The organism is Streptomyces sp. NPDC037401 (assembly GCF_055602345.1).
Genome location: NZ_JBVJWO010000043.1, coordinates 1 through 55,253, shown reverse-complemented (window position 1 = coordinate 55,253; position 55,253 = coordinate 1). Strand labels below are relative to the sequence as shown.

57 protein-coding genes and 7 pseudogenes are annotated in these 55,253 nt (G+C 68.2%); 34 read left to right on the top strand and 30 right to left on the bottom strand.

Annotated features, from left to right (window positions below; translation table 11 throughout):
• Positions 1-379: 379 nt before the first annotated feature.
• Positions 380-535: a hypothetical protein gene (locus ACZ7H1_RS32700; protein WP_470791573.1), complete on the bottom strand. Its 156-nt coding sequence runs from the start codon at positions 533-535 to the stop codon at positions 380-382.
• 140 nt (positions 536-675) lie between these two features.
• Here ACZ7H1_RS32700 and ACZ7H1_RS32695 point away from each other — a divergent pair, with 140 nt between their 5' ends.
• A complete protein-coding gene (locus tag ACZ7H1_RS32695; RefSeq protein ID WP_470791571.1) occupies positions 676-1,035 on the top strand; it encodes a hypothetical protein in 360 nt (119 codons plus the stop codon).
• Positions 1,036-1,111: 76 nt separating this feature from the next.
• Here ACZ7H1_RS32695 and ACZ7H1_RS32690 read toward each other — a convergent pair whose 3' ends face one another.
• From ACZ7H1_RS32690 to ACZ7H1_RS32680, 3 genes are all read right to left on the bottom strand, one after another.
• Positions 1,112-1,519 (bottom strand): hypothetical protein, encoded by a 408-nt coding sequence (locus ACZ7H1_RS32690; protein WP_470791569.1) that lies wholly within the window; start codon positions 1,517-1,519, stop codon positions 1,112-1,114.
• Positions 1,438-2,127 (bottom strand): DUF6262 family protein, encoded by a 690-nt coding sequence (locus ACZ7H1_RS32685; RefSeq protein WP_470791568.1) that lies wholly within the window; start codon positions 2,125-2,127, stop codon positions 1,438-1,440. The genes ACZ7H1_RS32690 and ACZ7H1_RS32685 overlap by 82 nt, the downstream gene beginning before the upstream one ends.
• An 85-nt stretch (positions 2,128-2,212) precedes the next feature.
• Entirely contained in the window at positions 2,213-3,028 is an 816-nt protein-coding gene (locus ACZ7H1_RS32680; protein ID WP_470791594.1) for a tyrosine-type recombinase/integrase, read from the bottom strand.
• Positions 3,029-3,194: 166 nt separating this feature from the next.
• Here ACZ7H1_RS32680 and ACZ7H1_RS32675 point away from each other — a divergent pair, with 166 nt between their 5' ends.
• Positions 3,195-3,599 carry a hypothetical protein gene (locus ACZ7H1_RS32675; RefSeq protein ID WP_470791567.1) on the top strand — a complete coding sequence of 135 codons (405 nt, stop codon included), beginning with the start codon at positions 3,195-3,197 and terminating at the stop codon, positions 3,597-3,599.
• Positions 3,600-3,608: 9 nt separating this feature from the next.
• On the opposite strand, the pseudogene ACZ7H1_RS32670 reads toward ACZ7H1_RS32675, so the two are convergent.
• Positions 3,609-4,007 (bottom strand): annotated as a pseudogene (locus tag ACZ7H1_RS32670) (ATP-binding protein); the annotation flags it as partial.
• A gap of 15 nt (positions 4,008-4,022) precedes the next feature.
• Between ACZ7H1_RS32670 and ACZ7H1_RS32665 the strand changes: the two are divergent.
• The 6 genes and pseudogenes from ACZ7H1_RS32665 to ACZ7H1_RS32640 all read left to right on the top strand — a co-directional run bounded on the left by ACZ7H1_RS32665 (position 4,023) and on the right by ACZ7H1_RS32640 (position 9,374).
• Entirely contained in the window at positions 4,023-4,268 is a 246-nt protein-coding gene (locus ACZ7H1_RS32665; RefSeq protein WP_470791596.1) for a hypothetical protein, read from the top strand.
• 420 nt (positions 4,269-4,688) lie between these two features.
• Positions 4,689-5,003, top strand: a complete 315-nt coding sequence (locus ACZ7H1_RS32660; protein ID WP_470791565.1) for a hypothetical protein — start codon at positions 4,689-4,691, stop codon at positions 5,001-5,003.
• A gap of 332 nt (positions 5,004-5,335) precedes the next feature.
• Positions 5,336-5,503: a hypothetical protein gene (locus tag ACZ7H1_RS32655; protein WP_470791563.1), complete on the top strand. Its 168-nt coding sequence runs from the start codon at positions 5,336-5,338 to the stop codon at positions 5,501-5,503.
• Between the two features lie 279 nt (positions 5,504-5,782).
• Positions 5,783-6,409: pseudogene (locus ACZ7H1_RS32650) on the top strand (transposase family protein).
• A 684-nt stretch (positions 6,410-7,093) separates the two neighbouring features.
• Complete coding sequence (locus ACZ7H1_RS32645; RefSeq protein WP_470791562.1) at positions 7,094-7,894, top strand: hypothetical protein; 801 nt, start codon at positions 7,094-7,096, stop codon at positions 7,892-7,894.
• Positions 7,895-8,163: 269 nt separating this feature from the next.
• Positions 8,164-9,374 (top strand): IS3 family transposase gene (locus ACZ7H1_RS32640; RefSeq protein ID WP_470791560.1). Its coding sequence is split into 2 segments (ribosomal slippage): positions 8,164-8,455 and positions 8,455-9,374, totalling 1,212 coding nucleotides; the frame shifts between segments, so codons are not numbered across the junction.
• 311 nt (positions 9,375-9,685) lie between these two features.
• On the opposite strand, the gene ACZ7H1_RS32635 is transcribed toward ACZ7H1_RS32640, so the two are convergent.
• From ACZ7H1_RS32635 to ACZ7H1_RS32615, 5 genes and pseudogenes are all read right to left on the bottom strand, one after another.
• Complete coding sequence (locus ACZ7H1_RS32635; protein ID WP_470791558.1) at positions 9,686-9,961, bottom strand: hypothetical protein; 276 nt, start codon at positions 9,959-9,961, stop codon at positions 9,686-9,688.
• Positions 9,962-10,020: 59 nt separating this feature from the next.
• Positions 10,021-10,644 carry a DUF6000 family protein gene (locus ACZ7H1_RS32630; RefSeq protein ID WP_470791556.1) on the bottom strand — a complete coding sequence of 208 codons (624 nt, stop codon included), beginning with the start codon at positions 10,642-10,644 and terminating at the stop codon, positions 10,021-10,023.
• A gap of 434 nt (positions 10,645-11,078) precedes the next feature.
• Positions 11,079-11,869 (bottom strand): annotated as a pseudogene (locus ACZ7H1_RS32625) (IS5 family transposase).
• Positions 11,870-11,975: 106 nt separating this feature from the next.
• A complete protein-coding gene (locus tag ACZ7H1_RS32620) occupies positions 11,976-12,311 on the bottom strand; it encodes a DUF6086 family protein (protein ID WP_470791555.1) in 336 nt (111 codons plus the stop codon).
• A gap of 14 nt (positions 12,312-12,325) precedes the next feature.
• Entirely contained in the window at positions 12,326-16,210 is a 3,885-nt protein-coding gene (locus tag ACZ7H1_RS32615; protein WP_470791553.1) for a polymorphic toxin-type HINT domain-containing protein, read from the bottom strand.
• Between the two features lie 534 nt (positions 16,211-16,744).
• On the opposite strand from ACZ7H1_RS32615, the gene ACZ7H1_RS32610 reads away from it, so the two are divergent.
• On the top strand, positions 16,745-18,874 hold the full coding sequence (locus tag ACZ7H1_RS32610; protein ID WP_470791551.1) for a ricin-type beta-trefoil lectin domain protein: 2,130 nt from the start codon (positions 16,745-16,747) through the stop codon (positions 18,872-18,874).
• Positions 18,875-19,207: 333 nt separating this feature from the next.
• A complete protein-coding gene (locus ACZ7H1_RS32605; protein ID WP_470791549.1) occupies positions 19,208-21,082 on the top strand; it encodes an exo-alpha-sialidase in 1,875 nt (624 codons plus the stop codon).
• A gap of 535 nt (positions 21,083-21,617) precedes the next feature.
• Here the strand turns inward: ACZ7H1_RS32605 and ACZ7H1_RS32600 are convergent.
• A complete protein-coding gene (locus tag ACZ7H1_RS32600; RefSeq protein WP_470791548.1) occupies positions 21,618-22,595 on the bottom strand; it encodes an AraC-like ligand-binding domain-containing protein in 978 nt (325 codons plus the stop codon).
• Positions 22,596-23,061: 466 nt separating this feature from the next.
• Between ACZ7H1_RS32600 and ACZ7H1_RS32595 the strand changes: the two genes are divergently transcribed.
• The 6 genes from ACZ7H1_RS32595 to ACZ7H1_RS32570 all read left to right on the top strand — a co-directional run bounded on the left by ACZ7H1_RS32595 (position 23,062) and on the right by ACZ7H1_RS32570 (position 29,009).
• The gene (locus ACZ7H1_RS32595) at positions 23,062-24,900 is read left to right on the top strand and encodes an FG-GAP-like repeat-containing protein (RefSeq protein WP_470791546.1); all 1,839 of its coding nucleotides are present in this window, start codon (positions 23,062-23,064) and stop codon (positions 24,898-24,900) included.
• Positions 24,806-25,474, top strand: coding sequence for an META domain-containing protein (locus tag ACZ7H1_RS32590; protein WP_470791545.1), 669 nt, complete (start codon positions 24,806-24,808; stop codon positions 25,472-25,474). Before ACZ7H1_RS32595 ends, ACZ7H1_RS32590 begins: the two co-directional genes overlap by 95 nt.
• A gap of 492 nt (positions 25,475-25,966) precedes the next feature.
• On the top strand, positions 25,967-26,797 hold the full coding sequence (locus ACZ7H1_RS32585; protein ID WP_470791543.1) for a DUF6192 family protein: 831 nt from the start codon (positions 25,967-25,969) through the stop codon (positions 26,795-26,797).
• Between the two features lie 68 nt (positions 26,798-26,865).
• A complete protein-coding gene (locus ACZ7H1_RS32580) occupies positions 26,866-27,450 on the top strand; it encodes a hypothetical protein (RefSeq protein WP_470791542.1) in 585 nt (194 codons plus the stop codon).
• 205 nt (positions 27,451-27,655) lie between these two features.
• Positions 27,656-28,516 (top strand): hypothetical protein, encoded by an 861-nt coding sequence (locus tag ACZ7H1_RS32575; RefSeq protein WP_470791541.1) that lies wholly within the window; start codon positions 27,656-27,658, stop codon positions 28,514-28,516.
• A 148-nt stretch (positions 28,517-28,664) separates the two neighbouring features.
• Positions 28,665-29,009, top strand: a complete 345-nt coding sequence (locus ACZ7H1_RS32570; RefSeq protein ID WP_470791540.1) for a hypothetical protein — start codon at positions 28,665-28,667, stop codon at positions 29,007-29,009.
• Between the two features lie 584 nt (positions 29,010-29,593).
• Here the strand turns inward: ACZ7H1_RS32570 and ACZ7H1_RS32565 are convergent.
• The gene (locus tag ACZ7H1_RS32565; RefSeq protein ID WP_470791539.1) at positions 29,594-30,079 is read right to left on the bottom strand and encodes a peptidase inhibitor family I36 protein; all 486 of its coding nucleotides are present in this window, start codon (positions 30,077-30,079) and stop codon (positions 29,594-29,596) included.
• A 290-nt stretch (positions 30,080-30,369) separates the two neighbouring features.
• On the opposite strand from ACZ7H1_RS32565, the gene ACZ7H1_RS32560 reads away from it, so the two are divergent.
• Entirely contained in the window at positions 30,370-30,738 is a 369-nt protein-coding gene (locus tag ACZ7H1_RS32560) for a hypothetical protein (protein ID WP_470791538.1), read from the top strand.
• A gap of 57 nt (positions 30,739-30,795) precedes the next feature.
• On the opposite strand, the gene ACZ7H1_RS32555 is transcribed toward ACZ7H1_RS32560, so the two are convergent.
• The 3 genes from ACZ7H1_RS32555 to ACZ7H1_RS32545 form a co-directional block, all read right to left on the bottom strand.
• Complete coding sequence (locus tag ACZ7H1_RS32555; RefSeq protein ID WP_470791536.1) at positions 30,796-31,422, bottom strand: class I SAM-dependent methyltransferase; 627 nt, start codon at positions 31,420-31,422, stop codon at positions 30,796-30,798.
• 304 nt (positions 31,423-31,726) lie between these two features.
• Entirely contained in the window at positions 31,727-32,146 is a 420-nt protein-coding gene (locus tag ACZ7H1_RS32550; RefSeq protein ID WP_470791534.1) for a DUF6841 family protein, read from the bottom strand.
• A gap of 68 nt (positions 32,147-32,214) precedes the next feature.
• Positions 32,215-33,171: an SDR family NAD(P)-dependent oxidoreductase gene (locus ACZ7H1_RS32545; RefSeq protein WP_470791592.1), complete on the bottom strand. Its 957-nt coding sequence runs from the start codon at positions 33,169-33,171 to the stop codon at positions 32,215-32,217.
• Positions 33,172-33,299: 128 nt separating this feature from the next.
• On the opposite strand from ACZ7H1_RS32545, the gene ACZ7H1_RS32540 reads away from it, so the two are divergent.
• Together ACZ7H1_RS32540 and ACZ7H1_RS32535 are read left to right on the top strand one after the other, a co-directional pair.
• Positions 33,300-33,890, top strand: a complete 591-nt coding sequence (locus ACZ7H1_RS32540) for a TetR/AcrR family transcriptional regulator (RefSeq protein WP_470791533.1) — start codon at positions 33,300-33,302, stop codon at positions 33,888-33,890.
• Between the two features lie 97 nt (positions 33,891-33,987).
• Positions 33,988-34,359: a hypothetical protein gene (locus ACZ7H1_RS32535; protein ID WP_470791532.1), complete on the top strand. Its 372-nt coding sequence runs from the start codon at positions 33,988-33,990 to the stop codon at positions 34,357-34,359.
• Positions 34,360-34,528: 169 nt separating this feature from the next.
• Here ACZ7H1_RS32535 and ACZ7H1_RS32530 read toward each other — a convergent pair whose 3' ends face one another.
• Entirely contained in the window at positions 34,529-35,800 is a 1,272-nt protein-coding gene (locus ACZ7H1_RS32530) for a hypothetical protein (protein WP_470791530.1), read from the bottom strand.
• Between the two features lie 258 nt (positions 35,801-36,058).
• On the opposite strand from ACZ7H1_RS32530, the gene ACZ7H1_RS32525 reads away from it, so the two are divergent.
• The 3 genes and pseudogenes from ACZ7H1_RS32525 (at position 36,059) to ACZ7H1_RS32515 (ending at position 37,351) form a co-directional block, all read left to right on the top strand.
• The gene (locus ACZ7H1_RS32525; protein ID WP_470791528.1) at positions 36,059-36,571 is read left to right on the top strand and encodes a GNAT family N-acetyltransferase; all 513 of its coding nucleotides are present in this window, start codon (positions 36,059-36,061) and stop codon (positions 36,569-36,571) included.
• Positions 36,572-36,620: 49 nt separating this feature from the next.
• Positions 36,621-37,068 (top strand): annotated as a pseudogene (locus tag ACZ7H1_RS32520) (transposase family protein); the annotation flags it as partial.
• A 103-nt stretch (positions 37,069-37,171) separates the two neighbouring features.
• Positions 37,172-37,351, top strand: coding sequence for a hypothetical protein (locus tag ACZ7H1_RS32515; protein WP_470791527.1), 180 nt, complete (start codon positions 37,172-37,174; stop codon positions 37,349-37,351).
• 396 nt (positions 37,352-37,747) lie between these two features.
• Here the strand turns inward: ACZ7H1_RS32515 and ACZ7H1_RS32510 are convergent, their stop codons facing one another.
• Positions 37,748-38,035, bottom strand: a complete 288-nt coding sequence (locus tag ACZ7H1_RS32510; RefSeq protein WP_470791525.1) for a hypothetical protein — start codon at positions 38,033-38,035, stop codon at positions 37,748-37,750.
• A gap of 355 nt (positions 38,036-38,390) precedes the next feature.
• Here ACZ7H1_RS32510 and ACZ7H1_RS32505 point away from each other — a divergent pair, with 355 nt between their 5' ends.
• Entirely contained in the window at positions 38,391-38,741 is a 351-nt protein-coding gene (locus tag ACZ7H1_RS32505) for a hypothetical protein (RefSeq protein WP_470791524.1), read from the top strand.
• Between the two features lie 241 nt (positions 38,742-38,982).
• Here the strand turns inward: ACZ7H1_RS32505 and ACZ7H1_RS32500 are convergent, their stop codons facing one another.
• Together ACZ7H1_RS32500 and ACZ7H1_RS32495 are read right to left on the bottom strand one after the other, a co-directional pair.
• Complete coding sequence (locus ACZ7H1_RS32500) at positions 38,983-39,195, bottom strand: cold-shock protein (protein WP_470791523.1); 213 nt, start codon at positions 39,193-39,195, stop codon at positions 38,983-38,985.
• Positions 39,196-40,022: 827 nt separating this feature from the next.
• The gene (locus tag ACZ7H1_RS32495; protein WP_470791521.1) at positions 40,023-40,673 is read right to left on the bottom strand and encodes a hypothetical protein; all 651 of its coding nucleotides are present in this window, start codon (positions 40,671-40,673) and stop codon (positions 40,023-40,025) included.
• A gap of 405 nt (positions 40,674-41,078) precedes the next feature.
• On the opposite strand from ACZ7H1_RS32495, the gene ACZ7H1_RS32490 reads away from it, so the two are divergent.
• Positions 41,079-41,384 carry a DUF6233 domain-containing protein gene (locus ACZ7H1_RS32490; protein ID WP_470791519.1) on the top strand — a complete coding sequence of 102 codons (306 nt, stop codon included), beginning with the start codon at positions 41,079-41,081 and terminating at the stop codon, positions 41,382-41,384.
• A gap of 249 nt (positions 41,385-41,633) precedes the next feature.
• On the top strand, positions 41,634-41,924 hold the full coding sequence (locus tag ACZ7H1_RS32485) for a hypothetical protein (RefSeq protein ID WP_470791518.1): 291 nt from the start codon (positions 41,634-41,636) through the stop codon (positions 41,922-41,924).
• A 58-nt stretch (positions 41,925-41,982) separates the two neighbouring features.
• Here the strand turns inward: ACZ7H1_RS32485 and ACZ7H1_RS32480 are convergent, their stop codons facing one another.
• The 7 genes and pseudogenes from ACZ7H1_RS32480 to ACZ7H1_RS32450 all read right to left on the bottom strand — a co-directional run bounded on the left by ACZ7H1_RS32480 (position 41,983) and on the right by ACZ7H1_RS32450 (position 47,292).
• A complete protein-coding gene (locus tag ACZ7H1_RS32480) occupies positions 41,983-42,978 on the bottom strand; it encodes a helix-turn-helix domain-containing protein (RefSeq protein WP_470791517.1) in 996 nt (331 codons plus the stop codon).
• Between the two features lie 2 nt (positions 42,979-42,980).
• On the bottom strand, positions 42,981-43,157 hold the full coding sequence (locus ACZ7H1_RS32475) for a hypothetical protein (protein ID WP_470791516.1): 177 nt from the start codon (positions 43,155-43,157) through the stop codon (positions 42,981-42,983).
• A gap of 640 nt (positions 43,158-43,797) precedes the next feature.
• A complete protein-coding gene (locus tag ACZ7H1_RS32470; protein ID WP_470791514.1) occupies positions 43,798-43,962 on the bottom strand; it encodes a hypothetical protein in 165 nt (54 codons plus the stop codon).
• Positions 43,963-44,497: 535 nt separating this feature from the next.
• A pseudogene (locus ACZ7H1_RS32465) lies at positions 44,498-44,932 on the bottom strand (ATP-binding protein); the annotation flags it as partial.
• The gene (locus ACZ7H1_RS32460) at positions 44,932-45,588 is read right to left on the bottom strand and encodes a Mu transposase domain-containing protein (RefSeq protein ID WP_470791512.1); all 657 of its coding nucleotides are present in this window, start codon (positions 45,586-45,588) and stop codon (positions 44,932-44,934) included. The pseudogene ACZ7H1_RS32465 and the gene ACZ7H1_RS32460, both read right to left, overlap by 1 nt.
• Positions 45,589-45,970: 382 nt before the next feature.
• On the bottom strand, positions 45,971-46,663 hold the full coding sequence (locus ACZ7H1_RS32455) for a S1 RNA-binding domain-containing protein (RefSeq protein ID WP_470791511.1): 693 nt from the start codon (positions 46,661-46,663) through the stop codon (positions 45,971-45,973).
• Between the two features lie 101 nt (positions 46,664-46,764).
• Positions 46,765-47,292, bottom strand: a complete 528-nt coding sequence (locus ACZ7H1_RS32450) for a hypothetical protein (protein ID WP_470791510.1) — start codon at positions 47,290-47,292, stop codon at positions 46,765-46,767.
• Between the two features lie 230 nt (positions 47,293-47,522).
• Here ACZ7H1_RS32450 and ACZ7H1_RS32445 point away from each other — a divergent pair, with 230 nt between their 5' ends.
• Complete coding sequence (locus ACZ7H1_RS32445) at positions 47,523-47,768, top strand: hypothetical protein (RefSeq protein ID WP_470791508.1); 246 nt, start codon at positions 47,523-47,525, stop codon at positions 47,766-47,768.
• Positions 47,769-47,777: 9 nt separating this feature from the next.
• Here ACZ7H1_RS32445 and ACZ7H1_RS32440 read toward each other — a convergent pair.
• Positions 47,778-48,458: pseudogene (locus ACZ7H1_RS32440) on the bottom strand (ISL3 family transposase); the annotation flags it as partial.
• A 3-nt stretch (positions 48,459-48,461) separates the two neighbouring features.
• Positions 48,462-48,530 (bottom strand): annotated as a pseudogene (locus tag ACZ7H1_RS32435) (alkylphosphonate utilization protein); the annotation flags it as partial.
• Between the two features lie 238 nt (positions 48,531-48,768).
• Here ACZ7H1_RS32435 and ACZ7H1_RS32430 point away from each other — a divergent pair.
• The 6 genes from ACZ7H1_RS32430 to ACZ7H1_RS32405 all read left to right on the top strand — a co-directional run bounded on the left by ACZ7H1_RS32430 (position 48,769) and on the right by ACZ7H1_RS32405 (position 52,625).
• The gene (locus ACZ7H1_RS32430) at positions 48,769-49,110 is read left to right on the top strand and encodes an ArsR/SmtB family transcription factor (RefSeq protein WP_470791506.1); all 342 of its coding nucleotides are present in this window, start codon (positions 48,769-48,771) and stop codon (positions 49,108-49,110) included.
• A gap of 41 nt (positions 49,111-49,151) precedes the next feature.
• Positions 49,152-50,831 (top strand): SulP family inorganic anion transporter, encoded by a 1,680-nt coding sequence (locus ACZ7H1_RS32425; protein WP_470791590.1) that lies wholly within the window; start codon positions 49,152-49,154, stop codon positions 50,829-50,831.
• The gene (locus tag ACZ7H1_RS32420; RefSeq protein WP_470791504.1) at positions 50,828-51,250 is read left to right on the top strand and encodes a pyridoxamine 5'-phosphate oxidase family protein; all 423 of its coding nucleotides are present in this window, start codon (positions 50,828-50,830) and stop codon (positions 51,248-51,250) included. The genes ACZ7H1_RS32425 and ACZ7H1_RS32420 overlap by 4 nt, the downstream gene beginning before the upstream one ends.
• The gene (locus ACZ7H1_RS32415) at positions 51,247-51,672 is read left to right on the top strand and encodes an ATP-binding protein (RefSeq protein ID WP_470791502.1); all 426 of its coding nucleotides are present in this window, start codon (positions 51,247-51,249) and stop codon (positions 51,670-51,672) included. The genes ACZ7H1_RS32420 and ACZ7H1_RS32415 overlap by 4 nt, the downstream gene beginning before the upstream one ends.
• A gap of 17 nt (positions 51,673-51,689) precedes the next feature.
• Complete coding sequence (locus ACZ7H1_RS32410; protein ID WP_470791500.1) at positions 51,690-52,115, top strand: STAS domain-containing protein; 426 nt, start codon at positions 51,690-51,692, stop codon at positions 52,113-52,115.
• Between the two features lie 174 nt (positions 52,116-52,289).
• On the top strand, positions 52,290-52,625 hold the full coding sequence (locus ACZ7H1_RS32405; protein ID WP_470791499.1) for an ArsR/SmtB family transcription factor: 336 nt from the start codon (positions 52,290-52,292) through the stop codon (positions 52,623-52,625).
• 76 nt (positions 52,626-52,701) lie between these two features.
• Here the strand turns inward: ACZ7H1_RS32405 and ACZ7H1_RS32400 are convergent, their stop codons facing one another.
• Both ACZ7H1_RS32400 and ACZ7H1_RS32395 read right to left on the bottom strand, forming a co-directional pair.
• A complete protein-coding gene (locus tag ACZ7H1_RS32400; RefSeq protein ID WP_470791497.1) occupies positions 52,702-52,860 on the bottom strand; it encodes a DUF6126 family protein in 159 nt (52 codons plus the stop codon).
• Entirely contained in the window at positions 52,857-53,051 is a 195-nt protein-coding gene (locus tag ACZ7H1_RS32395) for a hypothetical protein (protein WP_470791495.1), read from the bottom strand. Before ACZ7H1_RS32395 ends, ACZ7H1_RS32400 begins: the two co-directional genes overlap by 4 nt.
• Positions 53,052-53,591: 540 nt before the next feature.
• Between ACZ7H1_RS32395 and ACZ7H1_RS32390 the strand changes: the two genes are divergently transcribed.
• Together ACZ7H1_RS32390 and ACZ7H1_RS32385 are read left to right on the top strand one after the other, a co-directional pair.
• Positions 53,592-54,635, top strand: coding sequence for a 1-phosphofructokinase family hexose kinase (locus ACZ7H1_RS32390; RefSeq protein ID WP_470791493.1), 1,044 nt, complete (start codon positions 53,592-53,594; stop codon positions 54,633-54,635).
• A gap of 89 nt (positions 54,636-54,724) precedes the next feature.
• Positions 54,725-54,925 carry a DUF5988 family protein gene (locus ACZ7H1_RS32385; RefSeq protein ID WP_392591815.1) on the top strand — a complete coding sequence of 67 codons (201 nt, stop codon included), beginning with the start codon at positions 54,725-54,727 and terminating at the stop codon, positions 54,923-54,925.
• Positions 54,926-55,253 lie beyond the last annotated feature (328 nt).

Sequence of the window (55,253 nt, the reverse complement as noted above, 5' to 3'; positions counted from 1 at the left end):
CGGCCCAGGGGTTGTGTTCCAGGGGCGCCTCCCCCGCCTGACCAGGCTGGGCGGTGAGATGTGACCGCTCAGCCTCCACTCAACGCCACACACGCCCCGCTGACCACCGTTCAGGAACGATTCCACCCGGGAGGCCAAGATCTGCCTGCGAGACGCTTAGCGGGCCGCCCGAGAGCCTCATCACCGCTCACCGCAACGGTGGGATCCCGGTACGAGAGCTGGCACAGGCCGTGCGAATGCTGCGCCCCGGCCACCGGAGCCCCTCCCATCCCGCTCAACACCCACCCGGCGCCATCTGCCCCGTCATCGCGGCCCCGGCGCCGCGGGATCGGGCACGGCTGGAAGGGCATAGCCACAGGGCGCTGAGCGGCAGGAGGGCTCAGTTGTCCGGGGTCAGCTTTCGGTTGGTGCCGGAGCGGCCGATGTCCAGGTCGAGGAGCGTGGTCAGCGCTGTGCCGCTGTTCCAGAAGCCGAGCAAGTCCACCTCATTAGGGAGTGCGAGAACGTCGGTGTTGGCGCTGACCTGCGGTGACACGTCGCGTGTGTGTCAGCGACGTGCCACCAGGCAGGGGTGCTCGGGTTTCGGCCCCTGTCGATGGCCACCTTCCATAAGATTGCCCCTGATGCGCGGCCAACGAGGAGGCATGGGTGGGCAATCTGGGGGGATACCAAACGATGACGACGCTGGCGAAGAAGGTGGGCGGCCCCGGGGCGCTGGCCGTCGTCACTGCCGTGGGCGGGTGGGCCATCGGCCGGGGTGCTGAAGCTGGCGGGAAGAGCGTATTCAGGGCCGCCAAGGCTGCGGCCAAGAAGCGGAACGCCGCGTGCTCGACGAAGGGCCAGGTCTTCGACGTCGTGTCCGACGGCGAGGACGGCAAGGGCCTCGCGCTCCGGGCAGGTGACCAGTACCGAGTCATGGAGTGCGACGGGGAAGCGATCCTCATCGAGGTGCTCGGTGGCACGAACAATCCCTACTTCACGTCAGCGCAGTTCCTGGCGTCGGTGTCGGGCTTCCCCACGGCGGAGAGAGATTAATGCCAGCCAGTAGCTCGACTGTGGGTGTGGGCACTCGAGTCAGCGGCTGACCCGCGCTCAACTTCGTTGACCCGCGTTAGAACGCTGCGGTCAAGAGATCGACGCTGTCGTGCTCGGGGGCGGCAAAGACGGTCGGAGCGATGTCGCGGGTCCGGGTCTCGTGCCACCGCTCGCTCTGCCTTTCGGCCCGTGAGACGGGGGTGCGGCTGATCACAAACGAGTCGGCGCCAGGGTCCTGCTGGATGACGATCAGAGCGGGTTCGTTGGTGGTCTCCTCGACATTCGGGTCGACGAAGGGCAGGTGCCGCATGTCGCCGTCCCAGCGGACGGCCGGAGCCGCGTCGGCCAGAGCAAGGACCGCTTCCAGGATCCAGGCGGCCTTCTCGGGCCGGACGTCCTCGGTCAGCCAGTAGGAGAGGGGGACGAAGCCGTCACCATCGTCGGCTTCGAGATCGATGGGGTCGTTGAGGTGATAGACGAACACGGCGAGTCCTTCACTGCGGGGGCGCCGACCGGGACGGCCTGCTGGGCTTCGAGGAGCTGGATTTCGAGGTCGGCGATGCGTTTGTCGGAGAAGCGGAGGTTGGTGCGGGCGCCTTCGAGGCGTTCTTGGAGCTTGCGGTGCTCTTGTGCCACCTGTTGGAGGCGGCGCTTGAGGGTGGTGTTCTCGGTGGTGAGCTGCTGCACGGACTCGCCCGGGACCATCCCGTCGATGTCGCGGAGCTGGCCCATGAGCTCGCCGATCCGCTGCCGCTGGACCAGAACTTCTTTCTGGGTCCGGGCGAGTTCCGCCTCGGCGTTCAGGGCCCGCTCACGCCAGGACGCCTCGATCTGCTCGTGCTTCTCGCCGGTGCGCCGGTCATGTCGGCTCTTACTGTCGGTAACGGCCCGCTGGACGAGGGCGCGGGCATCCGCGTTCTCGTAGAGGAACGTGGCGGACACGTCCGCCCGCTCGGCGATCGCCCTCACTGCGAGCCGTCCGCGCTCGCGACGGAGCTGGACGATGGCCTTCTCGACACGGGTGATCTTGTCCTGGGTCTGCCGGCGGCGGGCGGCAATGGCGGCCTCGGTCTGGCCTGGTCCGGAGGTCACGGCGTCACCTCGCCTCGTCGGCCGGCTGAGCCACCGTCGGTCGACTCGACGGGGACGTGCCCCAGCTGCTGGCGGTCGGCAGCGGTCATGACAGTTCCTCGTTGTCGTCGGTCTCGTACTCGTCGTCGAAGTCGGTGTCGCCGTGGTCCTCGTGCTGAGCGAGTTCGTTGGCGCGGAAGGCGGTGGCCCAGACGCGGCCGAAGTAGTCCTGGGGCCGTCGAAGATCGAGGGCGAGTGCATCATCGAGGAGGCCGACGGCGGCGAGGGCTTTCTCGAGGCCGTCGATCGCGCGGGCGGTGGGCTCGAAGATCTGGTGGAAGTAGTCGGCGACCTTGGGGTCGGGGGCACGTTCGGCGAGCATGCGCCACTGCTCGCGCTTGCGGTGCCAGTAGACGAGGTCGGCGCCGGACATCACGAACTTCTCGCAGTTGTGGCAGTCCATCTGCCAGGGGCAGGCACCTCCGTCGACGACGGCCTGGAAGGTGCAGAAGCCGCCCTCGGCCGGCGTCGACTTGCGAGTGAGGTCAATCATCATCGCCTCTGCCTGCTCGCGGGTCATCGGTTCGCCACCGGTCAGCACCAAGCCGGGTTCCGGGGCGCCAGGGCCGGTGACCCAGATCGCGTTGAGCGCGTCCTCGAGCCGCTGGTCGGTGTTGGCCAGCTCGACGTAGTGCTCGGCCATGGCCTCGGAGACTTGCCCGAGGTAGCGCTTGACGTGGCTGAGGTTCGCGCCGTTCTTGATCAGGTTCGTGGCCAGGGAATGGCGAGCCTGATGGGCGACGCAGTGGCCGATGTCGAGCTCGTCGATCCACTCGCGGAACTGTGCGTTGAACCAGCCGTAGCTCATGCCGTTGATGTGCTTCCGGTTCATGGCCCGGCGGGGAAACAGCGCGATCTTCAGGCGTTCTTCAGCGGTGGGCGGCCAGCCTTCTCGCTCGATGAACCTTTCGATGGTCTTGGATTGCCGGTTGTCGGCGTACTCACCTATGTGCAGAGGTAGGTACGGATGAACGTGCAGAGCAAGTAGTCATCGATTCGCAGTAACTGCCGTGCGAGATGATGGGTTGGTGGATCTTCGTTACTTCAATCAGACCGGCTGGACTGCCATCTTCAGTGGCACCGAGACTGAGATCGGCCGCATGGTGCGGGTGGAGGCGTGGGACCCGGCGACCGGAACGGCCCTTGTTGTCGACCCCAGGCGAGGTGCCATGCGCCCCGTCACGGACTATGAGGACTTCTCCCACCTTGAGAAGGCCGACCAGGTTGTAGCCGCAGTGCCTGGAGGCGGGTGGCGGGCGCACTGGAAGGACGAGGGTCCCGGGAAGACCCCGCTGACTGAACAGGTGCTCGCGTGGCTGATCACCTCGCATGGCCGGGCAACAGCCATCACGGTGGATGCTCACGGGCATGTTGACGATGCCGACAGCGCCGATGCCTTCATCCCGCCGGGCGAGGAACTGGGGCAGGCGTGAGACTTTGGATCAGGCGACTTCCGTCTCGCGCTCGATGGCCTTGAGGCGGTTCTTCAGCCGGTAGCTGGGGCCGTTGATCGCGACGACTTCGCAGTGGTGCAGGAGGCGGTCGAGGATCGCCGTGGCGAGGACCTCGTCGCCGAAGACCTGGCCCCACTCGCTGAAGGTCCTATTCGAGGTGAGGATGATCGAGCCCTTCTCGTAACGCTTGGAGATCACCTGGAAGACCAGGTTCGCCTCAGCGCGTTCGAGGGGCTGGTAGCCGACCTCATCGACCACGAGGACGCTGGGCCGGAGGTAGGTGCCGAGTTTACTGGTCAGCCGGCCAGCGGTTTCGGCTGTCTTGAGGTTGCGGACCATGTCGTCGAGGCTGGTGAAGTAGATCGAGTAGCCGGCCCGGAGGCCGGCGAGCCGACCACGGAGATGTTCGCCCTGGAAGCCCTCGGGCGGGTCCTGGTAGCCACCCTGCGAACCTGGGCGCAGGCCGGGCCCGACGCGGCGGAGGGCATCGCCTGCGCCGTCATCGACTTCGTCGTGCAGTTCCTCACCGACGACCACGAGGACGTCGCCGAGGTCCTGCGCCAGCTGGAGGCGGTGGGAGTGGGCCAGGCCCTCGACGCCCACCCCGCACCGGACGGCGCCCACCTGGTGCGTCTCACCATCGTGTAGTCCGCACCCGGTGCGGTGGTGCGCACCGAGTGAGTTGTCGCCAACCTGAAGTGCCAGGTCAAAGGGCTGGTGTGATCGGACCTCGGGGTACTCGTGCTGGTCGTGGGCGTGAGTCCACGGAGAAGATCGTCTGTCAGCACGGCTGGGTCGAAGAGAATCGCGATGCAGCAGCGTCGGCGAATGTGCGAGCCTTCTGCTCCCAGACGCCGACCGAGAAGACGCTGACGACCCCCGACGACGCCCTCGAGCAGCTCAGCCACATCGCGCGCGAGCGGGCATTCTGCAGTCACGTCGGGTCCGACCGGCTCATCCAGGCAGGGCTTGACGCGTTGATCGCCGGGGTTGAGAGCCCCTCACTCGCCATGCTGGCCCGGCCTCCTTCGGATCGAAGAGCCCGAAGCCCCGGCGCTCTTCGATCAGGTGCTGGAGGAATTGGGACTGGTCTTCCAGCCCCCCGCTGATCCACGCGCCGCGAAGTGGGCAATGGCCCACTGGGTCGCCGGCCAGATCGCTGACGGAACCCTGGCCCCTGCCACCGGCACCCACATAATCTGGGCGGACATCGCCTATGACCTTGGCTATCCCGAAGATCTGGAACCCCTCGTCTCCTGCGCACTCAGCTGGGACGACTGCCAGGAGAGCTGGGGAGTCTCCTTCGAGGAACTCAACAAGGAAGCGGTCGAGGCGGCGAAAGAGTTCTTGATCAAGCGGCCGGCAGCAGAGGCCGGGAGCTGACCGCCGGTTCTTGCCCGCGGTGGCTGGGCGGTCTTCTACGATCCGGTGCATGCTGGATCCCGAGCTGCTGGAACGGATCACCGCACGGCGCGCGGAACTGGACGAAGTCGAAGAGCGGCTGGCCAAACAGCTGGCGGAAGTGCGGGACGAGCGGGACGAACTCGCCGTCGCCGAACGTGTCCTTGAACGGATGACTGGGCAGCTTGCTGAGGAACGGGCCTCGGCCGCGCCCATGCCCGGGCAGGTGGCCGGACGAGCGGTGATGCTGATTCCGCACCGCGAACCGGGTGTGGAGGAGGGCTCGCTTCCGTGGGACTACCAGCATCACCGCCGTGTGGCAGGCCGCCGGACCGGTCATGGCCCGCGAGGTCGGCGAGGTGGTGGGGGTGGACGTCAGCGTGAAGGCCAAGCTGGAACCGCTGCGCAGCAAGCTGGTCAGGCTCGTCGATCGCGGCTGGCTGCGGAAACTGCCCGACGGCCGGTTCACGACCCGCCTGTGACCAGGAGCACCGCAGCTTGGAGTGGCTCCGAACGGGCGTAACCGGTTTACCCCTGGCGTCCGTTGGGATTGTGTGACGAATGTCAAAGCGCTCCCCGAGGACACCTGCTCGCTCGTCTACCAGTGCCGTCTGACGCTGTCCACGCGCACCGTCAACCACCTCGCCGATCTACTGCGGCGCCATCTGAAGGCGATCCGGTCCCGATGGCGGATCCTGCCGCCGGGGAAGATCGCGGTGATCGTCCTGGCCGTACTGCGCCACGACCAGCGGGTGGCCGACATGGCCCGCGGCAACGACGTGTCCGAGTCCACCGTCCGCCGCTGGCGCGACGAGCTGATCGGACTGCTCGCCGCCCAGGCCCCGCGCCTGGACCGCGCCCTGAAGAAGGTCGCCAAGCAGGGCGGGGAGCTGGTCTTGATCGACGGCACCCTCATCCGCACCCGGCGCCGCACCGGCAAGGCCGACCGGCGGAACTACTCCGGCAAGCACCGCAGCCACGGCCTGCACTTTCTCGCCCTGACCGACGAGAGGGGCCGCCTGATCTGGATATCCGCCGCCCGGCCCAGCCGCACCCACGACAACACCGCCGCCCGCCACGACCACATCCTGGCCCACCTGCGTGCCGCCAGCCTCGGCGCCCTCGCGGACCTCGGCTTCCGCGGCCTGGACAACAGCGTCCACGACCCAGTGATCGTCACCAGCTACGCTGCCACCCGTACCCACAAGCTCACCCCCGGCTAGAAAGAAGCCAACCGAGTCCTCGCCGTCGAACGCGCACCGGTCGAGCACGGCTTCGCTCACCTCAAGAACTGGCGGATCCTCACCAAACTCCGTGCCGATCCCGCACACGCCACCCAACTCCTGCGCGCGTTGCTCGTCCTGACGAACCTCGAAGTCAACCGCTGACGAATGATCTTCCCCGTGGACTCACGCCCACGACCAGCACGAGTACCCGGAGGACCGATCACACCAGCCCTTTGACCTGGCATTTCAAGTTGGCGGCAACTCAGTGGACTCCACCGCACCGCACCGCACCGCACCGCACCGCACCGCACCGCACCGCACCGCACCGCACCGCACCGCACCGCACCGCACCGCACCGGGGCCATGATGCGCACCACCGTGCACCGCACCAGATGCGCCTCCACGTTGGCGGGGCCCTATCACACACCCCCTTGACCAGGGCCTGATCGGCGGCGGCGACCTGCTGTGTCAAGGAGAAATGCGCGAGTGGAGCACCTGGTCAAGGGGTCAAGTCGAACCCGGTCAAGGGGGTCGGCCGAACCTGGACAAGGGGGTGGCCCGTGCTGGGCGGGTCTGCAGGTGCGGCGCACCGGGTGCGGGCGAGGGTGCGGATCGTGCGCCCCCGGTGCGGTACGGGGCATCGCAGTGCGCCTGAGAGTGAGCTGCCGCCAACTTGAAGTAGCAGGTCAAATGGCTGGTGTGACCGGCTCCCGGTTTACTCAGGCTGGTCGTGGGCGGGTGTCTGAGGCGTAGATCGTTAGCCAGCGGCCTCGGGGGGCGGGGTTCGGGATGGCGTCATGTCGGCCCCTCGCAGAGGCGCGGATCCGCGCCTGGGATCATGAGCGGATGTCCGAGGAACCGAACCCGATGTCCAGCCTATGGCCGCTCGTCCCCTCCGAGGTCACCGGTTGGCTGCTGGAGCTGTGCGGTGATGGCATCACGGGGTTCATGCCTCCGGCGATGCCCGACGCGGTGTGGGTGCTCAACGCCATGTACGAGCACAACCTGGGGCCGGCCGATGTGTCGTACCACGAGTACCACCAGGTGCGGCTGGCGGACGGGAGTGTCCAGCCGCACGTCGTCGGAAGCATAGACCTCGACGCCGTGGGCATCGCCACGGGAGGAGGGCTGGGCCGCGCCCAGCACCCAGGCCCCGGCTGGCGGCGGCTGCGATGGACCGAGCTCGCCCGGCGTACCAGCGACCCGATAGTGCCCGACGGACTGATGCCCTCCTACCGTTGCTTCCCCTCGGCCAAGAAGGAGGGCAGCTGGCCACTGAGCATGATCCCACCGACCGAAGGAAGCCTGGACCGTGAGACCTGGAACCGGCTGATCGGCACCCTCACCCAGTACAGTCCTGCGGGCCCGGACACCCGCTGCCTGGCCTACTACAACCCGATGACGCTTGGAGCCACTGACTTCGACAACCTCCACGTGCGTGCGGGCCGGATCGGCGACGCCGAGATCCTGTATGACCAGTCCGAAGCCGACTTCAGCCCCTCCAACCTCTGGGCCGAGGACCGCTCGTGGGTCCTGTGCACCGACTACGACCTGTGGGGCACCAAGGTCGCCGGGCCCCCCGACCTCATCAACGCATTGCTGAACGACAGTGAAATCGAGGCAGTTCGTCTGCCTTGGGCGCACTGACGACGAGCTACTCGAAACCTTCTCCAGCACGGAGTGCGGGCCGAGCGTGACGAGCTCGCCGTCGCCGAACGCGTCCTTGAGCGGGTGACCGGGCAGCTCGCTGAGGAGCGTTCCTCAGCCCGCCCGATGCCGGGGCAGATGGGCGGACGGGCGCTGATGCTGATCCCGCACCGCGAGCCAGGCGTGGAGGAGGATGCCCCGCCGCGGGACCCCGGATTTTGGACACCGGAGACACTTGGATCTTGATGGTCCAGGAGAACGGAGTCCCTGTGAGGATGAAGCGTTACCCCGCCGAGTTGAAGGCGGACGCGGTCGCGTTGTATCGCTCGAGGCCGGGTGCGACGATCAAGTCGGTTGCCGGTGATCTCGGGGTGAACACCGAGACGCTGAGGAACTGGATCCGGGCCGCCGACGGCCGCCGACCTGGCGCCCACTCCGCACCGCCGGCCACCTCGCAGGCCGTCGGCGACGCCGTTCAGGCGGAGCTGGCCGCCGCCCGCAAGAGGATCCGCGAGCTCGAGGAAGAACGGGACATTCTCCGCAAGGCGGCCCGGTATTTCGCGACGGAGACGCGCTGGTGAACCGCTACCAGTTCGTTGACGATCACCAGCGCCGTCACGGCGTGAAGCGGCTCTGCGACATCCTCGGCCTGGCCCGCTCGAGCTTCTACTACTGGCGCCGCACCGCGGCCGCGAGAGCGGCCAGACAGAGCGTCGAGGCCGGGATCGCGGCCCGGATACGCAAGGTCCACCAGGACTCCGACGGTACCTACGGAGCCCCCAGAATCACTGCGGAGCTCCGCGACGAGGAGGGTCCGGTGGTCAACCACAAACGGGTCGCCAGGATCATGCGGACCATCGGGCTCGAGGGAGTCCGGTTGCGCCGCCGGCACCGCACCACCGTCGCGGACCAGGCCGCGGCGAAGGCACCGGACCTGATCGGACGCGACTTCACCGCAGCCGACGTCAACAGAAGGTACGTCGGCGACATCACATACCTGCCGGTCAGCGGCGCGAAGCCGCTCTACCTCGCGACCGTCATCGACTTGTGCTCGCGCCGGCTGGCCGGGTGGGCGATCGCCGACCACATGCGAACCGAGCTCGTCATCGACGCCCTGACGGCAGCCGAGCGGACCCGTGGAAACCTGGCCGGAGCGATCATGCACACGGACCACGGATCCCAATATTCGAGCAGGGCCTTCGCGGAACTCTGCAGGTCAGCAGGGGTCCGGCAGAGCATGGGCGCGATCGGATCCAGCGCCGACAACGCAGCCGCAGAAAGCTTCAACGCCGCCTTCAAGAGGGAGACGCTCAAAGGCCGCAAAGCCTGGTCGAGCGAGCGCGAGGCCAGACTCGACGCGTTCCGCTGGCTGACCCGATACAACACCCGCCGCCGGCACTCCAGCCTCGGCCACCGGTCCCCGATCGCCTACGAGAACGACCTCCAGCCAGCTGCAACTACCCTGACCCAAGCCGCATAGACGTGTTCAAATTCCGGGGTCAAGGCCCCTCCTCCGGCCGGACCCGGCTCAGCGCGGCCGGCTGAAGGAGATCCGCGACAACCTCGTCGCCCGCATCGCCGAAGCAGAACACGAGGGCTGGCTCGGCGAGATCGAAGGTCTCCGTGTCAGCTTGGCCGGCGCCGAAGACAAGCTCGCCCAGGTCGACGCACTGGCCGAGAGGAAGTCGGCTACGGTCCAGCTCGGAATGCCGGGCTTCAGTCGGTCCGGAGGGACCGCTGGGACGCTGAGACCAAAGTCATGATCGAATCAGGGGCGAGCGAAGACGAAGATCAAAACGGAACCGCCAGCCCGGCCTCGCGCAACTGGGACAGGGCTGTGGACATGCATTGCTGCACAGTCCTCCCGTCAGCACGCATGCCATGCTCCAAGGGACCCCCACTGGCGGCGAACGTCCACGCCGGCGCGTTGTCGGCCATCCTCTCGGCGTCCACTCTGATCATGGCGTTCACGCCCTGCTCACCCAGCCATTCCAGGATGAGGAGCGTCACGTCCTCGATGCCACCATCCTGGTCGACCTTTGACCAGCGGCCCTGGTTTCCTGTCATTGCCCAGACTCTACCGAGGGGGCCGAAGCAGTCGGCGTCCAGCGGTCAGGCCGGGGGGCTCAGCTCCTGGTTTCCGTTCTGGCAAAGAGTTCAGCGCACTCGCTGGCGAAGGAACAGAGCTGGTCCACGACCTGCCGGTACTCCTGCGGATCCCGCACCGTGTTCGGCGTGGCAGCAGTCCACTGCTGCCATAGTCCTCCGGCCGCAAGGTATGGGGCTGCTCGCTCCGCCCCAAGGACGGCATCGAGGTGAAGCAGTGTGCTGAATACCGCGGTCTGGTCCCAGCGGAGGTCGGGTTCAGGCAGGTAGCGATCAAGGTATTTGCAGAGCAGATCGGCGTCCGCGCTGGTGCCGAAGGTGGCAAGAGCGATGCAGAGAGACCCTTGGTAGGGGCCTCCGCTGGCCAGCAGCAGTTCGCCGATGCGGCTCCGGAACTCGGTCCTCCCGGCCACGGCAACCAGCCAGGAGGCAGTCGTGCGCTCTCGCCACCCGCCCTCGAAAAGGATGCCGAGTTCCGTGGGAGCGATCTCCCCGGCAGCCTGGACCAGCTCCCTCACGAACAGGTCGCGCTCAGGTCCGCTCAACCGCAGTGAGCTTCCGCCCAGCCGCATGTACCGCCGGCCAGGCGTGACGAATCGTCGGACCAGGTCCATCAGTTCGGGGTCGGTGTTGGCATAGCGCATGGCTGCATCCTTGCGCGGGGACGACCCAGCTGCCAGCGGTTTACCCAGGCCCTGAGTAGCGATCGCTAGTTCAGAGAATGCATTCGCTGCCCAATTCTCTAGCCCGACCCCGCCCAGCGGCCCCGCCTGAATGAGATCAAGGAAACCTTGCTGATCGAATCGCAGAAGCTGAACGCGAAGGATGACTCGGAGAGGTGGAGGGCCTCAACGTCAGCCTGGTCAGCACCGAAGCAAATCTCGCCCAGCTTGACGCCCAAGTTCACAGGCCCAGAGAGCTGTTCACCTCGAAATTCCGGCTTTCAGTGAGATCTCCGCTCGAAACTGACGCTCACATTACGTGATCGGAGGAGCACTTAAAGAGAGTTCCCCCCAGGAGATGTTCACCCTTCAATATTAGAAAGGGGCGGTTGTAATGCTAAGAGCTCGTAACACGATCATGATTCGGGTTTGTTGAGGCGTCGCCAGCAGATGAGGCTGTAGGCGAGGGAGACGAAGGCGTCGTGGAGTTCGGTGCGGCGTTCCTAGCGGACGGCGAGTCGTTTGAACTGGTGGAGCAGGGCGAAGGTCTGCTCGACGACGTAGCGGAGTCTGCCCATGTCCTTGATGTTCGGGGCGCGTTTGCGGGAGATGACGGGCAGGATCCGGCGTTTGCGCAGTTCATCGCGGTTAGGGTTGGAGTCGTAGCCCTTGTCTCCGAGCAGGGCCTCGGGCCGTCGGCGGGGCCGGCCGGGACGACCTGCCACCGGCGGGATACCCTCGATGAGGGCGAGGGTCTGGGTGACGTCGTTGACGTTGGCCGCGGTCGTGATGACCCTGAGCGGGGTGCCGCGTCCGTCGCAGATCAGGTGGTGTTTGCTGCCCGTCTTCCGCCGGTCGACCGGCGACGGACCGGTGTCGGCTCCCCCTTTTTCGCCCGGATGTGGGAGCCGTCCACGCACGCCCTCGACCAGTCGAGCCGGTCGGCCGAGTTCAGCTCGGCGAGCAGGATCCGGTGCAGCTGGTCGAAGACTCCGGCCTGCTGCCACCGCTCCAGGCGCCGCCAGCAGGTCTGCCCGGAGCCGAAGCCCAGCTCAGGTGGCAGGAGTTGCCAGGCAATGACGTTGTGCAGGACGTACAGGATGCCCTGCGGGCACAACCGGTCTGCCACCGGCCGCGGCCCTGGCGACCTCGTCGGCCAGGGCGGCAGCAGCGGCTCAATCAGTGCCCACAAGTCGTCGTCCACGATCCACGGCCGAGTGCTCACACACTCACGAACGGCCGAATCATCACACTGGTTACACCCGACCAGGGCATCTCAACAAGATCCTGTTACGAGCTCTTAGCCTATTTGATTACATGGCGCGCGAGAACGCCGGAATCGCCTCCATTAGCTGACGCTCGACCTCGGAGTTCACGGGAATCTCGACACCGATTCTTTCCGCCACGACGAGCGAGGGCAGCAAGACACCTTGCACCAGTGCGTGCTGAACGGGGTGGCGCGTGGAGGCGTATACATCAAGCAACTCGCGCACAAAACCCTGGAATGCAGATGGATTGATTTCGCAGGTCCCCTGCTCCGTAGCAGTAAGGCCTGTGGCGCATCCTACAAGACCGGCGACAGTCTCAGAAAGAGCCATATACCACGTACCAATACGCAGCGAAGGGTCCCAGACCGCCTCTCCATCCATCTCAAAAGGATAGCTCACTCGGTGAACTCCAGACGAAGATCGAGGTCGGGATATTTTTGCCTGAGTTTTTCAAAGTGTTCTTCCAGTGCTGCACGGAATCTGGGGTCAACCCGCGGATTGGTCATCCTGAAACCTATTGGCGCATCAGTGTATCCGTCGAGATGTTTGCGCGCCTTCAGGTACTTCTCAAGCTTATTATCCACCTTGTCCGCGATCCAGGATTCATCTCCGAACAATGCACTCTTTTCTTCCCACAGGACTCCATCCTTCACGTGATCGATATCCGTTATTCGGTTACCCGTAACGGGATCGTACACGTCGTGGTCGCGCAGACCCTCAAGCCAGTCGCATGTCGAGTTGTGCACCAGTACAGGCGTGCTGCCCGCGAGGACAAAGTAGGTGTGCAGGCCACGGACGGTCAGGTTGTACGTGGGGACGGACTCCGAGTAGGGCCGGTTCGCTCTCACAGTCACGGAACGGCCGTCAGAAGAGCGGAGGGCCGCGCCCTTTTTCAGGTCGCGCGCTTCCACCCACTGAGCGGAGTCCGGATTCCAGAAGGGGTGCTCACTGGTTACAGAGAGTTTTTCCAACCCATTCCGTGTGTCAAGTTCGAGAAGGTTGAAGTGCTTGTCTTCATCCGTGATGATTCGCGCGGTGACGATACGAGGCGCCGAGATTCCAGTGACGGGATCAGCGGCGAGAACCGAATCGCCGGCACGGATGTCTTCGATTTTCCTTGCAGAACCGTCCGAAAGTAGAACCTTCGTTCCGGCAGGGAAGCATTTCGTGCAGCCCTTGATGAGCTTGAGCAGCTTGTCTGCCGCCAGACGCATGAGCCGCATTTTCGAACTAACGACGAGGTCACGCCCGAGTTCCATGCAAGCTTCGAGCTCGTTGTCCTCCAAGCATGTGTAGAAGTTGCTGAGGCCACCCAGCTCCTTGGCTAGGTAGACACTTCGCTCCATCACAGGACGGAGTGTCTCTTCCGTCTTCAGGACGATGGCACACGCGCCACCGATTCGATAGCACCATCGGGCAAATTCGGCATCGTCCATGCAGCCGAGACCGTAGAGGCCACAGCGATACTGTTCGCTGGCTTTCAGGCCGGGTAGAACCTCTGTCCGGTATCGATGCTCCTCTTCTTCTGCTATCGCTATTGCATCCGCGTAGGCCTGATCTGCCTCTCGCTGCGCGCCCTCGGCATCGTTGTTGGCCTTGAGGAAGGACTCCCGGGCCTTGGACGCCGAAGCCCAGGCCACCTGTGAAGACTTCCTGGCCATAGCTGCCGAGGCTGCCGCAGCCATCGCAGATCGCTCCGCGGTGCCGGCCGCCTGCTCGGCGCTTGCGGCCGCTGCGCGCGCAGTTTGGGCTGAGTCAGCGGCCTTTGCTGCGGACGCTTCCGCCGCCGCTGCGGATGCGGCCGCCTGATCGGCGTACCCCTTGGCTTCCGCAGCGGATGCGGCAGCCTGGCTGGCGTACCCGGCGGCTTCCGTGGATGCGTTGCGTGCGTAAGCGGCGGTCTTCTGGGCCTCGAATGCCTCCTTGTGCGCGTTGGCAGCAACGCCAGCAGCCGCAGCGATGATGTGCTGGACATACTCCTTGTGGTTGCCGGCCAAACGGTCCTCGAGCTGCGCCTTGTGCTGGCCGACGGTAACGAACTCGTGGAGTTGCTCGGTCGAACCTTCAAGCGCGATCCGGGCAGCTGCCTCGACCTCGGGGCCGCCGGCGTCGCGGAGCTGAGCCGCACGAACACGCTCGTCTTGGGTACGGGCCGTGAACTGGGTGGCGGTGATGAAGGTCCGGTACTGCCCGACGTCGTTGGAGTTCAGAACTGCACGTCCGGCGTCCTGAACGACGGGCCCTCCGGCATCGATAGCCTGGGCAATATAGACGCGGGCGTCCTGGGTTCCGGCAAGGTACTGGCCGGTGGTGAGGAAGGAGGTGACAGCGTTTGCGCCATCCTTGAGGGCGTGCTCCGCAGCCGTACGGACGGCGGTGGAGGGACTCTGTTCGGCGAGTTGGGCCGCTTTGGCGCGGTCGTCCTGATGTTCGGCCTTGGCCCATTCCGTACGGATGTAGTCGATGATGGCCTTGTCATCACCGGCCAGAGCGATTTCGGCGGCAACGCCGCTCCACTGACCGCGCAGCTTCGCGCTCTTCAGGGCGAACCTACGGCCGTTAGCGGCCAGCGCCTTCTGGTCGAGGTCCGGCTTGACGGCCTCGGCAGCCAGGGTCTCGGCTTCGGTCTCGACGGCCTTGACCTCTTGGTCCGTCTTCACCTGCTCGGCCTTCTGTGCCTCTTCCTCGGCTTTGCTGTCCCGGGCTTCTTCGATTCCGGCGTTGGTGCGGGCGGTGAGCTCCTCGGCCTCGATCTCGCGCCGGAGTTCGTAGATGCCCTTGGCCTTCTCCACAGCTGCCGACGCTGCCTTGGCCGCTTCGGATGCCGCGTTGGCGTGTGCCGTGGACTGGGCCGCGGCCGTGGCCGCGTTGCCAGCTTGGGCGGCGGCTTCGTCAGCGGCCGTGGCCGCGTTCTCGGCATGCTTGGCCGCGGCCCGGGCAGCATCACGTGATTCCCGCGCGGCAGTGGCGGACTTGCGTGCCAGGGCCGCCGATGCCTGAGCGGCACGCCTGGCCTCGTTGGCGTGGCGGCGGGCGGCGGCCGCGGCGGCCCGAGCCTCGGCCGAGGAAACCCCCGCCGCGTCCGCGTGGCCGCTGGCAGCGTCTGCTGCGTCGGCGGCGTCGATCGCGTTTGCGCCGGCGCTCAGTGCCGCCATGGATGCGTTGGCAGCGGCGTCAGCCGACAGGCCGGCTTTGTCAGCAGCATCAGCCGCCCTTTGGGCCCCCTTGACGGACTCACGGGCCACGCGAGCTGCCTCACGGGCATCAGAGGCCTTGCCCGCGTCTCCAGCCGCCGCCGCGGCAGCATCACGAGCCCTACTCGCGGCGTTCGACGCGGCGGCCGCTGCGCTAGCTGCCGCCGCGGCAGCGTTGGCCGCGACCCGGGCTGCGCTGTTGGCGGCGCGTGCAGCTGCGACGGCCTGCTGAGCCGCTGCAGCGGCCTGCCGGGCGTACTCCGCGGCACGGGAGGCCGCGGATGCCGCCTTGAGGGAGTCGTTGCGTGCTGCCTGGGTCTCAGCGGCCGCAGTCTGGGCTGCTTCCTTGGCAAGTTTGGAGGCTGCGACGGCGCGTGCCGAGGCGGCCTTGGCCGCCGTGGTCTCCTTTGTCGCCTGACGGTTGGCTTCCTCGGCCTGAGTCGCCAACTCGGAGACCGAAGTGGTCTCGGCGTCCCGGGCACGTGCGACGTGCTGCTTGACTTCGAGGAAGTCTCGGATGTCCGCCTCGGTGCCGCGCAGAGCAAGTCGTCCGGCAGCGCGGACGTTGGTACCGCCAACGCTGAGGATCTGAGCAACGTGGACACGGTTGTCCTGCGCCTGCTGGGTGTACTGGCCCTCTCTGAGGAAAGCCTCGATGTCCTCCGTATCGCCCTTGAGTGCGGCGCGGCCCCTGTCCTGGGTCACGGGGCCGGCGGTGTCGATGATCTGAGCGACCCGGACGCGCTGGTCCTGCTCCATCGGAGCCCGCCAGCCGTCCTTGAGGAAGGCCTTCAGGTCGGCGGGCGTGCCTGCGAGTGCGGCTCGGGCGGCTTCCTGGACGCTGCTGCCGCCGACGCTGGCGACCTGGGCGGTCGCAACCCGATCGTCCTGGACCTCGAGTGCAGTGGCCTGCTCCAGGAAGCGCTTGACGTCGTCGTCGCTGCCGGTCAGCGCGACCTCGGCGGCAGCGCGGAGTCCGGGACCGCCCTCGCGCCACAGGTCTACTACGCGGCCGCGTTCGGTCGCCGGGACAACGTAACCGGGGACCTCTGCCGGCGGTGTCTCAGCGACGGCCGCGGCGGGCACGGCTCCGAGCAGACCCGCGACGAGGGCAAGGGGCAGCACAGTGCGGCTGAGTGACTGTCTGACGAATCTGGATACTCCGGGTGGGCTTATCGGCCCTGAAACCCTTTTCACAGCAAGAACCTGTCTCACGAATTCGGGCGCATGAAAGCACCACTGTCAATGGGGGCCTGCCGGGCTCGTGGCTCGCCTGAGGAGTGGTCAGCTCTCAGGGGCATGGCTCAGGACTCGGTGCGTCCTGCATGAGGCGTCGACCCTAACTCCCCATACGGGGGGGGACTGTGCATCACGTGCATGATTTCTCAACGATGCGTGCAGGAAAGCGAGCTCGATAATCGGCGCTTGACAGAGCTTCGCGTCGCGGCTCAGCTTTGTACCTGCATTGCCGTGCACTGGGGGATCGGCCGGCTGATGCATCACTCACATCTCCCGGCGCCGAAATGCGCCGCCATCGGAAGGGTTCCGGTGCTTTCCCGCGCCAGAAAACTGAGCTTCATCGCGGTGTTCGCCGCCGCATCCAGTGTTCCTGCAGGCAGCTTGGCCGCAGCTGCCGACGCGCCCCCGGCCGCGTATGTCTTCGAGGACTTCACCTACCCTGACACCGCGAAGATCCTGGCCGACAAGGGCATCAAGCTCGTCGGGGGTGATGGTCAAGTCCTCCTTGCCGACTGCGACACCTCCAAGCCTCAGATCCGTGTCATGTCGGTTGAGGATCTGACGCTCAACCGGCAGGGCACGTACTGCTTCAACGCGCTCGCCCCGACCGGGTACGTCGCACTGGAGCTTCCCCGTGTCTTCGCCATCGACGCGGGCGACAAGCCGCTCAGCGCGAAGCTGACCGCCGACGGAGCCACCCAGACGGTCAACATCGCCAAGGACGGGTACGCCAGTGTCGGCGAGGGCGTCGTGGACGGCCCCCGCAGCACCTTGCTGGAGATCCGGGTCACCGGATCAGGCTCCCCCGCGTTCACTGCCGACTCGACCGTGCCGTACACCGGCCGCCTCGACATCAGCACCAGCCGCTCCTGCAGCGCCGTCCTGGTCGACCCGCGCTGGGTCGTGACCGCCAAGAGCTGCTTCGCCGACAAGCCGGCCGAGAGCATCGACGTGGCGGCCGGTGCGCCCAAGAACCGCACGGTCCTCTCCCTCGGCTCGCACCGCAGCGACATCGCCGAGCTGCTCCCTCGCGCCGACCGTGACGTGGTCCTGGCGCGACTTGCCACCCCCGCGTACGGAGTCACGCCTGTGCCGGTAGCCACCGCCGCCCCGGCGGCCGGTGACGAGCTGACCTTCGCCGGATATGGGCGGACGGCCACCACCTGGCGTCCCACCAAGCCCCACAAGGCGACATTCACGGCGGCCGCCCCGACCACAACCGATTTCGCCGTCACCGCCAAGACGCCCGCGGGCGCCCCCCTGTGCAAGGGCGACGCCGGAGGCCCCGCCTTGCGGAGCGAGAACGGCAAGGACGTCCTGGTCGGCATCATCGGCCGCAGCTCGCAGGCTGGCTGCCTCGGCGAAGATGCCACCCAGCCAGCCGCCTACGGCACCCGTACCGATGGCCTGGCCTCATGGATCACGTCCGCCAGGCAGCGCCCGGTTCTCCTCAAGGGCGGCGAAACGCTCGACTCCGGCGAGATGATCGCCTCCGAGAACGCCAAGCTGATCATGCAGGCCGACGGCAACCTCGTCCTGTACCACGTCACCGGCGGTGAGGGTAAGGGCGGCGCCCTGTGGCAGTCCGGCACCGGCGGCAACGCCGGCGCGTTCGCCAAGATGCAGGCCGACGGCAACTTCGTCATCTACAAGAAGGGCTCCAGCGGCACCGAGCCCACCGGTGCCCTCTGGTCGACCGGCACCCATCAGTACGCCGGCGCCCGGCTGGAGCTGCAGTCCGACGCGAACCTCGTCGTCTACACCAAGGACGGCGGTCACGGCATCGGCGGCCACCTGTGGCACTCCGACACCTACCCCCGCGGCACCAAGCTCGCCTCCGGAAGCAAGCTGATGCCCGGCTACTGGCTCGTCAGCGACGACAAGGTCGTCCTCATGGACATCCAAGGCGACGTCCTGGTCCGCGAGCGGGTCACCAACCGCACCCTGTGGAGCAAGAACACCTCCGACTGGTACTCCTACCTCCACATGCAGGCCGACGGAAACCTCGCCCTGTACAAGAAGGGCAGCACCACCAGCCCCCTGTGGACGGCGAGCACCGCGGGCGGCGCCGGCTCCTATGCCACCCTCGAAGACAACGGCAGCCTTGTCGTCCGCTCGTCTACCGGCGGCGAGCGCTGGGCCTCCAGCACATTCAAGGGTGAGCAGTCCGGGCGCTGCCTCGACAGCAACGGCGGGACCGGCGGATCCATCTGGGACTGCTGGGGCGGCGCCAACCAGCAGTGGGACTACACCCCGGCCAAGGAGCTGCGCGCCAACGGCAACAAGTGCCTGACCGCCGAGACCGGCGCCACCCAGGGCGCGAAGGTCACCACCACAACGTGCGACGGCCGCGCCGAGCAGAAGTGGAACGTCAACTCCGACACCACCATCACGGCCGTCCTCAACCCCGGCCAGTGCATGAACGTCAACGGTCAAGCCACCGCCAACGGCTCGGCACTGGGCCTGTGGGGCTGCAACGGCGGCGCCAACACCAAGTGGAAGCGCCCGTAACAGTGCACGGCACCTGTGAGGCCGCCCGTGACCAGCGGGCGGCCTCGCAGGGCCTGCTCCTGCATGAGCTGGGAGAGTTTCAACGGCGGCACCCTTCCGGATCACGGAAGAGGCCGTCTCGACACCACAGGCATGGGGCGCCACGACGCCCCGGCTTGCGGGTGCGAAAAGCGCTGTAAGGCAGCTGCCAGCGCATCCCGGAGTGCGCTCGGCGCGCCACACCGTGGTGCCCTAAGAGAAATCGGGGAAGTATTCTTGTCATCCAATCATTTCGGGCGCACTGGCCTGCGTCGCGCCGCTCTGCCTGTCTGGACATCTGCGCTGGGGCTCGCCGTGTTCGGCGGCGCCGCGCTGCTCCCGTCGACTCCGGCCGTCGCGACGACGAGCACCGCTACGTCCACCCCAACGGCCACCTCATCCCTCGGGTCCGAGGTCTCCACGCCGTTCGCCGCCCGCGGCGAGGGCTACTACTGCTTCCGGATCCCCTCGCTCGTCACGACTGACTCCGGCGCGCTCCTGGCCTTCGCCGAAGGGCGGGTCAGCACCTGTAGCGACATCGGGCACAACGACATCGTCATGAAGAAGTCGACGGACGGCGGGAAGACCTGGGGCCCGCTGACCGTTGTCGTCGGCGCGAACGACGACGACGCGCACGGCAACCCCTCCCCCGTCGTCGACAAGGTCACCGGCAGAGTCTCTGTGCTGTACGCAACCAGTGACTGGAGTCAGAGCGCCGATGGCTCCCTCAACCGCTATGCGCGGAGCCTGCGCGTCACGCGCAGCCTGGACGACGGCGCCAGCTGGGAGACCAGCGGGGAGCTGACCCACCTCAAGCCCGCGGACTGGGTGTGGGTGTCCACCGGCCCTGGCCACGGCATCCAGCTCGAACGCGGGCCGCACCACGGCCGGCTCGTCGTGCCCGGTGACCACACCACCAAGGACGGCAAGGCCGGCGGGCAGCTCTACTACAGCGACGACGGCGGCATGACCTGGGCCCTGGGCGCCCACTCCGCCGTCGACAACACCACCGCCTACCCGGGCGAGCTGACGGTCGCGGAGACCACCAACGGCAGCGTGTACGTCAATGCCCGCAGCTCCGCACGGTGTAACACCAACGAGCACCGACTAGGGACCACCAGCGCCGACGGCGGCGCGACCTTCGCCGCGCCGTTCATGCCGGTGGCCAACCTGGATACCGCCCCGGTGTACGGCTCGCTGCTGCGGATGAGCGCCAAGGACAGGAACGCCGCCCGGGACCGGATCCTGCTCTCCGCCCCGGCCCGCCTGGGCCCCAACACCCTCGAAGACCGGCGTGAGCTTGCCATCCGTTCCTCCTACGACGAGGGCAAGAGCTGGCAGACCGTCGGCACCGTCGTGACGCCCGGCCGGGCCGGGTACTCGGACCTGACCTTGTCCCGCACCGGGACCATCGGGATCCTCTACGAGAACGCGGGCAACATTCCCCACGGCAACATCAGCTTCACGTCCTTCACCGAGCAGCAGATGGACGCCGCACAGCAGGAACTGCGTCTTCCGCGCACCGCGGACACCGGGCCCAACAAGTACGGTAACCACGCAGTCATCCACGGTGGCGCCCAACTCGGGGACCGCGGCACCGGCAAGGCCATGGAGTTCGACGGCCAGGACGACTACCTGCGCATCGTCAACTGCTCCCCGTCCCTGCGCCTGGGCGAGGGCGACTTCACCGTCACGGCCTGGTTCAGGCACTCGGCCACCACCGGCGCACTGCCCATCGTGTGGGGCTACGGCATGGGCGACAAGGTCCGCCAGTTCTGGCTCAAGGCCGAACCTGGCAAGAACCAGCTCCGCGCCGCCATCAGCACTGGTGAGCAGTACGCGGAGGTGAAAACCACCTCCGCGCACAACGACGGCAAGTGGCACCACGTCGTCTTCAAGCGCGACAACGGCCGGCTGGTCCTGTCCGTCGACGGCGGCCAAGAGTTCACCGCGCCCGGCGTGGTCGGTGACATCACCCCGCCCGGCGAGTTCACCGTCCACGTCGGTGCCCGGCCTGATTTCCCCAACCAGCCTGTCGGAGTCGCCGAACTCTTCCGCGGCGGCCTCGACGATGTGCGGATCTTCGGCCGCGGCCTGACCACGCAGGAGGGCGAGAGCGTCAGGAACGGCGCGCTCGACATCGCCAACGACCAGGAACGCCTCCGTCTCGGCTTCTCCACTACCTGGTAGAAGCCGAGTAGGGCCCCTGACGTTACGCCCCGCACGCCCGGTGACCTCATCGTCGCCCGGCCGTGCGGGGCTCTCGCACACCAGGCCTCTCGCCCTCGCCTGGTGGCGCGTTCGGTCGCCCGGCCAGCGGCCGACCAGTGCCCGCTGGACCTCTGCTCAAGAGACAGCGCCACCTGTGGCGATCTATACGCAGAGGCAGCTCTTGCAGCAGGATGCTCGGGTGAGGGTGATGCGTATGCACCGCGGAAAGCCCCCCGAGCACGCCGGCACTGGAGAAGCCCCACCGAAACGCGATCGTCTGCACGGGCTCCTCCCGGCTCCGGTCGCGCAAAGTCCTTACGTGCTCGGCCGAGTCAGCCCTGGCGGGGGCAGCCACAGCCAGGGCTGGTCCCGGAAGACGTCGCACAGGCTGCGCAGCGAGATGTCTTGACGGTTCGCCACGGCCTGCGGTGCCCCATCTCCGCCGGCTCGGTGGGGCGGCAGCTCGGGCCCGCCGGGACTGAGACTGACAGGCATGAGGTCATCGCCCACCGCGTCATCGCCCGTGATCAACTGCCACAGTCGCCTGGCGGTACTCGGAGGGCGTGGTGCCGTAGGCCTCGCGGAACGCGCGGCTGAAGACCGTGGCGCTGGTGAAGCCCCAGCGGGCGGCGACGGACTGGACAGAGCGGCGGCGGAGTCCGGGATCGGCGAGGTCCTCTCGGCACCGTTCGAGCCGACGCCGCCGGATGACCCCGGCCACGCTTTCCTCCTGGCCCTCGTACAGGGAGTACAGGCTGCGCAGCGAGAGGTTGTGGTGGGCGGCTATCGTGCGCGGGGTCAACTCCGGGTCACCGATGTTGAGCTCGATGAACGCGCGGACCTGCTCGAGTCGCACCCGGGCGCGGGTCTCAGCAGGCAGCACCTCGCGGGTGTCGAGCTGCTCCGCCAGACAGGCCGCAGCCAGGTCGAGCGCGCTCGTGCCGAGTGTGTCCAGCTCCCGCTGCCGGCATTGCGGACCGTGGTCGGCCAAACTGGTGAGCAGATGAGAGAGGATCGCCCCCGGTCCTCGATCGGCGGATAGGCGGCGGCCGAGAAGAGTGGCAACACGGTCGGGATTGAGAGGCAAGGCGGCTCTGGGCACCTGCATGACGATGGCGTCAATGGCCTCTGCATCGCTCCGGCCGTGGGCCTCGAAGGGGCGGGAGGTGTCATACATGACCATGTCGCCGGACAGCGCACCCGAGTCGTTGCGTCCCTGCGAGATGAACATGCGCCCCCGGCTCACAAGTCCCACGTGGTACTGCTCCGGGTCTCCCTGCCGGATGAGGGCCGGAGTACGCCGGGCCCGGTGCGGTGAGGACGTGACCCTGACGACCTGCACAGCGCCGAGATCCACCCCGACGAACTCGGCTTGGAAGTCGGCCGCGTGGTCAGAAGACATGGACATCGGCATGACCGCACGCCATGTGTCAAGGAACCACTCGAATCTGTCCGCCGCAGACTGCTCGGCAGCCGAAGCACCTATCCACATCGCGAAACGACTCCCCCTGCTCGTTACCTTAACTCCTGGCAGTGGAGCAGAGTTCAGGCCCGATGATCAAGCTGAGACAGACGCCCTGGCGGAAGCGCCAGGCAGGGCCAGGCACTTCACCCGCCTGGGGCGCACGGTTCACCGAGGAAACGTCACTGCGCTTCGCTCGGCGTCGGCCGGCGGCTGCCGTCGGGCCTGTACCGAACCTGGGCGCACACCGTCTCACGCACCTCGGGGGCACCGCATGGCCGTGGCAGCCTCGCCTGTGGCGGCCGGCCGGCACACGGCGCCAGCCCTCCCGTCCAGTGGGTCTGCCTCGGCCGCACGCCCGTCTTCCTCGAGGCTAAAGCGTCGGCTGGCGGGCCCGGAGCGCCCGGCTCCGGATCATGATCGGCTTTTTCGTACAACCATCCGCCCTCACGCGTGATCTCCTCCATGATCGTCAACTACCCGCAAAGGAACCCCCATGCCGCGCAGCATCCGTACCCGCACCGCTCTCGCCGTCTCCGTGGCGACCGCGGCCGCCCTGATCGGGCCCGCGCTCGTCGCCGCCTCCGAGGCGGCGGCGGCGCCCGCCGCCAAGCCCCGGGCCGACTTCAACGGCGACGGCTACGGCGACGTCGCAGCCTCCGCCCCCAATAGTGCCGTCGGCTCGGTGAAGGCCGCGGGCCAGATGGTGATCCTCTACGGCTCCCCGACCGGCACCTCGGCCGCCCGCCGACAGGTGATCACCGCGAGCACCCCGGCCGTGTACGGCACCTTCGGCAGTACCTCCGCGGTCGGCGACTTCAACGCAGACGGCTACTCCGACCTGGCCGTGGGCGCCCCCGAGACGGACCAGGACCGCGGCGCCGTCACCGTGTTCTTCGGCTCCCCCACCGGCCTCGGTCGCGCCACCGCGCTCGCCGACCCCGACCCGCTCACCGTCCCGCCGACGATGAACACCGCCCGCCTCTGGGGCGCCAGGCTCGCCGCGGGCGACTTCGACGGGGACGGCAGGGCCGAGCTGCTCGTCGGCATCGCGACGCGTACCGCGAACACCACCCTGTACGCCTTCAAGGGCCTGGCCCCCAACACCCCGGCCGCCGTCCCCGCCCGGCTGGTGATGCCCGCCGTCCTCCCGATCTCCTTCGGCGGACTGGCCGTGGGAGATGTGACCGGAGACGGTAAGGACGACCTTCTGGTCAAGACCCGTACCGCCGGCGGTTCCGACTCCGCCTACTTCCTGCCCGGCTCCCCGACCGGCCTGCGCACCGCCGCTGCCACGCCCGCGCCCGCCGGCTCCTTCGCCGTGGGCGACATCGACGGCGACGGCTTCGCGGACGTGGTGACCGGCCAGCGGACCGCGGGCGCCCACAAGGGTGGCCAGGTGGTCGTCTCCTACGGATCGGCCACCGGTCCGTCGGCCACGACCCAGGTCATCGACCAGAACACCCCCGGCGTTCCCGGCACCGCCGAGGGAGGCGACGGCTTCGGCGTCGCCGTCTCCCTCGGGGACATCAACGGCGACGGCCGCGCGGACCTGGCCGTGGGCGCCTACGGCGAGACCACGGGCGACCAGGTGCGGGCCGGCGCGGTCACCGTCCTCTACGGCTCCACCACGGGCCTGACCACCTCCGCCGCGCAGGGCTTCACCCGGGCGACCGCCGGCGTCCCCGGCGCCCTGCGCAGGGCCGAGCAGTTCGGCGCCGCCGTGCAGCTGACCGACGCCAACGCAGACGGCCGGGCGGACCTGTTCGTAGGCGCCCTGGACGCGGACGGCGTCCACCACGGTTCCGTGACGGTGCTGCCCGCCACGGCCCAGGGCAAGACCGGCACGACGGGCGCCCGCCTCTTCTCCCCCCCAGTCCGTCGGCCTCCCCGTCGGCGACAGCGCCCTCGGCTCGTCCTTCGCCCGCTGATCGACAGCGGCGAACACCGACAACGACGGGGGTGGCCTTCATCGTCTGGCGGGTCATGGCCGGGGACGGTCAAGGGCACCGGCACCCGCCGGCCAACGAAAGTGCTCGCGCTCGGTGAGCGCAGGCATGGAGACCATGAGCGATCTTCCGGGCGGCGGGTTACGGTCGCCGCCTCAATTCGCGTGCCGCAGCGGTGCGTGCCAAGGAGCGGAGCCGAGGCCGCCAGCGGGCCGACGGGATCTTTCGGCTATTCGTTCGCAGTTCGGGCGCCCGTGCAACCGTGCGTCGGGCTCGCAGGTCTGAACCCGCATGCGGAACAAGATCCGGAATCATCGCAATGCCTTCATTGGTGCAGCCCTGTGTATTGCCCAGCTCACAACCGGAGCGTGTACCGGAGCCCCTGACGGCCACCTGGCCAAGAGCGGCGCCACCGGCGCGCCGGACCATAAGGCCTCCCCACGCAGGCTCCCGGCCGCCCCGGGCGGGATGCTGCTGTGGGAACGCTGGTCCATCGAAGGCCTTCGGGTGGCAGGACGCGAGATCAAGGCGCCGGCGAACAGTGCCGCCTGGCTGGAGTTCGACCCCGACGGCGTCATCTGGGGCAGCGACGGCTGCCACCCGATGGCACGACCGGGCACGGTGGCGGAACGCGAGATCACCGTCGAGCCCGCCGAGCGCGCATTCTCGGCCGAGGGCTGCGAGCCGGAACGCAAGGAGTTCCGGGACCAGCTCCAGAAGGTCTTCGCAGGCAGCCTCGCCCTCCGCTACAAGTACCAGGTCATGGACCTGAAGAACGCCGACGGTGACCACGTCTTCATCCGGATGAGCCGGGTCCGGAACATGTTCGGCCGCCGCTACGTGCTGGACCACACCGTCGTCATGGACGGCGAATGGGTCTCCGACGGGCCGAACGTCCCAACGCCCTGGATGCGCTTCGGTGAGTCCCTGTTTGCGATCCCCCTGATACGCGGGGGTTGAGGGCCTAATCTGGTGGGGTGTCGGCTGACGCTGGTCGGGTGGGAGAGCGTCGGTGCCGAGGGTGCGACGAGTCCCTGGCACCGGGGGCCGGCCCGGGTGCGGTGTTCTGTTCCTCGGCATGTCGTTCCAGGTCGTGGCGCCGTCAACGGCGGCTGCGGGCGCGATTGGCAGCCGTGATGGATGGCGTGGGCATGGTCGAGTGCGTGGTGTGTGGGCAGGGGTGGGTTGCCGGTCTGGACCGGCGGTCGAATGCTCTCTACTGCTCGGGCCGGTGCAAGGTGAGGGCCTGGAGGTCGAGGAACGGAACGTTCGGCGAACGGTCACAGTAACCGCAGCGCGAACGCCCACTCAGTCACACTATGCCCAATTCCGTTCATTTCCAGGGTTTTTGCTGCGTTGGGCTCGTTTGTGGTCCGACGCTGGCAGTGCTGCGGGCCGTGACCCGTCGCAGCCCTGGAGGCCGTGGCCGGCCCGTTTTGGGTGGTGAGCCACATGCCCGAAGATCACAACGAGGTCGGAAGCGTCAGCCACAGGCGATACGAGCAGATCGTCGCCGAGCTGCGCGAAGTAGTCGAACAGCAGTCCCGCGGGATGTTCGTCATCGGGGACCGCGCTCTGGAAATCGAACCGATGCGCCCGCAGGGCGGCCGACCGGCCGGCGACAGGACGCCCGTGGTCCGCGAGTCCTTGCTCAGGCTGGCCGAGGACATCGGTCTGTCCCACGGGATGATCGTGGCGGCGAGGACCACCGCCGCCAGGTGGCCCAAGAAACACCGCAGGCCGGACGTTTCGTTCAAGGTCCACCGGCTCCTGGCGGCCATCGAGGACGAGGAGGAGCGGTTCGCCGCGATCCTCACTCCGCCGGCAGGCAAGACCCGCTGGTCCGTCGATGACGCCAACCGGAGGGTCGGCCGCCAGGTGGACACCCCGGTCTCGCCCGAGGAGAAGGTCAGCGCCATCCACGCTCTGGCCAGGGACGAAGAGGTCGCCGCGGCGGTCACGACCGAGCTCCTGCGCCGGCCCGCGGTGGCGGCCCAGGTCAGCGCCGAGGACAAGGTCCGGGTCGTGGAGGAGCTCACCCGGGACGAGAAGGTGGCGGCCGCGGTCACCACCGGCCTGCTGCGGCGTCCGGCGGTGGCGGCCCAAGTCCCCCGCCAGGACAAGATCCGGGTCGTGGAGGAGCTCACCCGCGACGAAGTGGTGGCCACCGAGGTCACCACCGGTCTGCTGCGCAGGCCGGACGTCGCGTTCAAGGCCATGGCCGACGATTATCCGGACTACGGGCAGCAGGGGACCGAACCCGCCCTTCCTCGTGCAGCGTGAACCCGAAAGCGGCTGGCATCACCCCAGGTCAGGGAGGTTACTGTTCGAGGGTGATGACGCCCGTGGGAATGAAGCTGGGACTGGAGGCCGCGCGCCTGCTCGCCGCCGCCGACTGCTGTGAGATTGACCCCGGATTGACCGATGCCGAGTTCCACCGTGTTGAGGAGGAGTACGGCTTCGAGTTTGCCGACGACCATCGAGCATTTCTGGCTGCGGGGCTTCCGGTGAGGCAGCCGCCCGAGGAAGGAGCCACCTGGGAGAACCCGTGGCCCGACTGGCGGCATGGCGACCCGGCGAAGCTGCGGGAACACCTTGAATGGCCGGTCGAAGGCGTCCTTCGGGCAGTTCAGCATGGCTACTGGTCTCCGATGTGGGGGCAGCGGCCTGCGGATGCGGATGACGCGCTCCACGAAGCTACGTTGATGCTGGACCAAGTACCGAAGCTCGTTCCCGTGTACGCGCATCGATTCCTGCCCGCCGGCCCCGGGGCTCACGGCCACCCAGTCCTGTCGATCTGGGGAACCGACATCATCTATTACGGTGCTGACCTGGCCGACTACATCAACCACGAGTTCGACGATTTCGGCGCGCACACCCCTGACGATTGGAGCCCGAGAGCGACCGTCGCATTCTGGCAGGACTTCCTCTCATAGTTCCTCCGAGGGGACTGTAAAAGGAACGGCTCTGTCTCACATCCGGTGGTAACGGAGGCGCAAGGGGGCTTTGACGGTCCCCATCGAGCTCACGACCAAGTCCGCCGGATCGGCGTCACGCACGTACTTGCCAGCCAGGTCGCCGGTCGTCTGCTCGCGCAGTTGATGCCAGACCTCTCGGGTCCGCTTCTGAGCTAGGGCGGCGGTGCCCGCGACGAGCTGCGACGGCTGCCTGGCCTGGGGCGTGTTCACCGGCAGGCTCTGCCCGGCGTGCTCGCAGTTCACGCGCCAGCACGTCGGCGGCGAGTGCGGGGCCTGCCGCCGACGGCAGCCGCTGAAGTCCGGCTACTGCCGGCTGTGCTGGTGCCAGGCCCGCCGGAACATCCGCCTGGCGACCGGCAAGCCGACTTCGGCCGGGTATGTGATGGCGCCCTGGCTGCGTCAGATCGGTGACTTTCAGCTGTTCTTCGTCGGCATGCACCACCACCGCGGCGCCTCCATCACGCCGCGGCCCCGCAGCCCGGGCCGACGGGGGCGCCCGCGCAAACCGCCGCCTCCTGCTGCCGTCCGGCCGGTCAGCCGCTGGTGCCAGCCGGTGCTGTTCGACGGCGTCCCCCGCGACAACCGCCGCTTCGCTCACGATGTGCACGCGAATCCCGGGAACCCCTGGCTGGCCTGGGGACGCTACCTCACGCACGGCCTGGCCGAGGCGCGTGGCTGGGGCCGCCGCGTCCGTCTCGACGTGGACCGGGCCCTGGTCGTGCTGTCTCCGCACACCGAGGGCGGCGTCATCCGCTACTCGGAGATCATCGCGCCGCTGCGGGCCCTCGACAGCAGCATCGAGCGGACCGCCGAGGTCCTGGAAGCGATGAACATCCTGGTCGAACGAGGACTGGCTGGAGAAGCGGCTCGACGGCCTCGCTGCCGGGATCCGCCGGGAGGCCGAGAGCTGGAACCGCACCCTGCACGACGGCGGACCACGCACCCGCCCCCGCGACCAGGCCACCGTCTGGTCCTACCTCAACGCCGTACGTCCCGCCCTGCTGGAATGGTCCGAGCGCTATGACCACCTGCGGGAAGTCACCCGCGACGACGTCCTCGCCCACGTCAAGACTCTCCACGGGCACGAACGGCGCCAGACTCTCGTCGCCCTGCGGTCGCTGTTCGGCTGGGCGAAGAAGAACGGCATCGTCTTCCGCAACCCGACCGCCCGCATGAAGGTCGGCACGTTCGAGTACTCCGTCCTGCAGCCCCTGCTGCCCCAGCAGGTGGCGCGGTCCGTCGAAGCGGTCCGCAGCCCGGCCGCCCGCCTCGCCCTCGCGCTCGCGGCCGTCCACGCCGCCCGGGCCGGAGTTATCCGCGCTCTCCACCTGGACGACGTGGACCTGGGCAACCGCCGGCTCACCATCGCCGGACGCGTCCGCCCCCTGGACGGCCCCACCCACCAGATGCTGCTGGCCTGGCTGGACCACCGGCGCCGGCGCTGGCCGAACACCGCCAACCCCCACCTGCTCATCAACCAGATGACTGCGCTGGAGACCGGGCCGGTCGGCGGCTGACGTCCTCTGGAAAGTGACCCCGCGACTGCACCACGAACCCGAGGGTCCGACCCTCAGAATCCGGGCAACGGACCCTCGGGTTCCCGCTGAACTACCTTCAGTCTCCGTGAACTCGCGGGGGTCTCGGGGTCCTGGTAGCTTCCACCGAAAAACCAACGCTGAGCCGGTAGGGGTAGCCGGATCGTCGGCTCGGCGTTCTGGCCGGCCTTCTTGTCGGTGAAGATGCGTTCGCACCTGGCATCCGTGAGGACGCGGATCTGCCGGTCGAGTAGTTCCCCCTTCGTGGACACCCGTGCCTACCCGACGAGGGCGCCGGTCCGTACGGCCGGGACGGGGGCGAGGAAGGTCGTCATCGGCAGGGTCGCGGGGCGGCTGCATGGCCCCGGATCGTACAGAAAGCGGTGCCCCTCGGGTTCTTGAGCACCGGGACTCTTTGACACCGTTGTCCGTACACGATCCGGGCCTCAGCGGGCCCGGATCGCACCGTTACGATCTTGCTCAGGAATCGACCGATCCTCAACAAGATCACAATGTCACGAGCAGGGCGTTGTGCGCCGGAGGGACTCGCTCGCGCGCGGTGATCCTTAATTCCAAGATCGCATCGTGGGGTCGCCTGGGTCGATCCAGATGAAGTCGCCAGCGCCTGTCCCTGGCGAGAACTGCACTGCCGCCCCGGTGCATCCGTCGCCGTGGTGGACGGTCCATGACTCGTTGTCGTTGTTGTAGAAGGATTTCGCCGCGATGGGGGTGGGGTCGCAATTGTGGAGCGTTGGGTTGTAGTGGGTCCGCATCGTGCCCGTGTAGTCGTAATCGGACCAGAAGCAGACGGCCCCCGAAGGGCAGTCTTCGGGGGCTTGGGCAGGGTGCCCGGCCGGAGCCCCCGCAGTGGCTGGTGCAGCGGCGGCGCGGTGCGGGGCTGCCGTGGCGGTGGTGCCGGGCGTGAGGCCGGCGAGCGCCAGGAATGCGGCACTCAGGCCGACGGCGATAGTGCGGGCGATGGGCTTTCGCGTGGTGGGAGTGGCGTTCAGGGAGTGGGGCGTTGCTGGTGGGGTGCGCGGTGAAAGTTGCATGAGCCGTCTCCTGCTCTCACGTGCCGCCTCTTGGTTGCGGGGCGGCGTCTCCACGGCCCAACGAACCCACCCCAGATCAGAAACGGGGTGGTCAACTGCCAGAACCGGCAGGCCAAGAGACCCCCAGGGTCTTAGCTTTGGCCTTTCGGCGGAAACTGCCGGGAGCCCAACTCACCTCACCTCGGCTTCGTGCCTCTCCAGACCGTCATCGCGTAGAGCTCGTAACAGGATCTTGATGAGATGTTGTGGTCAGCCGCGTCCGGTGTGACGATTCGGCCGTTCGTGGTGGTGTGAGTACTCGGCCGTGGATCGTGGACGACGCGTTGTGGGCCCTGATCGAGCCGCTGCTGCCGCCCTGGCCGACGAGGTCGCCGGGGCCGCGGCCGGTGGCTGACCGGTTGCCCCGGCTGCGGGCGGAGGGCATGAGCGTGACCGAGCTGAGACCGGTGCCCGGGATCCCCGCCTCTGACCTGCTCTCGGGGGCTCTCATCGCGATCCTGGAGCCTGACCTCGGCGAGTCCGACCGGTCCGACAAGGTCGACAAGTGGGCGAGACGTCTCAAGACCCGCGACGACTATCCCGTCACACTGCGCAGCCGTGTCCTCGCCCGCGCCGGCGGCGCCGGACACGTCCTCTTCGTCGATCGGCCCCCGAGGTGAACCTGCGGCACCCTCGCCATTGACCGCGCCAGACACACAGGAGGGCCACGGCACCGGTTACGGCCTGGGCCTGCGGGCGTGCAGGACGTAAGCCGGCGGAGAGTTCCGCCAGACGGTGCGGCCGGGGACGACCTCTTCGAAGCGGTCGGCCAGCAGGTCGCGGAAACGGCGGGCGGAGGCCAGGGGGACGGCGTGGCGGTAGGCGAAGGTCGTCAAGGCGCCCTCCGGTGCAAGGACCGCGGTCAGTTCTTCGATGAGTTGTTCCTGGACCGTGGTGGGGAAGAGGGACCAGGGCAGGCCGCTCACCACCACGTCGGCCTGGTCGACGCCGCGTTCGTCCAGGAGCCGGCGCAGATCCGCGGCATTGCCCTGGATCACCTCGACCGCCGGGTAGCGGTCGCGAAGGAGCTCGGCGAGGCGCGGATTGATCTCCACGGCGAGGTGACGGCCGCGTCCGGCGAGTTTGCGCTGGATCTCTGCGGTGAACGGCCCTGTTCCGGGGCCCAGTTCCACGACGACGGGTTTCCCGCGTTCTGGGATGGCGCACGTGACGGCGCGGGCCAGATGCCGGGAACTGGGCGCGATGGCACCGATGTGTGAGGGCGAGCGCATCCACTGTCCCAGGAACAAGGTCGCCTCACAGTGGCGTGAGAGGTCCGTGGTGCCTCGATTGGTGTCGGTCATGTGGTTCCTCTGCATGCGTGCGGATGCCGGTGCACGGACTGATCCCGGCCAGGTCAGTAGGCCGGCAAAGGCAAGGGAGCCGCGGCCTTGCCTTCGACCGCGCCCATGCCTGGCATCCTCAAGAACGTCGGCTGACGAAAGTGCCGCGCCGTCGCCGGGCGGCGCGGCACGCTAAGCCGTGGGGACGAGCATCGACGTGACATCGATCAGCACGTACTGTCACGTTGACGATCTTGTGGCCTGGTCCTGTCGCCTCGCTGACTGGCGAGCGCACTGCGGGCGACCGCGCGGGCAATGTGCTTCGTCAGCTGGCCAGGATCACGGAGGCGACCGTCCGCCATCCCGCGTCGGTACGGGCGGCCAGGTAGAGCACACGGACACGCTGGAACTCCTGCCCCTGGCTGTCCTGGCGCGCCCAGGTCACCTCGATTTGCGCGGCCCGCTCGTTGAGCGCGCGCACCACCGGGTCGAGGGCCTTGCTGCCCCCGTAGTCGGCGTCGCGCAGTGCGCGCAGCTCGTGTGCGAGTCCCTGGGAGAGCGCCTCGGCGGAGGTGAGAACGGTGTGGGCCGTCCCCGTGGTCATGCTGATCGGCACCGAGAAGTAGTCGAGGAGCGGCGCGGGATCGGTGCTCCCCTTTGCTGCCAGTCCGATGAACGTCTCGACGTAGCTGTCGAACCATGCCTGTGCTTCGTTCGCGACGGCGGCCAGATCGGTGTGCGTCATGGTTTCGTGATCCTTCTTGCGGAGATTTCAGGTGCGGGTTTCTTGGAGGGGAGTGCGCTGCCGTCGTGTCACCGGTTCGCGAACGCGTTGGTGCCGGTCAGCTGGGCGGACAGGGTCCACAGGCGTGCGGCCTGTTCGGGGTCGACCGCGTAGGGCCTGACTCCGGGTGCGTCGTCCTGGGAGAGCGGGGCGATGTCGCAGTCGTCCAGGTAGACGCCGCCGGTGTGGGCCAACTGCGGGGAGATGGCCGCCCAGACCTGGGTGGCGGCACCCTGCTCGGGGGTCTTGAAACTGGGGGCCGTGTTGCCCTGGTCGTCGATCCAGCCGAAGGCGATCATCTCCTCGCGAGTCATGTGCCGCTGGAGCGGGGTCATGACGGCACCGGGGGCGACGGCGAAGGCCCGCACCTGGTGCTCGCGACCTAGGGCGTCGAGGTGGACGGCGAACAGCGCGATCGCGGTCTTGGACTGTCCGTAGGCGACGGCCTTGTCATAGTCGTTTGCGAACATGACGTCGTCCCAGCGGATCGGCGAGTAGCGGTGTCCGGCAGAGCTGAGCGCGACCACGCGCGCGCCGCCGTCGGCTGCCAGGGCGGGCCACAGCCGGTTCGTGAGTGTGTAGTGGCCCAGGTGGTTGGTGGCGAACTGCGCCTCCCAGCCGGGGCCGAGGCGGGTCTCGGGCAGGGCCATCACGCCGGCGTTGTTGATGAGGATGTCGATGCTGCGGCCGCTTGCCAGGAACTCGTCCGCGAAGGTGTGCACGCTGGCCTGGTCGCCCAGGTCGAGACGGAGCACCTCGACCCCGTCCACTGCGGTGAAGGCTTCCGCGGCCGCTTCCGGGCGGCGGACGGCTGCGACGACAGTCGCGCCGGCGCCCCGCAGGGCGCGCGTGGTCTCCAGCCCCAGTCCGGAACTACCGCCGGTCACGACTGCGAGCTTCCCGGTGAGGTCGAGGCCGGCCAGGACGTCGGCCGTGGTGCTGCGGGCCCCGAAGCCGGAGCCGATGGGCTGCTGTGCTGTCATGATCGCCATTCCTTGCGCGTGGAGCGTCACGGTCAACGCCGTAACCGGGGAGTTCCCCGGTTAGCCATCACGGTAAACGGGGAACTCCCCAGTTGTCCAGATAGACTGATCCCCTGACGAAGGGAGCTGCCTTGACCACCAAGCCGAGCGTGTTGCGCGCCGACGCCCGCCGCAACCGCGAGCGCATCCTCGAAGCGGCCGTACGCGCCTTCTCCGAGAAAGGCCCGGACGTCGCCATCGACACCATCGCCAAAGCCGCGGGCGTCGGCTCGGCCACGCTCTACCGCCACTTCCCCACACGCGAGGCACTCATCGAGGCGGCCTACCGCAACGAGCTCGCCCGCGTCTGCGACAGCGCCGCACAACGACTGGCCGACCATGCCCCGGACGAGGCGCTGCGCCTGTGGATGGACGACTTCATCGACTACCTCACTGCCAAGCAGGGCATGGCGGACGCACTGCGGGCCGCGGCCGCATCCGGTGCGGACCCCTTCGCCGAAACCCTCGACAAGCTCGCCACCGCCCTCGGCACCCTGCTGCACGCCGGCGCCGACGCCGGTCTCCTGCGCCCGGACATCGACCCCTTCGATGTCGGCTTCAGCCTGGCCGGCATCGGGCTGATCACCAGCGCTCCGAACCAGCGCGAACGGGCCGGACGCCTCCTCGACCTGCTCCTCGACGGCCTCCGGTACGGAGCGGACGGATCGGCGCCCAGCTCGTGACCCGGCTTTGGCCGCGGTCCCCGCCGGCTTTGTGACGCCAGCGGTCCAGCAGCCCCGACCGCGTTGCGGAGCGCGAGCCACTGACACGGGTCAGGAAATGCGAAACAGGCAGAGCCGGGTCCGGTTCCCGGACCAGGACGACACCGACCACGCCCCCGGTGGCCGTCCCGGCACCAGCTTGCACCGGGGCGGTCCCGTCGAGGACGGGGCCGATGCCACGCGTACGGAGGGCAAGCCGGTGGTCTTCACGGGCGGCGGCGGCACCCTGGGCGGCGAGCCGTCCGGGACGAACGGCGGGACCGACGGGGCAGCCGGCAAGGCGGCGGTGCGCAAGGACGTGACCGAGCACTGCCCGGCCGGGACGGGGGACGGCGGCAGGGGCGGCGACGCGGGCAGCACCGGCCCCGTCGGCTCCGCCCCCGGGCGGGCTACGCGGGCGCGGCGGGCGGTAACGGCCGCGTCATCCTGACCTTCTCCTGACCGGGCGGCCGACGCATGCCGGCGCTGGAACCCTCACACGGCCGCGGTTCCTCACGGCTGTGACGCCGAGCAGCGACAGTCCCGGACCCTGATCGCGTGCTCTTGCCCTGGGCCGGGACCGGTGAGCGGGTCGCTCTCCGGTCCCGGTGAGGCTGACGTCAGCCGATGGCGATGTCGGCTTCGGTCTGGCTGGGCTGGTAGCCCTGCTTGCCGGCGAAGGACACGGTGACCGGGCCGGCGAGGGCGCTGGTGTCGATCTGCTGGGTGTCGGGATGGACGGGCAGGCGCAGGTCGGCGGTGTGGGTGACGCGTCCGTCAGGTCCGGTGACGGCGGTGCCGAGGTCGAGTCCGCCGGCGGAGGTGAAGCGGAGGGATTCACCACTGACGGGGACACCGTCGGCGGTGGTGAGGCGAGCGGTCAGGCCGGGGACCTGGACCGGGATCATGATGCGGCTGCTACCGGCCTCGATGACGGTCGCCACGGTGGTCTTCGCAGCGAACAGCACGGCGACCGGCAGGCCCGGCAACTCCACCCGGTGGGTGAAGCGCCCGTCCAGCGATTCCAGGACGGCAGTACCGCTTCGCCGTGCAATGGAGCACAGCCATCGTCCATCGGAGGACGCCGCCGCCGACGTCTTCTCGCCGGCATGCTCGATCTCGGCCCCCGTAACCATCACACCGTCCCCGGTCAGCGTGGAGGCATCCAGGCAGCGGTACTCCTGCTCTGCCCGCTGATACAGCCGGGACCCATCAGCGCTGACCGCCATGCCTCCGGCACCCGGGCAGCGGATCGCGTCGCTGTGCTGGAGCGACGTGAGCGTGTCGGGGTCCAGCCGCACCACGCGGCTGGACCCGAGCGAGACCTGTTCGACGGCGTAGAGGGTGCCGTCAGGGGCGAAGACCGGGTGCTCGGGGCCGGCGCAGCGGGCCACTTCCCGACCGGTGGCGGTGTCGTACCTGACCAGAGCGTCGCTGAACATGACGTACAAGGACTTGCCGTCCGGGGACGGGACGGGGCTGCCGGTGGACACGGAGGAGTCGACGAACTCCACGACAGGGCGGCCCGAAACGGCGTCCGCGCCCACCACACCGTCCTCGTGGGCGATGTAAGCGGTGTTGCCGTCCGGGGACACCGCCAGCCCAGCCCGATCCAGACCGGACTGATCACCCAAGACGAATTCGTACCTTCCCTCCACGTCGACGGCAGCGGTCACCCGCAGCCGGTCGAGGTCGACATGGCGCAGCTCGGCCTGGTCGGCGACCAGCGCCAGAAGCCGGTTGCCGCCGGGGCGCACGGTCAGGTCGAGCACGGAAGCCGAACCGAGAGGGATGGTGAAGTCGATCCGCCCGGTGTCGGGGTCGAGGGCGCTGACGCCATTGCCGTTCGGCCCCTGGCCGCGGTGGGCGATGAAGACAAAATGCTCGGACATGCTGAAGGACCCCTGGGATCGCCGCCCGGTCAAGGCGACCCGGCGGAAGCGCAAGCGAGTGTAATGATCACTACCGGGGAGACGACAGGGCCGCTTCCAGCCACCCGCCACTCCGCGGCCGCCCGTCGATCGCCACGGCCACCTGACACACCATTCGGCAATGCCTCCGCCGAAACCCGAGAACCTCCAGGCGATCAAAGCGCTCCGCAGGGCTGAGGTGCTAGACGAGTGGCTCCAAAGTCGGGGATGATCAGTGGCATGCAGACGGTCCTGCGGGGAGCCTTGGTGACGCTTCGCCCGTCGACGGTGGGCGATATCCCCGCTCTGGCCGCGATCCGGACCACGTCTGAGGTGTACGCGCGCTGGCGAGGCGGCGACGACCTGACGGCCGCTGTGGCCCAGGACCTCGAAGATCCCGGGGTCCGGACCTTCGTGGTCGAGCATGACGGCAGGGTGGTCGGTGCTATCCAGTGGGGCGCCGAGGACGAGCCGGACTACCGGCATGCCAACATCGACATCTACCTCGACCCTGCGGTGCACGGGAGTGGCCTTGGCACTGACGCCGTCCGCGCCCTGGCACGCCATCTGATCGATGATCACGGATACCACCGGCTGGTGATCGACCCGGCCGCCGACAATGCCGCCGCTATCCGGTGCTACCGCAAGGTCGGCTTCCGCCCGGTGGGCATCATGCGGCAGTACGAGCGCGGCCCGGACGGCAGCTGGCACGACGGGCTGCTGATGGACTTGTTGGCGGAGGAGCTGGAGTAAGTCTCACGTTCGGCTCCGCCAAGGCGGCGAGGGTCTCGATGATCCGTGTGTGACGACAGACCTTGAGACCCTCTTGACGGCACTCAATGTTAAGTCCGACGACGAGATCGCAGGTACGCGGTGGATGGGACGACCACCCCGGCTCAGTCAGTCCGAACTTGTCTGCCTGGCGGTAGCCCAGGCGCTGCTCGGCCACCATTCCGAGGCGCGATGGCTGCGTTACGCGCGCAAGCACCTGCTCGGGCATGTTCCCGTACCTGCCGCAGCGCGCGGGCTACCACAAACGGCTTCGCTCCGCGCTTCCGATGGTCAAGTGCATGATCCGAGAGTTGGCGATGGACAGCGACTTCTGGTTCGACAAGCACTGGATCACCGACTCGGCCCCGATGCCGTGCGGGATGTCTCGTCCGACCGTGCAGCGTTCCAACCTGGCGGGCTGGGCCGGGTACGGCTACTGCGCCTCCCACTCGCGCTTCTTCTGGGGCCTGAGCCTGTATCAAAGGCGGTGGCGGCGGCGGACGTGACGGGGATCCGAACAACTACGGTTCCGCGTCGGGATCGAGCGGAGCCGGCGGTGCGGGCGGCACAGGCGGCGTCCGCGTGAGCGAAGGCGACGAAGTACGCCACGCCGGCGGTGACGGCTCCTACAACAGCCCCGGCGGCACCGTCGGGGCCGGCATCGTTCCCCGGCCGGACGGCACCGGCAACGGCGCCGGCTCGGCCGGCATCGAGGCCGACGGGAACAAGGGCGGCGACGGCTGGCTCGTCCCGTGGTGGTAACCGAAACCAACATCACCCCCGGCTGACCCCCGACCCAGCCCCGCCATTCCAGCCAACCCAGAGCACCCTGCGGAGCGGGAGGGCGGCGGTCTGGCGGGGCGCGGGCACGTCGAACTGCCCCCGGACGGCGGTGCGCACCGGAGCGGGGTGTGGATCGTCAGCCAGAAGCAGCGCCCCGACCGGCTCACCCCGGAGCAGCTCGCCGATCTCGGCGTGGACTGGGCTCGGCAGGGGCTGGTGGTGAACGCGAAGCGATCACCGGAACGGCGGCTCCGCCGTCCCTGGCCGTCGGCCCTGTCCCGCAGAGCCGACGGCACCGATCCCTACGCGGGGTCGAGGCGGTCTTCCAGGACCCCGCTCATGACGAACCCGTTGTCGAACGCGACCCGGTAGCCCTCAAATGCCGGGAACGCTGATCGTCTTCGTCACCTTCAGCCCGCCGTCCCGAAGGGTCCGCTCACGCAGTTCCTTCGCCTCCTGCTCCGACAGCACAGGATGTTGCCCGTACTCGTCTAGCGGAAGGAGATAGCCAAGCTCCCGGTCCTCGTACACCGCCAGCGCCGCCGCGGTCATGGGCGTCATCTGCTCCACCGTCTTCTCCACAGCAGGAACAGGGACCTCACGCACCGTCCCCTGCACGCCGGCGGCCAGGTGAAGACCACCGGCGAACGTCGTCTTCGCCACCTCTAGCACCGCCCGATCGTGGCTCCCCCCTTCTCGTACACGTCGGTCACCACCGTCCCGGTCAGCTGAGTGTCCTCACGAAGCTGAACACGGTCTCCCACAACGTAAGCCACGACTCTCCTCCAAAAGATCGACTCCAACCGCCCCCGACCGTAGAAAGCCCCGACACACCCCAACAGCAACCCTCCGGCCAACATCCACCCACCAACAACAGCCATCACGACCCGAACCAGGAACACCCCCAGCACCTGCTGCGCTCCTTCTGCCTGCTGCTCCGACGGCCGTGACTCCCGGGATCTTGGAACGTTGATCCGAGCGATAGATGATCAACGGACCGAAATGTGGAGAGACGACGATGCGCAGTAAGGCGATGTGGCTCTCAGCCGCCCTCACGGGGGTTGCACTGGTTGGGCTGGTCCCGCTCCAGGCCAGCGCCGCGGACGACACTCATGTCCTGGTGACCACGGACGTGGAGACCTACAAGGTCCCCACCGGCTCCCGTTCGTACACGCAGGAGGCCGCGTGCCCGGCCGGCTACAAGGCCGTCGGCGGCGGCTACAGCAACGTGCTGAACGAGGAAGGGCACGAGGTCGCGGAATCCCGGCCCCGCGCCGATCTCGGCGCCTGGGTAGTCACCGTCCGGAAATCCCGGGACAGCGACCGCGTCATCAAGTTCACCGTGCACGCGGTCTGCGCCAAGCCCTGACCCAGACCACGCAACCACGCACACCAGCCGTGGGCCTGCACCCCCTGCCGGGAGCGGGTGACCTGTGGCTGAGTGCCGCAGTGAGGTCAGGCAAGGTGATTGTCCTGTGACAGCGAACCTTGAGCACGTGCCAAGGAAGGTTGAGCACGTGCCAAGGAAGGTTGAGCGGCCGCCGCTGGCCTGACGAACGCGGAAGGCAGGGGTGGGGCCGAGCCCGGCCCCACCCCCAGCAGGTGCGGACCTACTCAGGTCGGACCTGCGCGGCCTGCATCCCCTTCTGGCCTCGCTCGGCGACGAAGGAGACGGTCTGCCCCTCCTTGAGGGTCTTGAATCCGTCGCTCTCGATGGCCTTGAAGTGCACGAAGAGGTCATCGCCCCCACCCGCCGGGGTGATGAACCCATACCCCTTCTCCTCGTTGAACCACTTCACCGTGCCCTGCTGGCGGTTACTCATACTGCGTCCGATCGTCCGGGATGATGATCAATCGATGGAGATCGCTACCCGTACCCAGGTGCAGGCATACCCACTCATCCGGTGACCCTCAGAAGGGACGTCCGACCTGCCTGATCAACCTTCGATGACACGAACTCACGTCAGTCGAAATCCGATGGCACACGATCAAGATTCGTTGTCACAGGACAGGTGATGCCGCGGCCCGCCGGAGGCGGACTGAGCACTCGCATAGGAAATCGAACACATGACGGAATAGGGGGATCCCCGCACCGAGGAGCAGCGCCATGACCTCGCCCGCCCCCACCCCCGCCCCGTCCAGACCGCAGCCCGTCACCCGGGCTCCCAGCCAGACCGGCCCTTGTGCCCGGTGCCATGCTCCGACCTGCCGATATGGGGTTGGCGCGTCCCCGCTTTCTCTCGGGGTGGATCAGCTGTGGTGTGACGTGGGGTGAGGTGGGTTCGTTGAGCTCCTGGGGCTCGTTCTCGGGGGTTGTGGCTCTGCGGCGGGTTGTTGCACGACTCGACGCAGGAGTTGCTGATGCGGGCGTTTCCCGTGGTGATGCCGTCCGGGCAGACGCGCAGCAGTCGGCACGTCGCTGTTCCAGCGGCTGATCGCTGCCACAGCCGCGCGCCGCAGGGATGAATCCTCAAGCAGGAGGGCGCCAACGTAGCCGTCCAGTGCCGCCGCCCCGAAGCCGGCGAACGCCCGCAATAGTCGACCCGGAGGCTCAACGCGCCCCGAATCGCGGCAGGCTGCCCCGCACCAGCTGCCGCCGGTTGCATCGACGGGCGCTCCCCGGCCGGGGAGCGCCACGGGCCGCCCGGGGTTAGCCGCCAGCCGAACCGGCCGAGGCCGAACCGCCGGAGGTCCAGCGGGAGTTGGGCTGCGGCCGATCGCGCGTGCTGCGCTCGGTGCGCAGCTCCACCACGACCCCAGCCGGGCCGAGCAGAGCCTCCAACGCGTCGGCGAGCCGCTGCGGGTCGCCGACGAACGGGAGCGCGAGCCGCTCCCGGGCGCCCCGTAGGACGAGTTCCAGCGCGAGCGTGGAGACGGCCGGCTTGTAGTCCCCCTGGTACGGCTCCACCACCTTGTGCGTCAGCCGCACCTCGCGCAGGGTCTTGACGGGCAGCCAGACGTCCGGCCCGGCGGCCCGGACCAACCGCAGGGACGCGGGCACCCTGGCCGGCGCGAACTCCACCCGCAGGATGTCCCGGGCCCGGGAAAAGGCCAGTGCCGGCCAGCCGATCAGGTACTCCAGCCCGGCGATCACCCCCACCACCACGAACACGGTCGACGCCCGCGCCCCGGCCAGCGCCATCCAGAAGGCGACGATCAGGGTCGGCACGCCCAGGGCGAGCGGAGTGAACAGCGCCGGCCCCGCCGAGGTCAGCGCGTTCCACACCGGCCCGGTCGGGCCGGCGCGCAGGACCAGATCCGTCGAGTCGGGGCCTTGTCTCAGCAAGGGATCGGTGGCCATGCCTCCAGCGTAGGACCGGTCCGCAAGAGCGCCTCGACCATATCCGGCCGATGGGGCACGACTTCTGACGCCCCGTAGCCGTCAGCCGGCGGGCGCGGCGGGCTCCCAGGGCTCGAACACCGGCGGCTGATCGAGCCGACGGCTCCTCGAAGCGGTGGGGCCGCGACCGTTACGGGGGTCCTGTCGCGGCCCCACGGCGCCGTGCCCGCCCCGCACCCCGCCTCACCGTTCTTCGAGTACTCGAACCGGCGATGACACCACACCTGTTGCAGCGACTGGCGTTGGCGGTCCGCGCGCTGAGCTGCACAAGCCGACCTTCGTCTGCCTCGCGCCACACCGTCTCCCCAGAGAACCCCTTGTGCGCGTCGTGCAAGGCTGCGCGGCAGGCGCAGTACGGGGCTGAGCGTGTCCGTCCTGCCGCCCGACCTCCCCCGGCTGAGGACTCTGGTCACCTACCTGCGCGGCGAACTCAGCCGCACGGAACAGGCCCTTGCCGCCGCCGAGGAGCGCGAGGCCGCCACCACCCGGCAGCAGCCGGCGCCCGAGCCTCCGGCGTGGCTGGTCGAGCGCGGGATTGGCGTCGGCCGGCTCCCGGTCCGCCTCCACACCGGGGACTGCTGGGACACCGGCAAGCGCTGCGTCCCGGCCGCCGCCGAGCAGGTGCGCCGACTCCTGGCCGATGGTGTACCCGCCTGGCTGCCACCGACATGATCAGCCACCACCGCTCGACGGCTCCGCTCGCCTGGGACAACGAACTACTGATCGCCGACGGCGCCCCCTTCGCCCCCGCCCGGCCCCACTCGTGCGACCAGTGGGCGCAGGTCGTCTACACGGCATGGCAGCTGATGACCCAAGGAGGCAGCCGCCTGACCGACACCGAGACCGTGCCCCGCCCCCGGGCCGGCCGCAAACGCGACACCCGCGGCGGCATCGCAGTCCCGGCAGACGTCCAGATGGTCGATGTGCACGCCGCCCACCGACCCTCGCGCTCCGCCGCTGAACAAGACGCTGCTGCATCCGACGGCCGCCAGGCCCCCGCAGTACTCCTGCCGCTGGCCGGTACGCCCCCACCGGCGCGACCACTGCATGCAGCCCCGCGACCACGCGGACGGCCGCTGCCGGCACGAAGAACGCATCATCCCCGGCCACATCAAAGGCCCCTCGGACAAACCGCTCCGGGTACGCGAGACCGTCAATCTGTGGGACCGCCAGCCGGGCGCCGTGCCGCCCCGCGAGACGAGGGTTGATTGAGCGACCCCCGACGGCCTCCAGCTGATGTTCCCCGCGGCTCTGTCAGCGAATTCCCCGCCTACCTCGCGGGCGGATGGGGTCGCGGCCGCCCCTGGGATGCAAGGTGCAAGCTGCGTGCCGCTTCCAGCTCCCGTGGCGTCAGGGCTCTACGCTCTTCTCTTTCCGCCTCCAGGTCGTGGCAGAGCTGCTCCATGAGGGGGCTCAGCCTGCGTTCGCCGTACGGTTCGAGGAACACCTTGACCCCCTCAAGATCCACAACTGGGCTGGGGCCGGCCCCGCGGGTGTGGGGCGATGTGACGGTTGCCCTTCGGACCTCGGTCCCGTCGGCGAGTCGGCCCGGGTCAAGGAAAACCCTCACCTCGCCGGCATGGGTGAGTTGCCGGTGATCGGCTGGGCGAGGGTGGGGTGCGACCCACCGTGTGATGGGCGTGCCTTGGATGATTTGGCCGCGGTGAACGAAGCTGTGGCTGTCCCTTCTGGTCTCCTCAGCACGGTAGAAGGCCTGGTCCCACTGTTTGAGTGCCTGTCCGCGCACGCCGCACGCGGTGGCGAAGGCCAGGACGAATTCACGGCTCGGCCGAGTCGTGCGGGCGATGACTCTGGCGACAGTGGAGTGCGGCAGCCAACGGCTCTCGGCTTCCAGGTCCTGGTAGGGCCGTGAGCCGTCTTTGCGGTACAGGTCGAGGAGAGCGGCGTGCAGGTCTGCGAAGTTGCGGACGCAGCTGATGTGCGGCACGGGATCGGCAGGGCCGGCGGCGGCGCACGTCGCCTCGTAGCGTGCCCGCTTCCACAGCCTCAGCGCTTCGGCCAGGTCGGCCTCGCATCCGGTGGCGAAAGCCTCGACCGCCCGCCAGGACGGAACGCCCCTGCCGGAAGCGGCGCGGGCAAGAGTGTCCGGGCTGCATCCCTTCCCGGTCTTGAGCGTCCGGGCCGCCGTGCGCGTAGCCAAGACGGGGTAGCTCAGCCCAGCCCTGGCTCTCTGCTTTCGCAGCCATTCGGCCAGGCTCTTCAGGGCCTTACCGCAGGGCACGACGGGGTTCTCTCGTCGGCCCACGACTACGCCTCAGCCGCCCGGTGCACCGCGCTTTGACGGAATTTCCTAGCCAGCCGGACGGCGACGCTCAGCGCGTCCGCAACCAGAACGAGCACAGACAGTGCAGGCAGGCCGGCGAGTGCCAGAGCGGCGGCAATCACCACGACGATCACGATGACCACGGCTTCAGGTGCGGTCATCGGGGGCTCTCCAGCCGGGGACGTACGAGTACGCACAGGGTTCTCCTTGTTGTGGCTCCAACTTGACTGATCTCAGAGGCGGTTGCCGTCGCCCCACGACACGATCCTGGCAGCTCTGCACGACACGAACGCACAGACGAGGCCCATTCCCGCATCCTCATCCCACCACCAGGTTTCGTAGGCGTCTCGAAGTCAGATGCCATCGCCGCTGATCAGAGCGCTGCGCGCGACGGCATTCCGCATCGCCGTCCCAACTGCAGTTGAGGACTCACGACAGGTCGGAGATCCTGGCGAGGAACGCAGTGAACCCGTTCGCTGCGCCTCATCCCGCCGGTTGTGGCTCCAACCTCGACTCCGGGAATCTGCGGAGCAGGCCGCGTTGCCGCGAGGGCCCTCCGCTGCACCACGCGGAAGGCCCTGCTCAGAAACAACACCTGGTCAGGGCCTTCCGCGTGCCACAGCCCCTCCCCCGCGGACAAGCGAGCGGCCCGTGCTCGGGAGGGCGGACAGCCCTGCACACCACAAGCCCGCCCCGACACATGGGTGTGTGCCGGGCAGCGTCGTCTCTGCCCGGCACATGGTCTCCAGAGAAAGGGCCAGCCGACACCACGCTCACAGGCGGCAGGCTCAACCCTCAAGGTCAGCGGTGGTGGCGGCGGCCCCACGACTCCGTGTCGACGGTCCGCCTGTCGTCGTCACGCAGGGTGGCCTTGTCGGAGCGGTTGTCCCAGACGCAGTCGGAGCGGTCCTGGAAGACGTCGGTGCGGGTGTGGAGCGCACGAATGTCGTTGAGAAGCAAGAGCACCGGAAGTGGTTCGGGCTCTCGTTGATCACGTGCCAGGGCAGTCCGGTCCGTGGCAGGATGACGGCATGCTGATCCGAAAGGCCGATGCCGCGTAGGCGTCCGAAGGGGCTGCGCGCAGAGCGTTGGCGGCCCAGAAGAGGTATTCCGGTTCGCCGGACCCGTGGTGTGTCTGCGGCGACTCGCGTAGCGATCCGGAAGTTGGAAGAGGACCGGCTGTGGCCGGGGGCTGTGGCTGCTGCCCTGGCCGAGTGCCGGTGGTATCTCAATCAGCCAGGGCGTGTGCTGCCGGATCCGGTGATGGCCTGCGAGTGCTGTGATCCCCTGGTGGCGCGAGACCGCCTGGAGGACGTGCTGCTGTGGCTTCCCCGCGGGGCTCGGGAGGACCTTGGCCGGCTCATCGGCAGGCTCGATGCCGAATTCGACCGCCGGACTGTCCCCCTCAGCCCGCACCTCGGGCTGGCAAGCCCGTGGGGCGCGTGTGGGTGGTGGCGTCAGCGCTTCCTGGAGAACTGAGGGGATGAGGGTCCCTCGCTGCTCAGCCGGCCTGCTGCTGCTGTTCGGCGCGGGCGCGGGTGGTGGCGAGGCGGTAGGAGTCGGTGCCGGTCTCGATGATGTTGCCGCCGAAGGTGAGGCGGTCGACGATGGCAGCACAGAGACGCGGGTCGGTGAAGGTCTTGGTCCAGCCGGAGAACGACTCGTTTGAGGCGACGGCCACGCTGTTCTTTTCCTCCCGCTCGGTCAGAACCTGGAAGAGAAGTGCGGCGCCGCGGCGGTCGAGCTCCATGTGGCCGAGCTCGTCGATGCACAAAAGGTCGACGCGGCCGTAGCGGGCGATGGTCTTGGTCAGCTGCTTCTCGTCGGCGGCCTCGACGAGCTCGTTGACCAGCTTGGTCGCGAGGACGTACTTGACCCGGTATCCGGCCATCGCTGCTTCGGTGCCGAGGGCGATCAGAAGGTGGGATTTGCCGGTCACAGTCGTTCTCCTTCAGGGGTGGGGCGGTCCGGCCGACGCAGTCGCAGCAGCTGGTCGTAGTGGGCGACCGAGGGGAGCGGCCGCTTGTCGGGTGGCAGGTGGGCCAGGCGGCGTGACGCCAGGGACGTGACATTTGACCGGCCGGCCGTCGGTAGCACCGGATCCGCAGGGGCATGGCTGTCGTCCTCCGCCGCCTTGCGCGCTTCAAGAGCGACGGCGTCCGCGGTCAGTGCACCCGTCTTCAGGGCCGCCGCGAGGCCGGTGACCAGGTGTTCGTGAGGCAGATGGCGGCCCAGAAGCAGGACCTCGATCAGCGCGTGGGTGCCGTCGCGCTCGCCTTGGGCCTTGACTGCTGCCGCCCACCAGGCGTCATGGACCGGGGTGAACCTGCCTTCGGAGCGGGCCTGATCGAGAGCGGTCGCGCCCGGCAAGGCACCGGGCTTGCGCACGAGTGCCTCCAGGTAGTGGTCCAGATCGAGGCGGCACCCACCCTTGGCGATCAGCCGTTCATGCCGGGCGACTTCCTCGCGGCCGTCGTGGACCACCAGCTCGGAGGCGTGCACCATCGCGCGGACCGTCCGGCCGATCAGCCGCACCGGCACCGAGTAGCGGGTGGTGCGGACGCTGATCTGGCTGTAGCGGTCGACCCGCAAGGTGAAGAGCCGGCCGTCTCGAACGGCTCGTCCGGCAGCGGCGCCAGAAGCGGCTGCTCGGCCGCGAAGTACTCGCCGACCGTGCGGGGCCGGGACCGGATCCGCCGGGCATCATCCGCCTCGTCCCATCGCTCGATCATGGCGTTGAGCTCGGCGAGCGTGTCGACTTCCGGGACAGGAACGAGGTGGTTTCGCCGGAACCAGCCGATCTGCCCCTCGACTCCGCCTTTCTCGTGGGCGCCGCGGATTCCTGGCTGGCAGTAAAGAGCTTGCGGGCCGATCTTCCGTGAGTTCGCGAATTCTGAAGGGTGGTCGCGACGAACCCACGGTGTCAGGAGAGCAGTTTGCAGGAACCCAGACGGTGGTTCAGTTGCTGCGAGACCTAAAGAGGTCGCTCGAGAGCCGTAGAAGCCTGTCGTCGGGAGAGGGCCAGCCTGCGTCGCTCTCGGTCGATCTCTGTGACGACGACCGTGATCTTGTCGCCGACTTGGACGACTTTCTCCGGAGCCTCGACAGGCGTCCAGCTGAGCTCTTGCAGATGGACGAGTCCCTCGATGTCGTTGGTGACCTGTACGAACACTCCGAACGGGACCAGCTTGGTGACCAGTCCCTGCAGCGTCTGCCCCACCGTGGTGGTCTCGGCAAAGTGCTGGAACGGGTCAGGCTGCGTCGCTCGCAGGGACAGCCTGGCCTCCCCGTCCGTTGTGTCGAATTGAAGGAACTCGCACGTCACGCGCTGTCCCACCTGTACGACGTCCGAAGCTGTCTCGAAGTGTCGCCAGGACAGCTCAGGGATCGTGATGAACCCGACGCCGGGGAAGACCGGGTGCTTTGGGCCGTCGTCTAGCGCCACGAAAACGCCGAACCGTTCGACCGACGAGATCTGGCCCGAAAGCATGTCGCCGGTGCGGAGGGTTTTCAGGAATGCCCAGAGCTCGGGGTTCTCCGTGGCGGCCGTGGACATCCAGGCTCGACCTTGCTCCAGGTCGATGGCGGTCACTTCGGCGGCGATCCGGTCGCCAGCCTCCACCGCCGCTGCCGAGAACCGAACCCAGGACAGATCCAGCGCCCCCACGAACCCCAGCGGACGTGCGGCGAAACAGAAACTTCTGGGAAAACTCATCGTCCGACGCCCCGTCCATGCCGCCAGCCTCTCACGGGATACCATCCGTCAGCTCATGGGCCGGACTCGTGCTCGGCGGCCGAAACGGCGACGGCGGTTGTGTACCGGAGGCTGGTCTTGGCACTGAGCGAGAAGACGTGCACGAGGTGGAGAGGATCCGCGCCACTGGCAAGAGCCTCCTCTAGGATGCGATCCTGCCGTAGTCGGTCAACGCCCACAGGTAGGTCCTTGACCAGCCGGTTCATCCAGAACGTGCCCACTGCCGTTGTCGTAGTGACTGTGTTTCGGCTGACCAGCAGGTGTGGGTTGGTGCTGTTCGGCCAGCGGCGGTAGCGATCGCCGAGATAGTCGCCGATCGCCTCGGCGGTGTAGTCGTCGAGCGGACGGTTCGGGCCCTCGGGATCGAGCCGGCGTCCGGGTAGGTCCACCTGCTCCAGCAGCATCGCGCGGATCTGACGGGCGGGCAGTGCATGGATGCCGGACAAGGCCACGACCACGCGAAGAGCCGGATTCTGCAGTGCGGCAAGAGCGACGGACTCGACCTCGTCCGCGGTGAGTGATGCGGGGATCTTGATCGCCACCTTGCCGCCTTTGATGCCTCGCATCGGGTTGGCGAAGATCAGCCGTTCGGTCTTGAGCGTGCTGAACAGCGAACGCAGGGCACTGGCGTCGTACCACTGAGGCTCTGGTCCACTTCTTGTGGAGCCTCACGGACAGTGATGTCCGTGGTGTGTGGTGGGATGGCCGGACTCTGCCGTTGATCCGCTGGGAGGCCTTCGTGACGTGCTCGTACCCGTCCCTGACTCGTGCCTTGGCCGAGGCTTTGGTCGATGTCCTGTGGTTCATCGACGGTAGCGAGGACGAGCAGATGGATCAGGACGACGCGGTCAAGGTCATGGAGGGTGTTGCCCACGTGGTCAGCACGCTGCCGAGTGATCAGCGACAGGAGCTGATCGAGCTGGTCGGGGAGATGGCAGCTGCCGAGAGCAACCCGGCTCGCCGCGAGTTCCTGGAAGCGTTCCCGGAGGGCTTCGGGCTGATCGACGATGTGTCCTGAGCAGCCTTTTCAGGAGTAGAGCAGGACTCGCCCGCGGAGGAGTTCGAAGCCGGCACGGCCGAACATCTGGCGCTTCAGCATCTTGATCCGGTTGACATGGCCCTCGACGACTCCGGAGTTCCACGGTTGCGAGAGCCCGGCGGTTACGGCGTCGAGGTCGCGCTCCGGGTGCCGGGCGAATCGCTGAAGGCTGGGCAGGTAGGTGCTGGTCGCGGCTTCGATCCATGCCGGCAGCTGGTGGCCCTGTTACTTGGTGAGCATGTGGGCGAAGGAGCGGACGTGTCCGGCGAGTGCGTCCAGTTCGGGGCAGTTGGCCAGTACGTCCTTGAGCTGGATCCGGTCTCTCTCGGTCAATGCTTCGGGACGGGTGAGGAGCCAACGGGTGACGGCTCGGGCGGATGGCGGGCGGGGGCCGACTGGCTGGGGTTTGCCGCGTAGGTTCCGGCTGACGTAGGCGCGAACGTTGCCGTAGCCATCCGGGTAGCCCTGTTCCTTGATCTCCTCCCATAGCTTCCAGGCGTTGGTGCAGTCCTCTTGCCTCCGCTCGTCGAGGTAGGGCTTGAAGGCGTCGAGCTTGGTGGGGCGGCTTTGCCACTGGCCGGTGAACAACTGGTCCGGCTCCGCAGCATGGGCAAAGCGGAGGACGGTGCTGAAGCCCATGCCGAGTTGCCGGGCAATGGATCGCTTGCTGACCATCAGCGCGTTCATCTCGTAGGTGTACTCGCTGGCGCACTTCGGGCACGGGGGCAGGCTCGCCGTCATCGTCCTCAGGGTGCCGCGCCCACTGGCGCCCGGGGGTGCGGCGCGGGCCCCACCGACGGGGGATGCGGCGGGGCCCACGCCGTGACGGTACCGCCCTCAACACGAGAACGGCCGCAAAATCCACGAATTGCAAAGTTTTGCAATTTCGTAGATGCTGCACTAGCCGTGTCCGTAGGTAGCCGCGGGCACAGCACCAGTCGCTTACCCGGCGCCCGGGGTGATGAGAAGGGTGCGAGACGTGCCGATTCCGCTGTATCAGGCCAAGGCCGACTTCTTCCGCATGCTCGGGCACCCGGTGCGGATAAGGGTCCTGGAGCTGTTGCAGGACGGTCCGATGCCGGTACGGGACCTCCTGGCCGCGATCGAGGTCGAGCCCTCTGCGTTGTCGCAGCAGCTCGCGGTTCTACGCCGGTCGGGGATCGTGACCTCGGTCCGTGACGGCTCGACCGTGGTCTACGAGCTGGCGGGTGGGGATGTCGCGCAGCTGATGCGGGCGGCTCGTCGGATTCTGACCGAGGTGCTGACCGGGCAGAGTGAGCTCCTGGAGGAGCTGCGCGAGTCCGAGGTCCCCGCGCAGTGAACACCGTGCTGACTGCTGGACTCGACCGGGTCCGCTCCTTGATGCCAGCCCGGGCCGACTTCGCGGTGATGCGCCGAAACCCCCGCGGGGATCTGCTGGCCGGTCTCACCGTCGCGATCGTCGCTCTGCCGCTCGCGCTCGGCTTCGGTGTCTCCTCCGGGCTCGGCGCCGAGGCTGGACTTGCCACCGCCGTGGTCGCGGGCGCGCTCGCCGCGCTGTTCGGCGGGTCGAACCTTCAGGTGTCGGGCCCCACGGGTGCGATGACGGTGGTGCTGGTGCCGATCGTCGCCCAGTACGGGCCCGGTGGGGTGCTGACCGTGGGGCTGATGGCCGGTGTCCTGCTCATCGGCCTCGCCCTGCTGAAGGCCGGGCAGTACATGCGCTTCGTGCCGGCGCCGGTGGTGGAGGGCTTCACTCTCGGCATCGCCTGCGTGATCGGGCTTCAGCAGGTGCCGGGCGCTCTCGGGGTGCCCAAGCCGGACGGTGAGAAGGTCCTCGCCGTCGCCTGGCGGGCCGTCGTCGAGTTCGCGCACGCCCCGAACTGGACCGCCATCGTGCTCTCACTCGGCGTCGCGGCCGTGATGCTGCTCGGCACCCGCTGGCGGCCCACCGTCCCGTTCTCCATCGTCGCGGTCATCGCCGCGACCGCGATCGCGCAGGTCTTTCACCTGGGCGCTGCGGCCCCCATTGGCGATCTGCCGTCCGGGCTGCCCGCGCCCTCCCTGGCCTTCCTCGACCTGTCCGCGCTGGGTTCGCTGCTTGCCCCGGCGGTTGCGGTGGCCGCGCTGGCCGCGCTGGAGTCGCTGCTGTCGGCAACGGTCGCGGACGGGATGACGGTGGGGCAGAAGCACGACCCGGACAAGGAGCTGTTCGGGCAGGGCATCGCGAACCTGGCCGCCCCGCTGTTCGGCGGCGTACCGGCCACCGCGGCGATAGCCCGTACGGCGGTCAACGTCCGCACCGGTGCCTCCTCACGGCTCGCCGCCCTCACCCACGCCGCCGTGCTCGCGATTATCGTGTTCGCCGCCGCCCCGCTGGTGTCGAAGATCCCGCTCGCGGCCCTGGCCGGTGTGCTCCTGGCGACCGCGATCCGGATGGTCGAGGTCGGCTCGCTGCGGGCGATGGCGAAGGCCACCCGCTCGGACGCCGTCGTGCTGGTCCTGACTGCGGCCGGCACCCTAGTCCTCGATCTTGTCTACGCGGTGATCATCGGCCTGGTCGTGGCCGGGGCGCTCGCCCTGAAGGCGGTCGCGAGCCAGGCCCGGATGGACCAGGTGGATTTCCGCCCGGACCTGCCCGGCGAGCACAGCGACGAAGAGCACGCGCTGCTGGCCGAGCACATCGTCGCCTACCGCATCGACGGGCCCGTCTTCTTCGCCGGCGCGCACCTCTTCCTGCTGGAGCTGTCGGAGGTCGCCGACGTGAAGGTGGTGATCCTGCGGATGTCCCGCGTCACCACGATGGACGCCACCGGCGCCCTCGTGCTGAAGGACGCGGTCGAGAAGCTGAACCGGCGCGGCATCGCCGTCATGACGTCCGGCATCCGGCCAGGTCAGCGCCAGGCGCTGGAAGCCGTGGGCGCACTCGACCTGCTGCGGTACGAGGGCCGAGAGTACGCCACCACGCCCGCGGCGATCGCCGGGGCCCGCAAGCATCTGGAGCAGGCGGGGCTGCTGCCCCATACGCATCGACCGCACCGTATCCGGAAGGCCGCACGATGACCGCCCCCGCCGACCGCCTCATGATCGATGTCTCCGGCACCGAGGCCCTGTGGCTCCTCGAAGGCTCTGCCCAAGGACGCCTGGTCTCCGTCCAGCGCGAGCACGCTCTCGTCCGCCCGGCCACCCATGTTCTGGAGTACGGGCGCCTGATCGTCCGCACGCCCGTGCAGGCCGCAGCGATCCCCGGCCGGGCGGTGCTGACCTATCACGCGGACGAGATCCGCACGCCGGCCGGCACCGGCTGGACGGTGACGGCCCACGGCCCCGCCGACATCATCACGGACCCGGACGAGGCCGCGCACTACCGGCGGACGCTGCCCGGCTGGGCCCACGGCCCGCACGACACGCTGCTGCGCATCCACCCGCAGCAGGTGTCGGGGTTCCGTCTCGCCCGCCCCGTTCAGGGAGCCAGGCAGTGAGCGTCGAGGTCCAGACGATGCCCTACTGGCACGTACTGAACGTGCCCGCCACGGGCTCGGCCGTACGTAGCGCCCGGGAGACGGCCGAACTGGTGCTGGTCGAGTGCGGTGTGGGCTTGCGGCATCCGAGCGTCGGGCCGGGGCTGCTGATCCTTACCGAGCTGGTCACCAACAGCGTCCGCCACGCCGCCGTGCTGTCGCCGACGATCACGGTGACCTTTGCACACGGGGCGGGTGCGTACGCGTTCGCCGTCCACGACCGGCACCCGTATCAGCCGGCCCTCTTCGGGGCGCTCGCCACGGCCCCGGGCAGCGGGCTGGCCACCGTCGTCGAGCTGACGATGGAACTGGGCGGGACCGCGGTCGTCCGACCAGATGCGGACGGGCGCGGCAAAAGCATCTGGATCACCCTTCCCCTGTGAGACCTGAGGAAAAGACGATGACAATCGAGTGGCGCTACACCACCCACCCCGGCCTGGGTGTCCTGTCCCTGGCCGGACACCTCGGCTCGGATGCGATCGCGCGCTTCACCGGCGCGATCGGGTGGGTCCTGGCCCGTGGCACCGGACCGGTCATCCTCGACCTGAGCGGACTGCTGGGCTGGTCGGTGGGCGGACAGCTCGCCGTCGCCCAGGCAGCCCGCCAGCTAGCCGAAGAAGGCCGGCCCCTCGAACTCGCCTCGATCCCCGCCGACGGCTCCCTCGTCCCCGACGGAACCTGCCCACCGATCCCCGTCCACTGCGACCTGCCCACCGCGCTGGCCGCCCACCACACGGTGAGCGACGAACAGCGCCAATGGAGCAGCGACCAGTGGCCCGCCGAACAGGCCTCATCCATGAGGACCGGGTTCGCCAGGGAGGCCTGACAACGAAGGCCCGCCGTGCGGGGCCCGAACGTCACAAAGACGGGCCGACCTGCCCCCGGAGTTGCGAGGATCTGCAATTGTGGAGGTCACAAGGTGTGCAGGGGCGAAAGGACGCCCCCTATGGCGAAACGGTTCTGGGTGGATGCGATGGGCAGTCGAGGCAGGGGTACCCAAGTGAGCACACCGCTCTACCAGCTCAAGGCTGAGTTCTTCAAAACACTGGGTCACCCGGTCCGCATCCGCCTTCTGGAGCTGCTCAGCGTGCGTGAGCACGCGGTCGCCGAGCTGTTGCCCGAGGTCGGCGTCGAGGCCGCGAGCCTGTCCCAACAGCTCGCGGTCCTGCGCAAGGCCAACTTGGTGATCACCCGCCGCGAGGGCGTGAACGTGTACTACCGGCTCACCAGTGACGAGGTCGCAGAGCTGCTGCGGGTCGCCCGCAGCATCCTCTCCGGTGTCCTTCAAGGCCAGGCCGAACTGCTCGCCGACCTTCGTGCCAACAGCCCCCAGTAGCAAGGGGCCATGAACGGCGGCCGTCTCCCGTAGTGCGGGGTTCACCGCGCTTCTGACACCGGGAGACGGCCGCTTCCTACTTCTGTTCGTGCTGGCCCAGGTAGAACAGCAGCCACACGAACCCTGCGAACAGGTGCGTGCCTGCGATGTCGAAGAAGGCACGCAAGGCAACACCCTTTGCCAGCCACCTCTCCTGTTTCACCGCCTCGCTCTCCTCGCGTTCGTCGCCGGTCACGAGTGCCCTCCGTTCCTGGTGCCCGGGGGATTCTGCGGGGGTGCGTACGGGCGCACGAAGACCTGCCTGCCGTGCTGCCCGGCCTCCACGATGATGCCCGCGACCTCACCCGCCTCGACGGTACGGGCATCGGGATCGCCGACGGTGCCCACGTGGCATGCCGAGGAACAGACCCGGCCGTGGACCGGCATGCAGGTGACGTCAGTCTGTTTCAGTATGGAAGTCGAGTCGGACGTGTCGCTGCCCACGGAGGTGAGTGCGATGACGCTTCCCACGCGGCGCCGGACCGGTGGCCCGGTGGAGCTGGACGGGCTCTTCGGCCGCCGCACTGACCAGTTTCGGGGTGTGCCATGGGCACGGCACGCGCCGCTCCGACCGATTCGGGTTCCAGGCCGTACCCCCCTCGGGAGTGAAATTCGAGGACGTCAGTGCAGCCCTTGCCGACGGCGTGCTCACGATCAACGCCCCCTGGGCCCGAGCACCGACGGAACGGTGTGGAGAGCGACCTCCGTGAGCCTGCGCGAGAGGACAGCGGGAATTGCCAGGCGTCACGCGCCCAACGCCTGGCACGGTGGTCAGGAGCCGAAGCTGTCCCGGGAAGTGGCCGGGATCGCTATCGGTATCGACCACGCGTGGGAACTGGCCTCCACCTCCTCAGGCTGCCACGAGCGGGTCCGGGCCCAGCAGGCGGTGCGCCGGGCAGGGGTCAGCGCGACCACCAGGGCACCGCGATGAGCACGGCCGCGATGCCGGCCCCCATCACAGCCAGGACTACCGACAGCGCAGAGGGATCGGGGAGTGGTACCAGGCCGTCGATCCTCACCTTGACGATGAATCCCACGGTCGATCTCTGTTGGGAAGTCGGACATTTGGAGGGCATCGGCAAGAACCGTGCCCGGGTCAGGTCGGTGGCCGCCGGGGGTGGAGGGATCAACGTCGCCCGTCATGTCGTGCGGCTCGGAGGACGGGCCACCGCCTTCCACACCGCCGGAGGCGAGGTCGGCCTGCGCCTGAACCGGCTGCTGGACGAGGAGGGCGTCGACCACTTCGCCGTCGACATCGACGACGAGACCCGCGAAGCACTCGTGCTGTTCGAGGCCGAATCGCGCCGCAGCTATCACATCGTGCCGCCCGGCCCGCAGCTGCACGACCGCGAGGGGCGGCGGTGCCTGGATGTGCTGGAGCGGGCCGTTGGCGGTTGCCCGTACGTCGTGGCCAGCGGCAGCCTGCCCGGCGGCTTGCCCGACGACTTCTACGCGGCCGTCGCCCGCCGTATCAGGGAAGCCGGATCCAGACTGGTCCTGGACACCTCCGGGCCGGCGCTTCGCGGAGCACTCGCGGAGGGCGTGTTTCTGCTCAGGTGCAACCGGACAGAGGCCGAGAGCCTGACCGGCCAGCCGATCCGCGGCTTCGACGACGCCCGGGCCCTCAACGAGCAGCTGCTCACCACGGGGGCCGCCGAGATCGCCGTCACCACCCTCGGAGAGCTGGGCGCACTGTGCTCGACCGGCCACGGCCACACCGAGCTCTACGCGCCGCCACTGCCTGGCGAGCCTCTGAGCGATGCGGGGGCGGGAGACAGCATGGTCGCCGCCCTCGTCACACAGCTGGCCGCAGGAGAGGATCCCGTCAGCGCCTGCGCGCTGGGGGTGGCCGTGGCCGCCGCAGCGATGCTCACCCCCAGCACCGAACCCTTCGACCCGGACGTGGCCCGGTCCCTCCACTCCCAGGTGAGGACCAGGTTCCAGACCGATGCACGACGCCAGGACGTTTGACCCTGCCCAGCCCCGTGCCGTTCGGTCTGCCCTCTCAACCAAACCAACCTCGTGATGCGAGTGGGCCTCCGGTTGGGAAGACTGGAAGCATGGCGACCAAGGCAGTGCTTGAGGGCGGCCCGGACGATCTGCCCGAGCGGATCGTTCCGGTCTCCGACCCGGGACAGGACCTGAAGATTCCACACCGTGGCGGGTACGAGCATTTCAAGGTCACGTCGCGGCACCAGGACAGCTCGGAAGGTCAGCTGGCGGTGTACGAGTGGTGGGAACGGACAGAGATCGCCGAATAGGACGGACGGTCGAGGACCACCCCGCCGTCCGTGGGCGCTCTCCCGTTCGAGACGGCCCCGCTGCTCGAGTCCAATGGTGCTCGTCGCGGGGACGATCGGGCCAAGCCGCCCGGTTCCCGTGCGTCAGGCGGGTGCCCCGAAGGCGACGGGCCGTGCGGGATTGTGGACCGTTCGGCCCCTGCCTGGCGCATGGAGCGCGCGCGATGCCGGGAGGCAGCAGGGCTCGTCGCATTAGACGTCGTTTCTGATGGCGGAATCGCTCGTTGAGCCGTGCATGACGGATCTGATCGAGCGGTTGGTGCCGGACGAGTTGTGGACGCTGTTCCGG

What these genes read in the sequence shown, in the direction of transcription:
- ACZ7H1_RS32695 (WP_470791571.1), top strand. Translation starts at nt 676, where the DNA reads ATGACGACGCTGGCGAAGAAGGTGGGCGGCCCCGGGGCGCTGGCCGTC.
- ACZ7H1_RS32620 (WP_470791555.1), bottom strand. Translation starts at nt 12,311, where the DNA reads ATGGATGGAGAGGCGGTCTGGGACCCTTCGCTGCGTATTGGTACGTGG.
- ACZ7H1_RS32500 (WP_470791523.1), bottom strand. Translation starts at nt 39,195, where the DNA reads ATGAGTAACCGCCAGCAGGGCACGGTGAAGTGGTTCAACGAGGAGAAG.
- ACZ7H1_RS32635 (WP_470791558.1), bottom strand. Translation starts at nt 9,961, where the DNA reads ATGACAGGAAACCAGGGCCGCTGGTCAAAGGTCGACCAGGATGGTGGC.
- ACZ7H1_RS32595 (WP_470791546.1), top strand. Translation starts at nt 23,062, where the DNA reads ATGCCGCGCAGCATCCGTACCCGCACCGCTCTCGCCGTCTCCGTGGCG.
- ACZ7H1_RS32390 (WP_470791493.1), top strand. Translation starts at nt 53,592, where the DNA reads ATGAGCACGGCCGCGATGCCGGCCCCCATCACAGCCAGGACTACCGAC.
- ACZ7H1_RS32580 (WP_470791542.1), top strand. Translation starts at nt 26,866, where the DNA reads ATGAAGCTGGGACTGGAGGCCGCGCGCCTGCTCGCCGCCGCCGACTGC.
- ACZ7H1_RS32475 (WP_470791516.1), bottom strand. Translation starts at nt 43,157, where the DNA reads ATGACCGCACCTGAAGCCGTGGTCATCGTGATCGTCGTGGTGATTGCC.
- ACZ7H1_RS32495 (WP_470791521.1), bottom strand. Translation starts at nt 40,673, where the DNA reads ATGGCCACCGATCCCTTGCTGAGACAAGGCCCCGACTCGACGGATCTG.
- ACZ7H1_RS32555 (WP_470791536.1), bottom strand. Translation starts at nt 31,422, where the DNA reads ATGACCGACACCAATCGAGGCACCACGGACCTCTCACGCCACTGTGAG.
- ACZ7H1_RS32665 (WP_470791596.1), top strand. Translation starts at nt 4,023, where the DNA reads ATGTTCGCCCTGGAAGCCCTCGGGCGGGTCCTGGTAGCCACCCTGCGA.
- ACZ7H1_RS32585 (WP_470791543.1), top strand. Translation starts at nt 25,967, where the DNA reads ATGCCCGAAGATCACAACGAGGTCGGAAGCGTCAGCCACAGGCGATAC.
- ACZ7H1_RS32410 (WP_470791500.1), top strand. Translation starts at nt 51,690, where the DNA reads ATGACAATCGAGTGGCGCTACACCACCCACCCCGGCCTGGGTGTCCTG.
- ACZ7H1_RS32425 (WP_470791590.1), top strand. Translation starts at nt 49,152, where the DNA reads ATGCCAGCCCGGGCCGACTTCGCGGTGATGCGCCGAAACCCCCGCGGG.
- ACZ7H1_RS32420 (WP_470791504.1), top strand. Translation starts at nt 50,828, where the DNA reads ATGACCGCCCCCGCCGACCGCCTCATGATCGATGTCTCCGGCACCGAG.
- ACZ7H1_RS32630 (WP_470791556.1), bottom strand. Translation starts at nt 10,644, where the DNA reads ATGCGCTATGCCAACACCGACCCCGAACTGATGGACCTGGTCCGACGA.
- ACZ7H1_RS32530 (WP_470791530.1), bottom strand. Translation starts at nt 35,800, where the DNA reads ATGTCCGAGCATTTTGTCTTCATCGCCCACCGCGGCCAGGGGCCGAAC.
- ACZ7H1_RS32385 (WP_392591815.1), top strand. Translation starts at nt 54,725, where the DNA reads ATGGCGACCAAGGCAGTGCTTGAGGGCGGCCCGGACGATCTGCCCGAG.
- ACZ7H1_RS32565 (WP_470791539.1), bottom strand. Translation starts at nt 30,079, where the DNA reads ATGCAACTTTCACCGCGCACCCCACCAGCAACGCCCCACTCCCTGAAC.
- ACZ7H1_RS32570 (WP_470791540.1), top strand. Translation starts at nt 28,665, where the DNA reads ATGAAGGTCGGCACGTTCGAGTACTCCGTCCTGCAGCCCCTGCTGCCC.
- ACZ7H1_RS32485 (WP_470791518.1), top strand. Translation starts at nt 41,634, where the DNA reads ATGTGCACGCCGCCCACCGACCCTCGCGCTCCGCCGCTGAACAAGACG.
- ACZ7H1_RS32395 (WP_470791495.1), bottom strand. Translation starts at nt 53,051, where the DNA reads ATGCCGGTCCACGGCCGGGTCTGTTCCTCGGCATGCCACGTGGGCACC.
- ACZ7H1_RS32645 (WP_470791562.1), top strand. Translation starts at nt 7,094, where the DNA reads ATGTCCGAGGAACCGAACCCGATGTCCAGCCTATGGCCGCTCGTCCCC.
- ACZ7H1_RS32525 (WP_470791528.1), top strand. Translation starts at nt 36,059, where the DNA reads ATGCAGACGGTCCTGCGGGGAGCCTTGGTGACGCTTCGCCCGTCGACG.
- ACZ7H1_RS32550 (WP_470791534.1), bottom strand. Translation starts at nt 32,146, where the DNA reads ATGACGCACACCGATCTGGCCGCCGTCGCGAACGAAGCACAGGCATGG.
- ACZ7H1_RS32590 (WP_470791545.1), top strand. Translation starts at nt 24,806, where the DNA reads ATGCGGAACAAGATCCGGAATCATCGCAATGCCTTCATTGGTGCAGCC.
- ACZ7H1_RS32505 (WP_470791524.1), top strand. Translation starts at nt 38,391, where the DNA reads ATGCGCAGTAAGGCGATGTGGCTCTCAGCCGCCCTCACGGGGGTTGCA.
- ACZ7H1_RS32600 (WP_470791548.1), bottom strand. Translation starts at nt 22,595, where the DNA reads ATGTGGATAGGTGCTTCGGCTGCCGAGCAGTCTGCGGCGGACAGATTC.
- ACZ7H1_RS32535 (WP_470791532.1), top strand. Translation starts at nt 33,988, where the DNA reads ATGCGAAACAGGCAGAGCCGGGTCCGGTTCCCGGACCAGGACGACACC.